Source organism: Nocardia sp. NPDC051463 (assembly GCF_040681975.1).
Taxonomy (GTDB): domain Bacteria; phylum Actinomycetota; class Actinomycetes; order Mycobacteriales; family Mycobacteriaceae; genus Nocardia.
Window position 1 is genome coordinate 1 of record NZ_JBFBAB010000027.1, and the last position, 57671, is coordinate 57671.

The 57671-nt window shown below is 65.8% G+C and carries 47 protein-coding genes; 27 read left to right on the forward strand and 20 right to left on the reverse strand.

The features are described from left to right. Window positions 1-120: 120 nt before the first annotated feature. On the reverse strand, window positions 121-1845 hold the full coding sequence (eccE, locus tag AB0M74_RS27660) for a type VII secretion protein EccE (RefSeq protein WP_366529222.1): 1725 nt from the start codon (window positions 1843-1845) through the stop codon (window positions 121-123). Between the two features lie 138 nt (window positions 1846-1983). Between eccE (AB0M74_RS27660) and eccB (AB0M74_RS27665) the strand changes: the two genes are divergently transcribed. Further along, complete coding sequence (gene eccB, locus AB0M74_RS27665) at window positions 1984-3411, forward strand: type VII secretion protein EccB (RefSeq protein ID WP_366529223.1); 1428 nt, start codon at window positions 1984-1986, stop codon at window positions 3409-3411. Window positions 3412-3653: 242 nt separating this feature from the next. Here the strand turns inward: eccB (AB0M74_RS27665) and eccA are convergent, their stop codons facing one another. Continuing rightward, the gene (eccA, locus tag AB0M74_RS27670; RefSeq protein WP_366529224.1) at window positions 3654-5471 is read right to left on the reverse strand and encodes a type VII secretion AAA-ATPase EccA; all 1818 of its coding nucleotides are present in this window, start codon (window positions 5469-5471) and stop codon (window positions 3654-3656) included. A 120-nt stretch (window positions 5472-5591) separates the two neighbouring features. On the opposite strand from eccA, the gene eccD (AB0M74_RS27675) reads away from it, so the two are divergent. The 3 genes from eccD (AB0M74_RS27675) to eccCa (AB0M74_RS27685) are packed head-to-tail and all read left to right on the forward strand — an operon-like array spanning window position 5592 to window position 12582. After that, window positions 5592-7064 (forward strand): type VII secretion integral membrane protein EccD, encoded by a 1473-nt coding sequence (gene eccD, locus AB0M74_RS27675; protein WP_366529225.1) that lies wholly within the window; start codon window positions 5592-5594, stop codon window positions 7062-7064. Between the two features lie 13 nt (window positions 7065-7077). Further along, on the forward strand, window positions 7078-8481 hold the full coding sequence (mycP, locus tag AB0M74_RS27680; protein ID WP_366529226.1) for a type VII secretion-associated serine protease mycosin: 1404 nt from the start codon (window positions 7078-7080) through the stop codon (window positions 8479-8481). Window positions 8482-8484: 3 nt separating this feature from the next. Next, a complete protein-coding gene (gene eccCa, locus AB0M74_RS27685; protein WP_366529227.1) occupies window positions 8485-12582 on the forward strand; it encodes a type VII secretion protein EccCa in 4098 nt (1365 codons plus the stop codon). A gap of 8 nt (window positions 12583-12590) precedes the next feature. Here eccCa (AB0M74_RS27685) and AB0M74_RS27690 read toward each other — a convergent pair whose 3' ends face one another. Continuing rightward, window positions 12591-13181, reverse strand: coding sequence for a GNAT family N-acetyltransferase (locus AB0M74_RS27690; protein WP_366529228.1), 591 nt, complete (start codon window positions 13179-13181; stop codon window positions 12591-12593). Further along, window positions 13178-13987, reverse strand: coding sequence for a GntR family transcriptional regulator (locus AB0M74_RS27695; protein ID WP_366529229.1), 810 nt, complete (start codon window positions 13985-13987; stop codon window positions 13178-13180). The genes AB0M74_RS27690 and AB0M74_RS27695 overlap by 4 nt, the downstream gene beginning before the upstream one ends. Before the next feature lie 213 nt (window positions 13988-14200). Here AB0M74_RS27695 and AB0M74_RS27700 point away from each other — a divergent pair, with 213 nt between their 5' ends. After that, window positions 14201-14662, forward strand: coding sequence for a DUF4254 domain-containing protein (locus AB0M74_RS27700; RefSeq protein WP_366529230.1), 462 nt, complete (start codon window positions 14201-14203; stop codon window positions 14660-14662). A 51-nt stretch (window positions 14663-14713) separates the two neighbouring features. Here the strand turns inward: AB0M74_RS27700 and AB0M74_RS27705 are convergent, their stop codons facing one another. Beyond that, window positions 14714-15097 (reverse strand): hypothetical protein, encoded by a 384-nt coding sequence (locus AB0M74_RS27705; protein WP_366529231.1) that lies wholly within the window; start codon window positions 15095-15097, stop codon window positions 14714-14716. A 17-nt stretch (window positions 15098-15114) separates the two neighbouring features. Then, a complete protein-coding gene (locus AB0M74_RS27710; RefSeq protein ID WP_366529232.1) occupies window positions 15115-15582 on the reverse strand; it encodes a VOC family protein in 468 nt (155 codons plus the stop codon). A gap of 100 nt (window positions 15583-15682) precedes the next feature. Here AB0M74_RS27710 and AB0M74_RS27715 point away from each other — a divergent pair, with 100 nt between their 5' ends. Beyond that, window positions 15683-16678, forward strand: coding sequence for a helix-turn-helix domain-containing protein (locus AB0M74_RS27715; RefSeq protein WP_366529233.1), 996 nt, complete (start codon window positions 15683-15685; stop codon window positions 16676-16678). Between the two features lie 4 nt (window positions 16679-16682). Here the strand turns inward: AB0M74_RS27715 and AB0M74_RS27720 are convergent, their stop codons facing one another. Further along, complete coding sequence (locus tag AB0M74_RS27720) at window positions 16683-20060, reverse strand: AAA family ATPase (protein ID WP_366529234.1); 3378 nt, start codon at window positions 20058-20060, stop codon at window positions 16683-16685. Between the two features lie 347 nt (window positions 20061-20407). Between AB0M74_RS27720 and infA the strand changes: the two genes are divergently transcribed. From infA to truA, 8 genes are all read left to right on the forward strand, one after another. After that, window positions 20408-20629 carry a translation initiation factor IF-1 gene (gene infA / locus AB0M74_RS27725; protein ID WP_003418601.1) on the forward strand — a complete coding sequence of 74 codons (222 nt, stop codon included), beginning with the start codon at window positions 20408-20410 and terminating at the stop codon, window positions 20627-20629. A gap of 131 nt (window positions 20630-20760) precedes the next feature. Beyond that, window positions 20761-20874: a 50S ribosomal protein L36 gene (gene rpmJ / locus AB0M74_RS27730; RefSeq protein ID WP_011207363.1), complete on the forward strand. Its 114-nt coding sequence runs from the start codon at window positions 20761-20763 to the stop codon at window positions 20872-20874. A gap of 244 nt (window positions 20875-21118) precedes the next feature. Beyond that, the gene (rpsM, locus tag AB0M74_RS27735; protein WP_014981767.1) at window positions 21119-21493 is read left to right on the forward strand and encodes a 30S ribosomal protein S13; all 375 of its coding nucleotides are present in this window, start codon (window positions 21119-21121) and stop codon (window positions 21491-21493) included. A gap of 9 nt (window positions 21494-21502) precedes the next feature. Continuing rightward, the gene (rpsK, locus tag AB0M74_RS27740; protein WP_040731638.1) at window positions 21503-21916 is read left to right on the forward strand and encodes a 30S ribosomal protein S11; all 414 of its coding nucleotides are present in this window, start codon (window positions 21503-21505) and stop codon (window positions 21914-21916) included. Window positions 21917-21937: 21 nt separating this feature from the next. After that, on the forward strand, window positions 21938-22543 hold the full coding sequence (rpsD, locus tag AB0M74_RS27745) for a 30S ribosomal protein S4 (RefSeq protein ID WP_328409306.1): 606 nt from the start codon (window positions 21938-21940) through the stop codon (window positions 22541-22543). Between the two features lie 110 nt (window positions 22544-22653). Then, window positions 22654-23712: a DNA-directed RNA polymerase subunit alpha gene (locus AB0M74_RS27750; RefSeq protein ID WP_040686662.1), complete on the forward strand. Its 1059-nt coding sequence runs from the start codon at window positions 22654-22656 to the stop codon at window positions 23710-23712. Window positions 23713-23761: 49 nt separating this feature from the next. Next, the gene (rplQ, locus tag AB0M74_RS27755) at window positions 23762-24283 is read left to right on the forward strand and encodes a 50S ribosomal protein L17 (protein ID WP_366529235.1); all 522 of its coding nucleotides are present in this window, start codon (window positions 23762-23764) and stop codon (window positions 24281-24283) included. A gap of 175 nt (window positions 24284-24458) precedes the next feature. Beyond that, window positions 24459-25277 (forward strand): tRNA pseudouridine(38-40) synthase TruA, encoded by an 819-nt coding sequence (gene truA, locus AB0M74_RS27760; protein WP_366529297.1) that lies wholly within the window; start codon window positions 24459-24461, stop codon window positions 25275-25277. A 135-nt stretch (window positions 25278-25412) separates the two neighbouring features. Here truA and AB0M74_RS27765 read toward each other — a convergent pair whose 3' ends face one another. Continuing rightward, the gene (locus AB0M74_RS27765) at window positions 25413-25859 is read right to left on the reverse strand and encodes an Hsp20/alpha crystallin family protein (RefSeq protein ID WP_366529236.1); all 447 of its coding nucleotides are present in this window, start codon (window positions 25857-25859) and stop codon (window positions 25413-25415) included. Window positions 25860-26018: 159 nt separating this feature from the next. Here AB0M74_RS27765 and AB0M74_RS27770 point away from each other — a divergent pair, with 159 nt between their 5' ends. From AB0M74_RS27770 to AB0M74_RS27790, 5 genes are all read left to right on the forward strand, one after another. Further along, window positions 26019-26852, forward strand: coding sequence for an LLM class F420-dependent oxidoreductase (locus AB0M74_RS27770; RefSeq protein WP_366529237.1), 834 nt, complete (start codon window positions 26019-26021; stop codon window positions 26850-26852). 283 nt (window positions 26853-27135) lie between these two features. Continuing rightward, entirely contained in the window at window positions 27136-28542 is a 1407-nt protein-coding gene (locus AB0M74_RS27775; protein WP_366529238.1) for an MFS transporter, read from the forward strand. Window positions 28543-28604: 62 nt separating this feature from the next. Beyond that, complete coding sequence (locus tag AB0M74_RS27780; protein ID WP_366529298.1) at window positions 28605-29264, forward strand: response regulator transcription factor; 660 nt, start codon at window positions 28605-28607, stop codon at window positions 29262-29264. 19 nt (window positions 29265-29283) lie between these two features. After that, a complete protein-coding gene (locus AB0M74_RS27785) occupies window positions 29284-30813 on the forward strand; it encodes a HAMP domain-containing sensor histidine kinase (protein WP_366529239.1) in 1530 nt (509 codons plus the stop codon). Continuing rightward, window positions 30813-31721, forward strand: a complete 909-nt coding sequence (locus AB0M74_RS27790) for a TAXI family TRAP transporter solute-binding subunit (RefSeq protein ID WP_366529299.1) — start codon at window positions 30813-30815, stop codon at window positions 31719-31721. Before AB0M74_RS27785 ends, AB0M74_RS27790 begins: the two co-directional genes overlap by 1 nt. Window positions 31722-32047: 326 nt before the next feature. On the opposite strand, the gene AB0M74_RS27795 is transcribed toward AB0M74_RS27790, so the two are convergent. Beyond that, a complete protein-coding gene (locus AB0M74_RS27795) occupies window positions 32048-32944 on the reverse strand; it encodes a LysR family transcriptional regulator (protein ID WP_366529240.1) in 897 nt (298 codons plus the stop codon). A 123-nt stretch (window positions 32945-33067) separates the two neighbouring features. Here AB0M74_RS27795 and AB0M74_RS27800 point away from each other — a divergent pair, with 123 nt between their 5' ends. Both AB0M74_RS27800 and AB0M74_RS27805 read left to right on the forward strand, forming a co-directional pair. Beyond that, window positions 33068-33901, forward strand: coding sequence for an NmrA family transcriptional regulator (locus AB0M74_RS27800; RefSeq protein WP_366529241.1), 834 nt, complete (start codon window positions 33068-33070; stop codon window positions 33899-33901). A 28-nt stretch (window positions 33902-33929) separates the two neighbouring features. Then, window positions 33930-34490 carry an anthrone oxygenase family protein gene (locus tag AB0M74_RS27805; RefSeq protein WP_366529242.1) on the forward strand — a complete coding sequence of 187 codons (561 nt, stop codon included), beginning with the start codon at window positions 33930-33932 and terminating at the stop codon, window positions 34488-34490. A 7-nt stretch (window positions 34491-34497) separates the two neighbouring features. Here the strand turns inward: AB0M74_RS27805 and AB0M74_RS27810 are convergent, their stop codons facing one another. After that, entirely contained in the window at window positions 34498-34842 is a 345-nt protein-coding gene (locus AB0M74_RS27810) for a metal-sensitive transcriptional regulator (RefSeq protein WP_366529243.1), read from the reverse strand. 229 nt (window positions 34843-35071) lie between these two features. On the opposite strand from AB0M74_RS27810, the gene AB0M74_RS27815 reads away from it, so the two are divergent. Both AB0M74_RS27815 and AB0M74_RS27820 read left to right on the forward strand, forming a co-directional pair. Beyond that, window positions 35072-35881: an S-methyl-5'-thioadenosine phosphorylase gene (locus AB0M74_RS27815; protein ID WP_366529244.1), complete on the forward strand. Its 810-nt coding sequence runs from the start codon at window positions 35072-35074 to the stop codon at window positions 35879-35881. Window positions 35882-36390: 509 nt separating this feature from the next. Beyond that, window positions 36391-36951 (forward strand): NAD(P)H-dependent oxidoreductase, encoded by a 561-nt coding sequence (locus AB0M74_RS27820; protein WP_366529245.1) that lies wholly within the window; start codon window positions 36391-36393, stop codon window positions 36949-36951. A 275-nt stretch (window positions 36952-37226) separates the two neighbouring features. On the opposite strand, the gene eccE (AB0M74_RS27825) is transcribed toward AB0M74_RS27820, so the two are convergent. Continuing rightward, window positions 37227-38876, reverse strand: coding sequence for a type VII secretion protein EccE (gene eccE / locus AB0M74_RS27825; RefSeq protein WP_366529246.1), 1650 nt, complete (start codon window positions 38874-38876; stop codon window positions 37227-37229). A 112-nt stretch (window positions 38877-38988) separates the two neighbouring features. Here eccE (AB0M74_RS27825) and eccB (AB0M74_RS27830) point away from each other — a divergent pair, with 112 nt between their 5' ends. Next, the gene (gene eccB / locus AB0M74_RS27830) at window positions 38989-40473 is read left to right on the forward strand and encodes a type VII secretion protein EccB (RefSeq protein WP_366529247.1); all 1485 of its coding nucleotides are present in this window, start codon (window positions 38989-38991) and stop codon (window positions 40471-40473) included. A gap of 216 nt (window positions 40474-40689) precedes the next feature. Beyond that, window positions 40690-40932, forward strand: a complete 243-nt coding sequence (locus tag AB0M74_RS27835) for a hypothetical protein (protein ID WP_366529248.1) — start codon at window positions 40690-40692, stop codon at window positions 40930-40932. A 145-nt stretch (window positions 40933-41077) separates the two neighbouring features. Here the strand turns inward: AB0M74_RS27835 and mycP (AB0M74_RS27840) are convergent, their stop codons facing one another. Together mycP (AB0M74_RS27840) and eccD (AB0M74_RS27845) are read right to left on the reverse strand one after the other, a co-directional pair. Beyond that, on the reverse strand, window positions 41078-42271 hold the full coding sequence (mycP, locus tag AB0M74_RS27840; RefSeq protein WP_366529249.1) for a type VII secretion-associated serine protease mycosin: 1194 nt from the start codon (window positions 42269-42271) through the stop codon (window positions 41078-41080). Window positions 42272-42486: 215 nt separating this feature from the next. Beyond that, entirely contained in the window at window positions 42487-43953 is a 1467-nt protein-coding gene (gene eccD / locus AB0M74_RS27845) for a type VII secretion integral membrane protein EccD (protein ID WP_366529250.1), read from the reverse strand. A 172-nt stretch (window positions 43954-44125) separates the two neighbouring features. Here eccD (AB0M74_RS27845) and eccCa (AB0M74_RS27850) point away from each other — a divergent pair, with 172 nt between their 5' ends. Both eccCa (AB0M74_RS27850) and AB0M74_RS27855 read left to right on the forward strand, forming a co-directional pair. Further along, complete coding sequence (gene eccCa, locus AB0M74_RS27850; RefSeq protein WP_366529251.1) at window positions 44126-48166, forward strand: type VII secretion protein EccCa; 4041 nt, start codon at window positions 44126-44128, stop codon at window positions 48164-48166. Further along, window positions 48166-49623: a type VII secretion-associated protein gene (locus AB0M74_RS27855; protein WP_366529252.1), complete on the forward strand. Its 1458-nt coding sequence runs from the start codon at window positions 48166-48168 to the stop codon at window positions 49621-49623. Before eccCa (AB0M74_RS27850) ends, AB0M74_RS27855 begins: the two co-directional genes overlap by 1 nt. 109 nt (window positions 49624-49732) lie before the next feature. Here AB0M74_RS27855 and AB0M74_RS27860 read toward each other — a convergent pair whose 3' ends face one another. The 7 genes from AB0M74_RS27860 to AB0M74_RS27890 all read right to left on the reverse strand — a co-directional run bounded on the left by AB0M74_RS27860 (window position 49733) and on the right by AB0M74_RS27890 (window position 57566). After that, entirely contained in the window at window positions 49733-50032 is a 300-nt protein-coding gene (locus AB0M74_RS27860) for a WXG100 family type VII secretion target (RefSeq protein ID WP_328409353.1), read from the reverse strand. 30 nt (window positions 50033-50062) lie between these two features. After that, entirely contained in the window at window positions 50063-50398 is a 336-nt protein-coding gene (locus AB0M74_RS27865) for a WXG100 family type VII secretion target (protein ID WP_328409355.1), read from the reverse strand. A gap of 411 nt (window positions 50399-50809) precedes the next feature. Further along, window positions 50810-52387, reverse strand: a complete 1578-nt coding sequence (locus AB0M74_RS27870) for a serine/threonine-protein kinase (protein WP_366529253.1) — start codon at window positions 52385-52387, stop codon at window positions 50810-50812. A gap of 147 nt (window positions 52388-52534) precedes the next feature. Then, window positions 52535-53758, reverse strand: a complete 1224-nt coding sequence (locus AB0M74_RS27875) for a hypothetical protein (RefSeq protein ID WP_366529254.1) — start codon at window positions 53756-53758, stop codon at window positions 52535-52537. 32 nt (window positions 53759-53790) lie between these two features. Next, entirely contained in the window at window positions 53791-54987 is a 1197-nt protein-coding gene (locus AB0M74_RS27880) for a hypothetical protein (RefSeq protein WP_366529255.1), read from the reverse strand. Window positions 54988-54994: 7 nt separating this feature from the next. Next, on the reverse strand, window positions 54995-56200 hold the full coding sequence (locus AB0M74_RS27885; protein ID WP_366529256.1) for a hypothetical protein: 1206 nt from the start codon (window positions 56198-56200) through the stop codon (window positions 54995-54997). 163 nt (window positions 56201-56363) lie between these two features. Beyond that, window positions 56364-57566: a hypothetical protein gene (locus AB0M74_RS27890; protein ID WP_366529257.1), complete on the reverse strand. Its 1203-nt coding sequence runs from the start codon at window positions 57564-57566 to the stop codon at window positions 56364-56366. Window positions 57567-57671: the final 105 nt, after the last annotated feature.

The window sequence follows — 57671 nt, forward strand, 5'->3', positions numbered from 1 at the left end:
CAAAACGCTCGACTGGGATACCCCAGCCGAGCGCCTGCGTGATCTACTCACCGCCTAACACCAGGCAGTGTTGCGACGACCCCTTGAAACCGCCTTCGCGTGCACGGGCCGTTTCGGCTGTCAATACGACAACGCCATCGGCGCGTCGAGGTAACTCATCTCCGCCGGGGTAGCGACCATGTGGACCGAGGTCGTTTCCGTCGCCGTGCGTACGGTGACGAGGTTCGCTGTGTCGGGATCCTCGGTGAGCGTGATGTCGCCGACGAAACTGTCGATGCTCTGGCTCGCGTTCGGACGCAACAGGATAACGGTCGCATCGGAGTGGTGCGTGGATGGCGCGATGCCGTCGTAGACGACCACGGTCGCGGATCGATGCGAGCTCGCTTGCTGTGACCCGGCCGACCAGGAGGCCAGCGACAGTGCCTGTGGTGCGTCGACTCTGGTCACCATGGAACGCCACGCTTCATGGCGATTGGTGTGCACCACGACGGTGGCACCCAGCGCGATCGCTCGCAAGATCACCTGCTTGGCGATCAGGAGCGCACCGACGATCTCCACCCGGCGGATGTACTGGCCGACCAGCGGAAGGGCAACGCCCTGCCCGGAGAAGTCGGCGCCGATCACCTGCCCGCAGCCGGTGATCGGGGTGAACAGATCGGCCAGCGAATCCGGGGTACCCAGGTAGCTCTCGATCGGCAGATCGGGCCCCTGGGTGCTGATCGGCAGATGATCCAGCAGGGCGCGGCGGTGTTTGCCGGTCAGGGCGACCAGGCCGGGGACCGACATCTTGGGGGCGTGGTCGCGGGCGTCGAAGCGTACGGTCGCCGACACCGAGAGCGTCGCCGGTCCGTGCGCCGAGTGGTGGGTGGGCGTGCCGGCGGCGCGGCGCAGACGCAGGGTGACCGTCGTCGCCAAGCTCGGGGTAGCCCACACTTCCGCGAGACCGCGCGGGCCGAGGGCCTCCGGGGCCATACGGTAAGTGGCGGAGTGGATTCCGTTGTGCTCGACGCTGTGTGATGTCTCGTTGAGTTGCGTGAGGTCGGCATTGCGGGTGAGCTGGTGTACGGCGGCGGTGATCTCGGCGGCCGACAGCACCGACACGGTCAGATCACGGGCGGCGAGGCGGTTGGCGACGCGCCGGGTGGCGACGATCGCGGAGCGCAGCGTTCCGGTCGAGCCGCCGCCGCGCCGGTTTATCGCGGGCGCGTTGGACAGCGGGTCGAACCGCAGCACCACCCAGGCTGTGCGGTGCGCGACCGCGGGCAGCGGCCCGAGGATCTGCTCGTACAGCCGGGCCACCTGGCCCGCGTCCGAGGTCCGCGAGCCGGTGCTGATCACGTCGATCGAGGCGAGGTCGATGTCGAATTGGTTCAGGCAGCGGGCGACTTCGGGCAGCGGAACCATGTCGCCGGTGTTCAGACCGCTCGGACTGAGCAATGTCACGTTCTGTGGCTGTGCGTCGATGCGCAGCATGGTGATCAACCGGGCACCGTCCCACCGCATGCCGTAGCTGCCGCCGTCGGGCACCGGCACATCGAACGGAGCATTGTGCGCCCCGGCCGCCCGGTGGCGGAACCCGTGCCAGCGGAAAGCGAATTCGTCGGCGAGGAAAGCCGCGAGGCAGGTGCCGCGGAAGCGGACGAGCCCGATCAGCGCGACGAGCACACCGCCGGCCGCCGCGGCATACGACGGTGCCCCACCGGCGACCGCTACCAGCGCGATTGCGACTGCGAGCAAGAGCACGGGAACCACAAGGCGCAGCGGGAGCACCCGGAACAACCAGTACTGCGGTGAGCTCAGCGGTGGGGCGGCAGGCTGCGCCGCCGGATCGGCTGTTGTTGCCATAGGCTCATCATGGACTGAACTTCCCTAGCTTCGCTACTGTGGTCACGCGAGCTGGTCACGCTCCTCGGAAATCGTGAGGCGTGCGCCGACACCACTTCGCCCTACTGCGTCCCGTTCGGAGGAATCGTGCCGGCCCAGTTGACAACACGTGCCCAGGTCAACGGGTATCGGTTTCTGCTGCGTCGGTACGAGCACGCGCTGGTGCGCCGGGACATCCGCATGCTGCACGATCCGATGCGGTCGCAGTCGCGGTCGTTGCTCGTCGGTGCGGTACTCGGCGTCCTGGTTGTCGCGGGCGCGGCGATTATGTCCTTTCTGAAGCCGCAGGGCGCGATCGGTGACTCGAAGATCGTGATGGCCCAGGAAAGCGGCGCACTGTTCGCGGTTGTCGACAACACCCTGTATCCCGTGCTGAACCTGGCCTCGGCCCGACTGGTCACGCAGAGCAACGAGGTGCCGACCTCGGTGAAGGAGTCCAAGCTCGGCAATATGCCGCGCGGCCCCCTGGTCGGCATCCCCGGCGCCCCGGCCGCACTGCCCGGCTCGTCGGCGGGTGACCGGTCGACCTGGACGTTGTGTGACACCGTGCCGTTGTCGTCCGCGGGTAGTGCCACCGGGTCGTCCGGGGCGAAGTCGACGGTGATCGCGGGCGAGCTCGACACCGACGCGGAAGCCGCTGCCAGGCCGTTGGATTCGTCGCAGGCATTGTTGGTGATCCGTGAGCGGAAAACCTTCCTGCTGTTCGACGGTAAGCGCGCGGAGGTCGACACGGCGGATGCGGTGGTGGCCAGGTCGCTCGCACTGCGCGATTATCAGCCGCGGCCGATCAGCGCCGGTCTGTTGAACTCCACCACCCAGGTTCCCGCGTTGACGCCGCCACAGATCGACCGGATCGGTGAGCCGGGCCCCGGTCGGTTGTCCGGTGTTCCGGTCGGTGGTGTGATCCGGGTGCGCGGGGTGGACTCCGAAGAGCTGTTCGTGGTGCTGGCCGAGGGTGTGCAGCGGGTGTCACCGTTCGCCGCCCTGGTGATCCGCAACGCGAATTCGCAAGGCATGAGTGAGATCACCACGGTGCCGCCGGACCGGCTGAGCGGCATCCCGGTGCTCACGACCCTCGCAGTCGATCACTTCCCGAAGGAAACACCGAAGATCATGACCGCCGAGCAGGCGCCGGTCGGATGTGTCTCCTGGGCCGAGGACACCGGGCGGCCGACGCCGACCGTGACGGTGCTCGCTGGACGTGAACTGCCACTGGCGAAGCCGTCCGTCCCGGTCGAGCTCGCCTCCGCGGACGGTGTCGGCGACCGCATCGACGCCGCCTACATCCCGCCGAGCACCGGCGAATTCGTCCAGGTAACAGCGATCGACCCGGAGAGCGCGCGGCGCGGCACCCTGTTCTACGTGGGCGACAACGGTGTTCGCTACGGCATACCCGACACTGATACCGCAACGATCCTCGGACTGGAACAGAAACCACGCCTGGCCCCCTGGCCGATCGTCGGCCAACTGGTCCCCGGGCCAACCCTTTCCGCCAAAGAAGCTTTGGTCAGCCACGACACGCTGTAGGACACCCGCACCGTTTCGTGAACCATCGGGTGATAGCGGCTCTGTGACGGCGCGGTCTGCTTCGCCGTCCGCAGTGTCTCGAACGCGTTCGCTCGGTCGTTGTTCAGTCAGGACACGCGTCCGAGGATGATGTAGCGATGCCCGGGCCGTCCCCGCGGTATTCCATGCGCGATGACGGGCCACTCGCCCGGTGGATCACCTCGGCGCCGTCGTCACCGGGGCCTCAGCAACGCCGGTCGTGCCTAGTGCAGGGTTGATAAGACGTTCGAGAGCGCATTGCGCATGTCGTCCGCCTCGATGCGCATGAGTACCGCTTCATCGATGTTGGTCAGGTCCAGGTTCTCATCGCTGGCAAGCCGGAACTCGCGTTCCTCCTCGGCCGACTCGATCAGGTTGCGGATGAAGCGCCCGTTGCCCGCCATGTCGACGCCGCGACGCGGCTGGCCGTTCTGGTCGGTGCTCTCCTGGTCATACAGCTTTGTGCAGGCTTGGACGAGCAGCGCCAGCGCATCCTCGGTCAGATCCGAATCACGTTTGCGCGCAATGAATTGTCCGATCTCGCCGAGTTCCACCGGGGTGTAGGAATCGAACTTCACCCGCTTGGCGAACCGGGAGGCGAGACCGTCGTTGGAAGCGAGCAGCCGATCGATCTCGCCGTCGTATCCGGCGATGATGACCACCAGGCGGTCGCGGTCGTCCTCCATCCTGGCCAGGAGGGTATCGACCGCCTCGCGACCGAATGCGTCGCCGCCCTGTAGGCCCGCCTGAATCAGTGTGTAGGCCTCGTCGATGAACAGCACACCGTCCATGGCGCTGTCGATCAGCTTGGACGTCTTGATCGCGGTACTGCCCAGATGCTGACCGACGAAGTCCGCGCGCTTGGCCTCGACCAGCGCGTCGGTCTTCAAAAGGCCGAGCCCGCAATAGATCTTGGCGACCACCCGGGCGACGGTCGTTTTGCCGGTGCCGGGCGGGCCGGTGAAGGCCAGGTGCTGACCGCGCGGCACGCTGGCCATCCCCTTCTCGGCGCGGATCTTCGCCAGCTGTGCGGTGGCCTGCAGCTTGGCCACCTGGGTCTTGACTGCGGCCAGCCCGATCTGCGCATCGAGTTCCGCCCGCGCGGACGCGAGGATCAGCTTGGCTTTGTCGTCGCGTTCCTCGCGGCCCATCTGCTCGGCCGAGGGGGCCGACGTCGGATCCCAGCGGTTGGTGCGTGCGTCGATCTGCTGCTGGGTGGTGATCGTGATGCGGTACTTGCGGTCCCGCATGGCACTCGCGTTGGCCTCGAAATCCGGTGCTTCCGAGTACACCTTCTCGAAAAGGGCCTGTGCCTCGGCTTCGTGGCCCGTCTCGCGCAGGCACAGTCCGCGGCAGAACCGAGCGGTGACAGCGGCGGCGGGGATCGGACCCTGCTCCGCCCGCTCCATACGGCGGATCGCCTCGCCGAACAGTCCCAGCTGCGCGCACGCAGTGCCGACCATGACGTGCGCGGCCGCGGCCATATACGGGTCTTCCCACTCCGCGGAGCCGGCCAGCACCGTCATCACATCGGACCAGCGCTGGGTCTGATAGTGCAGGGACGCGCGAACGTACGCGCAGATGCGGTCGTCCACCTCGCGATCGGGCTGCGACAGCTGGGATTTGCGATGATCGGCGAGTTCGTCGAGCACCCGCTCGGCCTCGTCGTAGTCACCGTCGGTGATCAGCGCCGATGCCTGGGCCAGCCTGATCTCGGTGAAGCTCGCCAGCGGATAGTCGATGTACTGACCGATCACGAAGCGACCCGCCAGCTCGCGGGGGCGCAGACCGAGGCGACGCTGCTCCCGGAACAGTGCCGTCGAGCTCGTCTTGTACAGGTTGAACAGCACTTCGCGGGTGACCTCACCCGCGGCGGCCCGGCCGAGCCAGGCGTCGCACATGTCGGGGTCCCATTCGGTGGCCCGAGTGAACGCCAACTTGGCGTATTCGAGGTCGCGGGCAGATTCCTGCCCATCGATGGAGAGGCCCAATGACAAGACGCCGGCGTCGAAGGCGCGTTGTGCTTGGCGGTTGCCAGTCATGCGGGTAAGCCCCCAAAGCATACGGTGTTTGCGAGATCTCGCTCAGCATACCGGCTGGCGCGGGTATAGATTGAGTGCGTTACCAAGCTCGACCGTGTGAACTAGGGAGCCAGCAAACTCGTGAGCGAGTCTTCGACCAGTGGCATGGGGACCGCTGATCCGGAACTGTGTCGAGTGTCGATACTCGGAGGCAACACTCAGTTGGATCTGGGGTTGCCCGCCACAATTCCGATCGCCGCCTTCATCACCGACGTGGTCGGTCTGATCGAGTCTCGCACGCCGGATCTCACCGAACACGAAGATGGCGCGCCGCTGCGCACCGAGCATTGGACGCTGGCCAGGGTCGGTCGCGACCCGATCCCACCGAACCAAACCTTGACCGACGCCGAGGTTTTCGACGGTGAACTGCTTGTTCTGCGTTCGGTGACGGCGAAGGAATCGCCTGCCCTGTTCGACGATGTCATCGACGCGGTATCCCGGCTGACCGCCGAGTCGTTTCGTAGCTGGTCACCGGCTTCGGCGCGCTGGATGGGCCTGGTCACCGCGCTCGGCGGGGTAGTCGCGGCGATCGTGCTGCTGGCGGTGGCGAAACACGACGGCGCCGGCGGCTACCTCGGCTTTCTCGCGCTCGGTACCGGTATCGCCGCTGTCGCCGCGGCCGTGATCGCGACCCGGAAGTATGTTGCCCTGCTGACCGCGATGATGTTGTCGCTGTTCGCGACGCTGCTGTGTTCCGCGGCCGCGGCATTGTTCGTGCCGGGCGACCTCGGCAGCCCACACCTACTGTTCGCCTGCGCCACAGCCCTTGTCGTCTCGGTGGTCGTCTACAGCGTCACCGGCGTCGGCGCCATGATGTGCGCCGCGGTGATCACCGTCGTGCTGTTCGGCGGGTTCGCCGCACTGGTCCGCATGGTGTGGGATGTCAGCACACCGAAAATCGCCGCCGGTGCGCTGGTCGCGGCACTGATCATCATCACAATGGCGCCACGGATCACGGTCGCCGCGGCGCGATTGCCGGTGCCGCCGGTACCTACCGCCGGTGGTGCGATCGACCCGGCCGATCACGAGCCGAGGCCGACGATCGAGGACATCGGTGCCATCGGGGCGACCGCGCTGCCCTCGGCGGTGGGCCTGGAGTTGCGGGCGAGTGCCGCCAACCACTACCAATCCGGTCTGCTGCTCGGAAGTACGATCGCTGCGGTGGCCGGGGCGGTATTCGCGGCCGATCAGCTGGGTGCCGGGCGCTGGCAAGGTATTGCGCTCGCGGTGGTCGTCGGGCTGATCCTGTGCCTGCGCGGGCGGTCGTTCGCGGACCTGGTCCAGGCGAGCACGCTCATCGGTGGCGGTGCCACCACATTGATCGCGGTACTGATCACGGTCGGGCTCGGACAACCGTCGTACGTGGTGTCGATCGCCGGGATACTGCTCGCGGTCTCGGCGGCGATGGTCGGCTTCGGTGTGATCGCGCCGCATACCGAGGTCACGCCGGTGGTCCGCAGGATGGGGGAGATCACCGAGTACCTGCTGATCGTCACCGTCATCCCACTGGTGTTGTGGATCATGGATCTCTACTCGGCCGCTCGAAACCTGTGATCGAGGCGCGTCCATGAGCATTCCGCTAAGGCTGGCCGGGGTGGTGCTTGTGCTCGGTCTCGGCACGATCGGACTACCAGCCCCAGCCTTCGCCATCGGACCGCCGAGCATCGACGACGGTGCCCTCGGCGCGGCCATAGCGGCCAGCAGAGGCGGCGCACCCGACGCGACCGAACAGCGGTCGGTCTGTGCCGAGCCGAGGCTCGGTGGCGCACCCCCGCAGGATCCGCCACTGTCGCAACGGCTTCTCGACCTGCCCTCGGCCTGGCAGTTCAGCCGCGGCGGTGGACAGAAGGTCGCGGTGATCGACACCGGCGTGAACCCGCACCCACGACTACCCGCACTGCAGCCGGGCGGCGACTTCGTGTCGAGTTCGGACGGCACTTCCGACTGCGACGGTCACGGCACCTTGGTCGCCGGTCTGATTGCCGCACGGCCGAGCGCCGAGGACGGATTCGCCGGGATCGCGCCGGACGCGGAGATCCTCGCCATTCGGCAGCTGAGCCTGGCCTTCGAGGCGAAAGACCGGGGCCGCAGTGACGAACCGGGCAAGATAGCCTCCGCCGGATACGGCAACGTGCAGACACTGGCCGCGGCCATCGTGCGCGCGGTCGATCTCGGCTCGACCGTCATCAACGTTTCCGAAGTCGCCTGTGGGCCCGCTGGATCCGGGACCGCGGACGCGTCGCTCGGCGCCGCGGTGAAATACGCCTACGAACGGAACGTCGTCGTGGTCACGGCCGCCGGCAACATCCAGCAGAGTGGCGCATGTGGCGCCCAGAACGATGGTGCGGGGTGGAGTGCGGTACGGACGGTGGTGAGCCCGGCCTGGTTCACTCCCTATGTCCTGTCGGTGGCTTCGGTGGAGCCTGACGGGAAGGCGTCGGATTTCTCCATCCATGGCCCGTGGGTCAGCGTCGCCGCGCCGGGCCGCGGCATCGTGTCGCTCGACAGTAAGCCGGGGTCGGCCGGTGTGGTCGACTCCGTGCAGACCAGCGAGGGTGTCGGATCCATCGACGGGACAAGCTTTTCCAGCGCCTATGTATCCGGGCTCGCCGCCCTGGTGCGGGCCAGGTTTCCGGAGCTATCGGCCCAGCAGGTGATGGATAGGATCACCCGTACGGCGATGCAACCGGGCACCGGACGAGACGATCGGATCGGTGCCGGGCTGATCGACCCGCTCGCCGCGCTCACCGCACAACTGCCCGCACAGCCTATCGGGGTCGGAGCCGATGTGGCGCGGCCGCTGCCGGCAGCGGCGCCACCGCCGTATGTCGATCCCATGCCACGCAGGGTCGCGACCATCGGGACACTTGTCCTGCTCGCCCTGCTCGCCATCGGATACGCGTTGTCCATTCCGTTCCGTAAACAGCGCAGTGGCGTCGATCCGGCGGCAGAAACCCGAGAAGGACTGTAGGACATGGCTACCGAAGGATTTGTGCGTCGACCGCGAATCGCGCCGCCGCGGGCGCCGGGAGGTGAAGTGGCGCTGTCCGCGCCGCCGGAGATTCCCCGGCCGGTGCCGGCCGGGCTGTTGATGAAGCTGATGCCGCTGGTGATGGTCGTCGCCGTCGTCGGCATGATCGCGATGATGGTCATGATGGGCCGAAACCTCTTGGCCAATCCGTTCATGATGATGTTTCCGATGATGATGCTCATGTCGATGGTCGGCATGCTGGCGGGTTTCCGGGGCGGCGGCGGTACCAAGAAGGCCGCCGAACTCAACGAGGAGCGCAAGGACTACTTCCGCTACCTCGACCAGGTGCGCAGGGACGTGCGCAAGACCGGCCGGTCCCAGCTGGAAGCGTTGGTCTGGAGCCACCCCGAGCCCGCGGATCTGCAATCGATCGTCGGAAGCCGGCGGATGTGGGAACGTCGGCCGAACGACCCGGATTTCGGGCACGTGCGCGTCGGGGTCGGTAGCCATCGGCTCGCGACCAAGCTGGCCCGACCCGAGACCGGCCCGCTGGAAGACCTGGAGCCGGTCTCGACAGTCGCGCTGCGCCGGTTCGTGCGCACCCACTCGGTGGTGCACAACCTGCCTACCGCGATCTCGTTGCGTGCGTTCCCCGCCATCAATATCGAAGGCAATTCCGCCGAGGCCAGGATGCTGGTCCGATCGATGCTGATGGAGTTCGCCACCTCGCACGGGCCCGACCACACCGCGGTGGCCATCATTTGCGCTGATCCCGACGGCGAGGCATGGGCATGGGCGAAATGGCTCCCGCACCTGCAGCATCCGGTCGACCGGGACGGGCTCGGCTCCCGGCGCATGATGTACCAGTCGCTGGCAGAACTCGAAACCGCCATGTCCGCCGAACTGCTCGAACGCGGCCGCTTCATGCGCAACGCCCAGCCGACGGCGGGGCGGATCCACCTGATGGTCATCATCGACGACGGGTTCGTCAGCGGCACCGAACGTATCGTCAGCGACGCGGGCCTCGACTCGGTCACTGTCCTGGATCTCTCCGCACCGCAAACCGGACTCGCGGTCCGCCGCGGGCTGCAACTGGTCGTCCGTGACGGAATGGTCGCGGCGAAATCGGCCGCGGGCACCGAGAAGTTCGCCACCTCGGACACGGCCACCGTAGCGGAGGCGGCCGCCCTGGCCAGGGATCTCGCCCGCTACCGGGTTGCGACAGCAGCGCAGATCGTCAGCCTCGGCGACGAAACCCGAGCGGTCGCGGGTCTGATGTCGTTGTTGAAGGTTCCCGATGCCGCGCAGATCAATCCGGCGGTGGTGTGGCGTCCGCGCAGTGACCGCGAGCGCCTACGCGTGCCGATCGGCGTCACTCCGGACGGTACCCCGGTCGAACTCGATATCAAGGAGTCCGCGGAGAACGGCATGGGACCGCACGGCTTGTGCATCGGCGCAACCGGTTCCGGCAAGTCGGAGTTCCTGCGGACACTGGTGCTGTCGCTGGTGACCTCGCATTCACCGGACCTGTTGAATTTGGTGCTCGTCGACTTCAAGGGCGGCGCGACCTTCCTCGGCCTCGACTCGCTGCCGCACGTCGCCGCGGTCATCACCAACCTCGAGGAAGAGCTCTCGATGGTCGACCGGATGCAGGACGCGCTATCCGGCGAGATGAACCGCCGTCAGGAACTGCTGCGCTCAGCAGGAAATTTCGCCAACGTCACCGAATACGAGAAGGCGCGTGCCGCGGGCGCACAACTCGACCCGCTGCCCGCATTGTTCGTCGTGGTCGACGAGTTCTCCGAACTTCTTTCCCAGAAACCGGATTTCGCCGACCTTTTCGTGATGATCGGCCGACTCGGCCGCTCGTTGCGTGTGCACTTGCTGCTCGCCTCACAGCGTCTCGAGGAGAACAAACTGCGCGGGCTGGACAGCCATCTGTCCTATCGCATTGGTTTGCGTACCTTCTCGGCCAACGAGTCGCGCGCGGTGCTCGGCATCACCGATGCCTACCACCTGCCGAGCGTGCCCGGCTCCGCCTACCTCAAGAGCGACGCCGACGACCCGCTGCGTTTCACCGCGGCTTATGTGTCGGGACCGTATGTTTCGCCGCGCGGGAGCCAGCAGGTCGGCGGGCGTTCGATCGGTGGACAGATGCCGCTGGTCTTCACCGCGGGGGAGGTCGAGGCACCCGAGCTGCCGCGCGGCAAGGCGGCCGACCGGCCGCGCGGACTTCCCGAACTGCCGCCCGCGCCCGGCTCGCTGGAATTGCCGCCCCCGCCCGGCGCCGTCGATCCGGCCGCCGAGCCGGACACGACCCAATGGCCGAACGAAGGCGTGCCCGCGTCGCTGCTGCAGGTGGTTGTCGCACGGTTGAATGGGCACGGACGACCCGCGCACGAAGTATGGCTGCCGCCGCTGGACGAATCGCCGTCGGTGGATATGTTGCTGCCCGATCCGGACTGGAAGTCCCCGATGAATCGGCACGGTCAGCTGTGGATGCCGATCGGCGTCATCGACAAGCCCTACGAACAGCGTCGCGACGTGCTGATGATCGATCTGTCCGGCGGACAAGGCAATCTAGCCGTGGTCGGCGGCCCGCAGTCCGGCAAATCGACCACCCTGCGGACAGTCATCATGGCGGCCGCGGCCACGCACACACCCGAACAGATCCAGTTCTACTGCCTGGACTTCGGCGGCGGCACCCTGGCCGGTCTCGCCGATGTGCCGCATGTCGGTTCGGTGGCCGGTCGCTTGGAGGTCGATCGTGTCCGCCGCACGATCGCCGAGATGAACACGTTGCTGCGTCAGCGCGAGGAACGCTTCCGTGAGCTCGGTATCGAGTCGATAGCCGAATTCCGCAGGCGTAAGGCGAGACTCAGCCAACTGCCGGAAGCCGAACGTGCCGCCGATCCACTCTCGGAAGACCACTTCGGTGATGTGTTCCTCGTGGTGGACGGGTGGCCGACCATCCGCGCCGAGTTCGACGCACTCGAACAGGCTTTCAATTCGCTGGCCGCTCAGGGGCTGTCCTACGGCATCCACCTCATGCTCTCGGCCAGCCGCTGGGCCGAAATTCGGCCTGCCATCAAGGATCTCATCGGTACCAGACTGGAGTTGCGTCTCGGTGATCCGTCCGATTCCGAGATGGATCGCCGCGCGGCTGTGCTCGTCCCGGTGGGTCGTCCTGGTCGTGGGTTGACACCCGACCGCCTGCATATGCTCGTCGCGCTACCTCGGCTGGATTCCGACTCCGATGCGCAAACGCTGTCCGATGGTGTGGGGGAAGCCAAGCGGCAACTCAACGAGCTCTATGGCAACAGGCGTGCGCCGGAGGTGCGCATGCTTCCGCTGGAGATTCCACGCGAACGAGTGCTCGACAGTGCCCGACGCTACGGCATCGAACTCGGGCCGACGCGTGTCGCGATCGGGGTCGGCGAATCCGAATTGCAGCCGCTCGTCCTGAATTTCGGCGCCCAGCCGCACTTCATGGCGTTCGCCGACATCGAGTGCGGCAAGACGACACTGTTGCGCAACATTGTCATGGGTCTGGTCGAGAATTCGAACGCCGACCAAGCACGAGTCATCCTCATCGACTACCGGCGCACCATGCTCGGGGTCATCGAGGGCGACCAGTTGGCCGGGTACTCGACCTCGTCGCAAACATCGATCGGCATGATCAGGGAGGTCGCGGGCTACCTGGCGAAACGGATTCCCGGCTCGGATATCACCCCGCAGCAGTTGCGCGAGCGCAGCTGGTGGAGTGGGCCGGAAATCTACATCGTCGTCGACGATTACGACATGGTCGCCACGGGCGAGAATCCGTTGGAGCCGCTGCTGGAATTCCTGCCGCAGGCCCGCGACATCGGGATGCATCTGATCGTGGCTCGGCGCTCCGGCGGCGCTTCCCGGGCAATGTACGACAAGGTGCTCGGCCGGATGAAGGACCTGTCGGTGGACGCGCTGCTCATGAGCGCGCCGAAGGACGAGGGCAGGTTCCTCGGTGATATTCGTTCGGCGAAGCTGCCCGCCGGCCGAGGGACACTCGTTTCCCGCGGTGAGCCCGAGATGGTTCAGGTGGCCTACTTGCCGCCGGTGTAGCGAGTTGTTCAGCCTTGACCGAACGCCGCGACGCTCCGATGCTCGATAGTCGGGACGGCACCGGCGCAGAGCGGATCCCAACTATCGGCCCGCCGTTCGAAGAGTGCGCGGGAAGGGCCGGTGGCGATCGGGCCCGCGATGCGGGCCAGGTGGAAGCCTGCTCGGCGGTAGTAGTCGTGCAGGTCGTCGTTGGTGGTCCAGGCGTCCAGCCGGACCCAGGTGCGCTGTTGGCGGCGGGCGAGCATGCCCGCATGGGCTAGTAGTCGGTCACCGACGCGCTGGCCGGCGAAGCGCAGGTCGACGATCATGAAGTGGACGACCACCGCATCGGCTAGTTCCCACGGCGACCACAGTCCGTTGTCGGCGTGGTGGTTGACGGTGATCGTCCCCGCCGGTTCACCCGCGACCTCGGCGATCCAGGTTTCCCCTGCTTCCAGGGCCCGGCCGACCGCCCTGGCGAAGATCTCGATGGGCAGCCCACGGCCCGCCACCGTCCATTGGTCGGAGCCGCGCGCGGTGAGCCATGACGTGCGCTGGACCCGCAGACGGCAGATCATGCCGAGATCGCCGAAGGTCGCCTGGCGAATCACGGTAGTCATGGCAACGAAATGCCTGGCCTGTACGCGGTGCCGAGCGCGCGCCGGATGACCGCGGTGCCCTCGTCGTCGCCGAGCTCGTAGGCGAGCCGGTTGCGCGTGGCGATAGACCGGTGCCGGGTGGCCCTGGTGACCCGCTCGTGGTTGGCGCCGATCCGTAGGTGATCGAGCAGAATGGTCCCGGTCGCGACACCGAGGACGATGGCCTCCTCGGCGCTGGCGGGCCTGGCGGCCAGGGTGTCCCGGTGCGCGGTCTCGGCGTGGCCGCGATCGGCCAGCCGCCTGGTCGTGCCCTCGGGGATATCGTGCGGTGAGTCGATGCCGGTGTTCTCGGCGAGATCCCTCGGGTAGAAGCTGACTTCCCATGACCACGGTTCGTTGTCGAGGTACTGAACGACCGTTCGGGCCAGCACCCACGAGTCCTGCGGCACGCCGAGCCACAGGGCGACCTGCGGACTGGCCGGTTCCATCCTGGCGCTGAACTCCTTGGCGGGTTCGCGACGCGCCGCCCGCGCGATCTCCTCGAAGATATCGTGTGCCGACTGTGGGCGATTCGGCCGGATGTGGTCGGTGACAACCGATTCCAGCACTTCCTGGCTTCGTACGATCGTCCCACGGGAAGTAGCTGTATAGACCAGATTTTCGGCGACGAGCACCTGAATAGCGTTGCGGGCAGTCGTTATCGAGACTTCCATCTGATCGGCCAGCTCGGCATGACTGGGCAGTCGATCGCCCGGACGCCACTTGCCTGCGCGGATCTCCTCGCGGAGGAGGTCTGCGATCCGGCGATACGTCGGACCGTCCGCCATCTTGCTCCTCGGTCAGTCGTGCAGGTAACGAAGTGTACTCTTCGTGACTCCCTACGGCCCGGTAACGCTTGACAGGTGCCTTCAGAGGTTTATTGTAATGAACGTCCTGATCCGGTGTTGTGCGGCGACGAACGGCGAGGCAACGTGGCAGGTTCGGAGATTTCGACAATCGTTATGGCTCTCCCCGACACACCGCGGTGTGTCGACTCGGCAGTGCAGTCACTAACCCTCGGGCTACTGCCCACCTCTGATCTACTTGTTCGGGCGTGTCGCGGGCACCGCGTGGTTGGCGGCCCGCTGCTCTGGTTCGCCCGTGATCTCGCGGTGCTCCACGAGCGCCGGCTGGTCGGCCGTGGCGGCTCGGTGCCGACCGACCCTGCTACTGTGCTCGAAATCGACAGGCGCAGAACTGAATTGGTCATGGCTATCGATGACTGGGTGGCGCGTGGCGTCCCGCAGCATCGGCTCGGCGCCACGCTGCACACCGAGACTGTCGGCGCGGTTATCGACCGCCTCGCCGAGTCCTCGGTGCGGGCGCACCACGCGCTGATGACGCTGGACGCGCACAACGAACGGTTGCACTGCGCCTGGCACCATCTCGCGGAACTCGCCGACGCCTATGACGATCTGGTTCGCGATATCCAGGCGGGTCGCAGGCGCTTGCCGGAGTGGTGACCAGCCCGGCGTCTCGATCACCAAGTGCCAGTGGCGCATTGGGCGTCGTTGTCATGTCGACCACAGTGTCGCGCATGGCAGCGGGGGCATGTCGGGATGCACGTTTCGGTCGATGACGACTTCGAGGTCGGTGCGGGTTCGGTCCAGTATGGTCGCGAACTCTTCCGCAGCCGCACAGTCACATTGGAAGTCCAGGGGTGCCTCGAGATGTGGGAACGACACCCGCAGATGGCGGCGCCGTGCGTCGAGCACCAACCGTCCCGTGCGGACCAGGTAGTGCAACGCCGCTCGGCGTTGCGCACACGGTGATCCCATCCAGTGTGCGTGGGTCTGCATGATCCGATGCGCGCTCGCCGGTGTCAGGTGCTCGGGCGCGCTGTCGCAGCGCCCGAGCCTGATCGGCCATGCTTCGAGTTGTTCCGGCAGTACTGACATGATGCGAAACCGGTCAGTTACGACGGCACTGAGATCGATGGTGTCTCGCTGCTTTCCAGTGGTGCGGTGAGTTCGAGATGAATGCCGTCCGGGTCGCTGAACGACAGGATCGCGATGCCGAACGCGTCGAGCGCGGTGACTTCGCCGTGTTCGATCCCGGCCGCGTCCAGCCGGGCAGCGGTGTCGGCCAGCTCGTCCACCGATGACACCGCGAAGCTGAGGTGATCGAGCCCGACCCGCTCGGAGTCGAACCGGTCGGTGGTCGCCGCCACGGGGCGCAGGCCGAACAGCATCCCGTTGGTCTGGAAAACGACCCCGCCGTAGAGCTGGGCCGGATCGGCGCGCACCTGCGGATCATCCGGGCTGCCCGGCGACTGCGCGGCGATCTCGAAACCGAGTACATCCTGGTAGAAGGCGCGGGAACGCGCCAGATTCGTCACCGTCAGCCGCACATGGTGGATGCCGGTGGTTGCGATTGTCGTCATGAAAACTCCGCCGTGAGATGCCCGGAATACGACTGCCGGTGGTCGGCGTCGTCAGGAACACTAGGGCGCGCATCACAAATATTCGAGTGTCGGAAACGACATGTTCAGTACTGTAGACGACATGGATGTCGCGGTATTCGTGGTCGATGGGGTGGCCGATTTCGGATTCGCCGCCCTGCTGGAAACGTTCAACACCGCGAACGCGCTGCGCGGCGAATGCGATAGCTCCATCGACCCCTGGAATATGCAGGCCGTGTCACTGGGCGAGAGCGTCCGATCGGGCAACGGCTATCTCGTGCCGACCATGCCGCTGGGCGAACTGCCCGGCGAATTCGGTCTGATGATCGTTCCCGCGGTGTCCGTTCGGGATCCCGAAACCCTGATCGGGATGGTCTCCTCGGTACCCAATCTGCCTGTACTGGACTTGATTACGCGAGCACGCGGTGCAGGTGTCCACCTGGCCGCGGCCTGCACCGGCACTTTTTTCCTGGCCGAGGCGGGTGTGCTGGATGGTGCGCAAGCGACGACGAGCTGGTGGCTCGGCCCGGCCTTTCGCCGTAGGTATCCGAGAATCGTTCTCGACGAGAGCCGGATCCTGTGCCGGGGCGATCAGGTCACCACGGCGGGCACGGCGTTGTCCCATCTGGATCTGGCCTTGTCCCTGATCTCGGCGAAGAGTCCGGCACTGGCCGAACTGGTGGCCAAATACCTGGCATTCGGCGACCGACATACGCAGGCCCACTTCGCGGTACCCGAAGTGATCGCCCGGGGCGATTCGTTGGTCGCGGCTTTCGAACGTTGGGTCCGTGACCATCTCGCCGAGCAGTTCCTGATTTCCAGTGCGGCACAGGAACTAGGCGTCACCGAACGCAGCCTCCAACGCGCAACCCACGCCGAACTCGGGATATCCCCCAGGGATTTCGTCAACGAGATACGGCTGGAACGTGCCACGCACCTGCTGCGAACCACCCCGCTGACCATCGATTCGGTGGCTGCCAAGGTCGGATATCTCAACGCCGGAACCCTGCGCAGCCTCTTCCGTCGCCGCCGCGGCAGGAGCATTGCCGATATCCGAGCCTCCCGGCTGTCCTGGTGAACGATCAGTTCCGGTAGCGGTGGTGATCCACGCTGAATTCGTCGGCGACCGTCGCGGCGAGTTCGACATACGCGCGCTTGGTGGTCTTGTGCAGGCGATGCAGGTCGATCTCGGCGCCTTCCGACAGATGCTCGTCGAAGGGGATGACGTGCACGGCGCGACAGCGCGACAGGAAGTATTCGCGCAGCTGCTGGATGCCGACATTCGGTGACCCCTCGCGCGGCAGATTGATCACCACCACCGCATTGCGAACCAGGTGATCGTGGCCGTGTAGCGACAACCAATCGAGCGTTGCCGCCGCGCTGCGCGCTCCGTCGATCGCGGCAGAGGAGATCAGCACCAGGGAATGCGCCAGATCGAGCACCCCACCCATGGCCGAGTGCATGAGCCCGGTACCGCAGTCGGTGAGGATAATGTTGTAGAAGCGCTGCAGGATTCGGGCGACAGCACGGTACTCGTCGTCGCTGAACGCCTCGGAGGCCGCCGGATCCCGTTCGCTGGCAAGAACTTCCAGTCGACTCGTGCCCTGCGAGGTATGCCTGCGCACATCCGAGTACCGTTGGATCGCCGAATCGAGCAATAGATCACGCACCGTCGACCGCGTCTGCAGCGGCACCCGCTGCGAGAGGGTGCCGAAGTCCGGGTTGGCGTCCACCGCGATCACCCGGTCGCCACGGATGGACGAGAAAATCGACCCGAGACCCATGGTCGTGGTGGTCTTTCCGACGCCGCCCTTCAACGACAGCACCGCGATCCGGTAGTCACCGCGCACCGGCTGCCTGATTCGTGCGACCAATTCCTGTAGCCGGATCTCCTCCGCGGACATCCCCGGATTGATCGCACCGCCGGACACATGGTGCACGGCCTTGCGCCAGCCGCTACCCGGCGTTTTCTTGGCGCGCCGCAACGGGACGTCGTCGAGCGACGGCTGCGGGATGTGCTGGTGGTGCGGACCCGGTTGCTGCTGCGCAGGCGCTGCAGGATGCGGACCGGCCTGCGGCTGTCCCCACCCCGAGGCATCCGACCCCGTCCCCGTCGGAGGCTGCTGCCCGTGCCCCGCTGCGCGCTGCCACTGCTCACTGCCCGCTGGCGGCGGCTGGTTGCCGCCTGGTGCGTGCGACCGTCCGAATCCTGCCGGGTCGCCGATGTGTGACTGCCGTTGCGCTGCAGGCTGTCCCGGGCCGACTGGATTGCTCCACTGGCTGCCCGACGTCTGGCTGTCTGGTGCTTGCGGTCCCGTAGGCGGTTGTCCGAATCCTGCCGGGTCGCCGACCTGTGCGGGTGCTCCGGTGGGTGGTCGTCCGAACCCCGCCGGGTCGCCGACCGGCGGTCCAGCGGTTGGCTGCGTGAATCCTGTTGGGGCGCTGCCTGGTACGTGCGGACCGGCGGGTGACTGCGCGAATCCCGACGGTGTGTCCGTGGGTGCTTGTGGCGTCGGCCCGCCGCCACTCGGGTGGTACTGAACAGGGTGATCTTGTTCCGGTGCGGGCGGCCCGGTCGGTGACTGCCCGAATCCTGTTGGGCCCCACCGGCCGCCGCCGGGTGTCTGTGGCATCGGCTGATCGCGGGCCGGGGTGTGCGGTCCCGCCGGTGGCTGTCCGAATCCGGCTGGGTTCTGCCACTGGGTGTTACCGGGTGCGTGCGGGGTCGGCTGACTGCCGCCCGTGGGATGCGGAGCAGGGCGAATCTGTTCCGGTGCGGGCGGCCCTGCCGGTGACTGTCCGAATCCTGTTGGACCCCACTGGCTTCCGCTCGATGTCTGTGGACTCGCTGGGGGGTGCTGCCCGTATCCGGTCGGGTTCTGCCATGGCTCGCCGGTCGGTGCCTGTGCCGGCATCGCAGGTTGGGCGTATCCGGTGGGAGCCTGTGGACCCGATGGCGGTTGCGCGAACGCCGCCGGGTTCTGCCACGGCTCGCTTCGTCCTTGCGGCATCGGTCGGTCGGAGGTTGCTTGCTGACCGGGCATCGAGGTCTGTGCCTGGTCGTTGGGCTCGGCAGCCGCCTCGTCGGCATCGATCTCCGATGCGAGTCGGTGGCGGCCCCGTGCCGGGGACTCGGGTACGGCAGGCCGTGCGGTCGACGGCTCGAAAGCGTTGGGGCTCTGGTCGAGTGTCGAGATGGCGCCGTGCGGTTCCGGCCACTGGCCCGCCGCCATGGGCGCGGCACCGGTAGCGGCAGTGGGTATTTCGTGGTCCATCGACACGTGCGTGTCGAATTCGCCAGGGGGCGGTGGAAGTTCGGGGCGATGCGGCACCGGCGCGGACTGCTCGGCAACCCGCTGAGCGCCATCGGCGCGTTCGCCGCTCAGCCACGGTGGCGGACCGTCCGTGCTGGGGGGGACCGCCGACTGCGGCTGATCGGGCCGCGAGAGGTCCGATGCGCCGAGTTCACCGTGGTGCGCCCGCTGTTGCGTTGCGGCAGGAGCTGATCGATAGGCGGCGTCCGCGGGATCGGCGTTCGGTGCTTCGGGCTCGAAGCCGGGGCCGCCGTCCGCGGGCGCGGCGGTCGATTCGGGTCCGTGCTCCAGGGGAGCCGTTGGGCCTGCGAGGTTGCGTGGACCGATGGTCGGGGCATCCGGATCCATCCGGCTGTGATCGGAATCGGGTCCGGCGAGCCACGGCGGCGGCCCATCGGGTTCCGGCGTCGTCGGCGTGGCATGGAGTTCGGCCGACGGTGTCGAAAGATCGGTCGGCGCGACGGGTTGCTCGCCGGCGGTCGGCCGCGGCTGCGACAACGCTTGTGCCGCAGCTGGATCTGGTCTCGGCGCAGATGTCGGCGAATCGGGGTGCTGCTGGTAGCGCACCGTGGATTCGGTCGAAGCGAGTGGCTCCGGGGGCGCGTCGACCGGCCGTGCACCGAGCGGCTGGAAGCCCTCCGACGGCCTGCTCGGGTTGCGCGTCGGCAGCGGCGCCGACTGCCACGAGTTGTCCGGACTCGCTGGCGGCTGGCCCGGCGCCTGCTGGCGCTGCTGCGGCGGCCGGGACTCGTTCTGTTGGTGCGGATCTGGTTGCGATCGCGGTGTGTGCTGCGGTTGCGGACCGCGCTGGAACTCGGGCTCGCGTTGCTCTTCGGGCCCGCGCTGGAACTCGGGTCCACGCGACGGTTCGGGTGGGCCGGGGTGCGGCAGCTGATCCTGCTGCTGTTCGCCGTGCTCGTCCTTGTCCCTACGCCAGCCCTTGCGCCGCTTGTCTCTGCGTGTCGGATTGGGGTCCGGGCGATCACCCTCGGGGGAGCGAGACTTGAAACGGCCGCGCCGGGGCGCTTCGTCGATGAGTTCTTGGTGTGGCAGGTTCTGTACGGGTGCTTCGTAGCCGACCTGTGTGACTTCGCTCTCGGATAGCCACGGTGGCAGCATGGGGAGGCCGTCGTTGTTACGGCTCACAGCGCCGCCTCGCCAGCGCTCGCCTGCGCTGTGCCCGGGGGCGCTGTGCCCATGGTTCGCTCGCTACGCTCGCTCACCACATCCCCCTTGGTTCTGCTGGACCGATTCCTGGACAGCGGCCAGTTTACGCGAAGATCACTTGTCGCCGATCCACCGGGACTTCTCCCGCTCGGGGGGGTTCTCGGGGAGCCATTTTTGCCGGATCTGGTACCGCCCGGTAAGCTGGACCGGCGGTGCACCTATGCGCCGACTGTTTGCATGCGACCGTCCTGTTCGTCGGCGGGTCCATGCAAGCAGACATGAACCATTCAAACCAGGTTTGAGCGTAAACCAGGATCGCGGAGGACATGGCGAAGAAAGACGGGGCCATCGAGGTCGAGGGTCGAGTTGTCGAGCCGCTGCCCAATGCGATGTTCCGGATCGAGCTCGAGAACGGTCACAAGGTTCTCGCGCACATCAGCGGGAAGATGCGGCAGCACTACATTCGTATCCTCCCCGAGGACCGTGTGGTCGTCGAGCTTTCACCCTACGACCTGTCGCGCGGCCGCATCGTTTACCGCTACAAGTGATCGCGCCCGCTCCCGTCGGGGTGCAGCGCGAACACATGAGCCGCAAGGCTCACCCACAGAGACTTCCCCAGCCGTCGGCTGGGGAAAAACTGTGTTCACACCCGTGTGAACCATAAGAAGATTGGACGGACGTGAAGGTTCAGCCGAGCGTCAAGAAGATCTGCGAGAAGTGCAAGGTGATCCGCCGTCACGGGCGGGTCATGGTGATCTGCGACAACCTGCGCCACAAGCAGCGCCAGGGCTGATCCGGCTCTTCGTAGTCGATCACCAGCCGGGCACCGATCACTGATCGGCTTGGCCACACAAAAGAAGAACTCCCAGCTCCAGCCGCACACTGCGGAATTTCGGGTAGCGATGGTTTCGACGAACTGTCGAGGATCTCAATGCCTGAAGGTGTGCGTGCCAACCCCCGGTTCGGAGGCCGGGGCCCCACCAAGACGAGGGGACGGACAGGGAGCAGACCTCCGCAACAGTTAAGGAACCTGCCACATGGCACGTCTCATGGGCGTTGATCTCCCGCGCGAAAAGCGCATGGAGATCGCGCTGACTTACATCTACGGCATCGGCCGTACCCGCTCCAAGGAGATCCTCGCGGCGACCGGCGTCAGCCCGGACCTGCGCAGCAAGGACCTCAGCGACGATCAGGTCACGCAGCTGCGTGACTACATCGAGAGCTCGCCCGAGCTCAAGGTCGAAGGTGACCTGCGCCGCGAGGTGCAGGCCGACATCCGTCGCAAGATCGAGATCGGCTGCTACCAGGGTCTGCGCCACCGTCGTGGTCTGCCCGTGCGTGGCCAGCGCACCAAGACCAACGCTCGTACCCGCAAGGGCCCGAAGCGCACCGTCGCCGGCAAGAAGAAGTAGGGATAACCGATGCCTCCGAAGTCACGGGCCTCCGGCCCGAAGAAGACCCAGAAGTCGCGTCGCCGGGAAAAGAAGAACGTCCCGCACGGCCACGCACACATCAAGAGCACGTTCAACAACACCATCGTGTCGATCACCGATCCGGCAGGCAACGTCATTTCCTGGGCGTCGTCGGGCCATGTCGGCTTCAAGGGCTCGCGCAAGTCGACCCCGTTCGCCGCGCAGCTCGCCGCCGAGAACGCTGCCCGCAAGGCGCAGGAGAACGGTGTCAAGAAGGTCGATGTCTTCGTGAAGGGCCCGGGTTCGGGTCGCGAGACCGCGATCCGTTCGCTGCAGGCCGCAGGCCTCGAGGTCGGCACGATTTCCGATGTCACCCCGCAGCCGCACAACGGCTGCCGTCCGCCCAAGCGGCGTCGCGTCTAGCGGGAAAGGATTAGATAACAAATGGCTCGTTATACAGGCCCCATCACCCGCAAGTCGCGTCGTCTGCGTGTCGACCTCGTCGGAGGCGACCAGGCGTTCGAGCGTCGCCCCTACCCGCCCGGCCAACACGGCCGCGCGCGGATCAAGGAGAGCGAGTACCTGCTCCAGCTGCAGGAGAAGCAGAAGGCTCGCTTCGCCTACGGCGTCATGGAGAAGCAGTTCAGCCGGTACTACAAGGAGGCCAACCGCCTCAAGGGCAAGACCGGTGACAACCTGCTGCGTCTGCTCGAGTGCCGACTGGACAACGTGGTGTACCGCGCGGGTCTCGCGCGTACCCGTCGTCAGGCTCGCCAGCTGGTCAGCCACGGCCACTTCACGGTCAACAACAAGAGCGTGAACGTGCCCAGCTTCCAGGTGACCCAGTACGACATCATCGATGTCAAGGAGAAGTCGCTCGGCACGCTGCCGTTCCAGGTTGCTCGCGAGACCGTCGGTGACCGTCCGGTTCCCGGCTGGCTGCAGGTGATCCCGGGCCGTCTGCGCATCCTGGTTCACCAGGTGCCCGAGCGCGCTCAGATCGATGTGCCGCTGCAGGAACAGCTGATCGTCGAGTACTACTCGAAGTAAACAGCTTCAACGCTGCTGGTGTGTGGTCGCGAGCGACCGCTCGCGACCACACACAACCCCCATAACGTGGGCGTCAAATAGTGGGCGCCCGTACAGGAGGATGATTCCTAATGCTGATTTCACAGCGTCCGACGCTGACCGAAGAGGTCGTCGCCGAGAACCGCTCGAAGTTCACCATCGAACCGCTCGAGCCGGGCTTCGGTTACACCCTCGGCAACTCGCTGCGGCGTACCCTGCTGTCCTCGATCCCGGGGGCCGCGGTCACGAGCATCCGCATCGACGGCGTCCTGCACGAGTTCACCACGGTTCCCGGTGTGAAGGAAGATGTCACCGACATCATCCTGAACCTCAAGGGCCTGGTCGTGTCCTCGGAAGAGGACGAGCCGGTCACGATGTACGTGCGTAAGCAGGGCCCGGGCACCGTCACCGCCGGTGACATCGTCCCGCCCGCCGGTGTTGTCGTGCACAACCCGGACATGCACATCGCCACCCTGAACGACAAGGGCAAGCTGGAGATCGAGCTCGTTGTCGAGCGCGGTCGCGGTTACGTCCCTGCCGTGCAGAACAAGGCGTCCGGCGCGGAAATCGGCCGGATCCCGGTGGATTCGATCTACTCGCCGGTGCTCAAGGTGACCTACAAGGTCGAGGCCACCCGTGTCGAGCAGCGCACCGACTTCGACCGTCTGATCCTGGACGTGGAGACCAAGAACTCCATCACCGCACGGGATGCGCTCGCTTCGGCGGGCAAGACACTGGTCGAGCTCTTCGGCCTGGCCCGTGAGCTGAACGTCGAGGCCGAAGGCATCGAGATCGGCCCGTCGCCGGCCGAGGCGGATCACATCGCTTCGTTCGGTCTGCCGATCGAGGACCTGGACCTCACGGTCCGGTCCTACAACTGCCTCAAGCGCGAGGGTGTGCACACCGTGGGCGAGCTCGTTGCCCGCACCGAGTCGGACCTGCTGGACATCCGCAACTTCGGCCAGAAGTCCATCGACGAGGTCAAGGTCAAGCTGCACGCGCTCGGCCTCTCGCTCAAGGACAGCCCGGCGTCGTTCGATCCTTCGTCCGTGGTGGGTTACGACGCGAGCACTGGAACGTGGAGCGACAGCGGCACGTTCAGTGACACCGATGGCGGCGAGCAGGACTACGCCGAGACCGAACAGCTCTAGGCCGCTGGGGTAGGCACCCCGGCCAGGCCTTACTCAAGGAGAACACACAATGCCCAAGCCCAAGAAGGGTGCTCGCTTCGGCGGGTCGGCGTCGCACCAGAAGGCGATCTTCGCCAATCTGGCGACGGCGCTCTTCGAGCACGGTCGTATTTCGACCACCGAGGCCAAGGCCAAGGCGCTGCGCCCCTACGCCGAAAAGCTTGTCACCAAGGCGAAGGCCGGCACTCTTGCCGACCGTCGCGAGGTGCTCAAGGTGATCCGCAACAAGGACGTCGTGCACGAGCTCTTCGCCACGATCGGCCCGTCGTTCGAGGGTCGCGAGGGTGGTTACACCCGTATCACCAAGACGCTGCCCCGCAAGGGTGACAACGCGCCGATGGCGATCATCGAGCTGGTTCGCGAGAAGACCGTGACCAACGAGGCCGACCGCGCTCGCCGTGTTGCCGCGTCCAAGGCCGAGGCACCGGTCGCCGAGGTTGTCGAGGAGACCGCCGACGAGGCTGTCGCCGAGACCGCTGAGGCCGAGGCCCCGGCTGCCGACGAGGCCGCTGAGGACAAGAAGGACGCCTGACCTCGCGTCGGAGTTCTCGAACGAGCCCGCCACCCGTTTCCGGGTCGGCGGGCTCGTTCGCGTTGACCAGGAGAGCGTTGTGACTGTGGAGGATTCGGTGGGTTCGACCGCGGCGTCCGATTCGGTTGAGTCGGTGCGGGATTCGCTGTCTGTGGCGGGCGCGCAGACCGAAACGATTCGCGTCCGGCTCGATATCGGTTACGACGGTACCGATTTCACCGGCTGGGCGCGTCAGCCCGGGCTGCGCACGGTGCAGGGCGTGCTGGAGGAATCGCTGAGCAAGGTATTCCGCGAGTCGGTGCAGTTGACCGTCGCAGGCCGCACCGACGCGGGTGTGCACGCCGAAGGGCAGGTCGCGCATTTCGATACGACCGCCGAATTCGATGGCGCGAAGCTGGTGCATCGGATGGCGCGGTTTCTGCCGAAAGACGTGCGTATCAAGGCTGCTCGCGTCGCACCGCCCGAATTCGATGCCCGCTTTTCCGCGATCCGTCGGCACTACGCCTATCGACTGACCACCGCGCCCTACGGCGCCGAACCGCTGCAGGCGCGCAGCGTGGTCGCCTGCCGGTCCGATGTCGATGTCGACGCCATGCGCGAAGCTTCGCGAAAGCTACTCGGACTGCACAACTTTGCCGCGTTCTGCCGCCGACGTGATGGTGCGACCACGGTGCGCGAACTCCAGCGCTACGACTGGGAACGCGACGGTGACGCATTGACCGCCTATGTCAGCGCCGATGCCTTCTGCTGGTCGATGGTCCGCAGCTTGGTCGGCGCTGCGCTCGCTGTCGGGGAGGGGCGACGTACACCCGATTGGGTTGCTGCGCTGCTGAAGGAAACCGAGCGCTCGAGCTCGGTCACGGTGGCCCCCGCGCACGGTTTGAGCCTGATCGCCGTCGACTATCCCGCCGATGCCGACCTCGCCGCTCGCAATGCCGAGACGCGCGAAATGCGGTCGGTACCGATGCCGGACGAGGGTTGCTGCGGAGACTGATCGGACCCGGTCGCGGCGGGCAGCCGCCGCCTGATCGCACCACAGATCCGGTGGCGTGCGGGCGCTGCCGCTCGAGTCGCGAAAAGGGTACTCCCGCACCGCGACTCGCCACACGGAGCGGGAGCGGGAAACGGGTCAGCTCGACGAACCCGCTTCGATGGTCTTCGGCTGCGACGACGAGCCGGAGATCTCGATGCGGCGTGGCTTGGCCTTCTCGGCAATCGGGATTGTCACCGACAGCACGCCGTTGTTGTAGGTCGCGCTGATCTTGTCGGCATCCACGTTGTCGCCGAGTGAGAGCTGGCGCATGAATGAGCCCGCGAAGCGCTCGGAGGCAATCCACTGGACGCCTTCGTCGCTCGGTGTGCTGCGTTGCGCGCGCAACGTGAGTGTGCCGTTGTCGACGCTGACGTCGACCGAACCGGGGTCGACTCCGGGCAGGTCGGCGTTCAGCACGTAATGGTCGCCTGCCCTGAACAGATCCATCGGCATGAATCGCGGAGCGCGGGTGGTACCAGCGGATTCGCCCAGCAATTGGCGGGCGACGGTATCGATGTCATGAAACGGATCGAACCTCAGCACAGCAATCACCTCCATCCCCGTCGGTGACACTCACCACGGCGGTGAGCGCCGGAAGCTGTGCACCGACAAATTTAGCACTCTCCATGGGTGAGTGCCAGATCTGCCTTTCGGATCTCGGCGGGTGGAATAGGCGCCACCTCATGGCCGTTCGCTTCAGATATGGCTATCGAGCAGCTCGGACGGTTCGGCGTATGGCGCGACTACACGGGGTTCGACCCCGAGCAAGCGCGGGAGTTGGAGGAGCTGGGTTACGGCACCCTGTGGCTGGGGGCCTCGCCGCCCGCCGAGTTGTCCGAGGTGGAGACGCTGCTGGACGCGACCGAGTCGATCACCGTGGCCACCAGCATCGTCAACATCTGGTCCGCGCCCGCGAAGCAGGTGGCGGAGTCGTTTCACCGGATCGAGGCGCGTTTTCCCGGTCGTTTCCTGCTCGGCCTCGGCGCCGGCCATCCGGAACACGCAGGCAACTACCGCAAGCCCTACGACGCGCTCGTCGACTACCTCGACGAGCTGGACGAGGCCGGAGTGCCGAAACAGCGGCGCGCCTTGGCCGCGCTCGGCCCCCGGGTGCTGAAGCTGGCGGCGGATCGCACCGCGGGCGCGCTGCCCTACCTGGTCACCCCCGCACACACCGCGAGGGCTCGGCAGGTGCTCGGTGCGGACGCGGTGTTGGCGACCGAGCACAAGGTCGTGCTGGACACCGATCCGGTGCGGGCGCGCGCGACGGCTCGTCCGCGTGTCGAGTTCTATCTGGATCTCCAGAACTATGTCGCGAATCTGCGTCGCCTCGGATTCGCCGACGAGGACCTCACCCGGCCGGGCAGTGACCGGCTCCACGACGCGCTGGTCGCCCATGGCACCACCGATTCGATTGCCGATCAGCTGGCCGCGCATCTGCGCGCGGGCGCCGATCACGTTGTGGTGCAGGTGCTCGACGAGGACCCTCAGCAGACACTGCGTGCGCTGGCGCCAAAGCTTGCCGCGCTGTCCTGAGGCGTGCCGCTGGGCATCTGACGCAAATCCGTCGAAGTGCGCGGCGCCGAGGCCGAACAGTTCGGTGCCTGCGTGATCCAGCCGCACCGCCGCGGATGTGGCCGCGCCGGGCGGCGACCGCGGCGGTGCCGTTGCTCCCGCGGTAGTCCGCGACCAGGAGATTTCGCCGAGTCGATCGTCCTAAGGGACTGTAAGAAACCCACCAGGACCATTCCCCGGCGACTGTGACAGCAGACACACTCGATCTCACCTGACGCGCTGATGCGTCGATGAAGGAGATCTTGTGACCAAGACACAGCCCGTGAGCGAGCGCCGGGTGATTGCGAACGTGCTTCGCGGATCTGTCGGCAATCTCGTCGAGTGGTACGACTGGTATGTCTACGCGGCTTTCAGTGTGTACTTCGCGAAAACATTCTTCCCCGCTGATGATCCGGCGGCACGGCTGTTGTCGACCGCCGCGGTGTTCGCGGTCGGCTTCCTGATGCGTCCGATCGGCGGCTGGCTGCTCGGCCGCTACGCCGACCGGTTCGGCCGCCGCTCGGCGCTGACCCTGTCGGTCAGCGTGATGGCGTCGGGCTCGTTGCTGATCGCGCTGACCCCCGGGTATCAGACGATCGGACTCGCCGCCCCGATCATCCTGCTGCTGGCCCGGCTGCTACAAGGGTTGTCGGTCGGCGGTGAATACGCCACCAGCGCAACGTATTTGTCGGAGGTGGCTTCTGCGGGCAAGCGTGGGTTCTACTCGAGCTTTCAGTACGTCACCCTGGTCGCGGGCCAGTTGGTCGCGCTGGGTGTGCAGATCGTCCTGCAGCAGTTCCTCGACAACGCCCAGATGGATAACTGGGGCTGGCGGATTCCGTTCGTCATCGGCGCGGCGAGTGCGCTGGTGGTGATGTGGCTGCGGCGCAGCATGGACGAGTCCGAGCAGTTCGAGGCCGTCATCGCGGCCGAGCGGATCGACACGGCAGCCGCGAGCGGCAAGCCCGCGCCGCCGCGTGGCTCGCTGCGGATGCTGCTGCAGTATCCCCGGGAGTGCCTGCTGGTGATGGGCCTGACCCTAGGCGGCACCGTGGCGTTCTACACCTACACCACCTACATGCAGAAGTTCATGATCTATACCTCCGGCATCTCCAAGCCGACGGTGGCGTGGATCAACTTCGTCGCGCTGCTGGCGTTCGTGGTGTTGCAGCCGTTGTCCGGTGCGCTGTCGGACCGGATCGGCAGGCGCAAGCTGCTGATGTTCTTCGGTGTCGCAGGAACCCTGTTGACCGTGCCGATCATGACTGTGCTCGCCCATACGAAGAACCCGATCGGCGCGTGGGCGCTGATGATGGTTGCGCTGGTCATCATCACCGGCTACACCTCGATCAACGCGATCGTGAAGGCCGAGCTTTTCCCGACCAAGATCCGCGCGCTCGGCGTCGGCCTGCCATACGCGCTGACGGTCGCCATCTTCGGCGGCACCGCGGAGATGATCGCGGTCGCACTGAAGAAGGCGGGCCACGAGTCGCTGTTCTTCTGGTACGTCGCGGGCTGCATCGGAATCTCGCTGGTCACGTACTACTTCATGCGGGAAACGTCGACGGAGTCGACCATCGACGCCGAGGCATCGGCGTCGGCCGCCGCGTCCGCGCCGGATACAGAACGGAAGCCGGATAAAGAACGGAAGCTCGCGCCCGCACGCCCCTGACGGCTGTGGTCAACGAGGTTGTGCGCGCACCCGCCGATCGTCGCCTGTGGGAGGATCGGCGCGTGCGGCTTGCTGTGGTCGAAGACGACGACGGTGTTGGCGACGCCCTGGTAGAGGCGCTCAACGCCCGCGGCTACCGCGCCGAACGCCTGCGAAGGGGCGTGGATCTGCTGATCGCGCATCGCGGCTACGACGCGGTGATCCTCGATCTCGGCCTGCCCGACGCCGACGGGCTGCAGGTACTGCGGCAGCTGCGTGAGGTGAGCTCGGTACCGGTGCTGATCCTGACCGCCCGCAGCGACGAACGCTCCATCGTGCGCGGGCTGCGCGGCGGCGCCGACGACTACCTGGTGAAGCCACCGCGGATCGCCGAGTTGATGGCTCGGCTGGAGACGGTCATGCGGCGCGCGGCGGTGGCGGCGGAGCCGATGCGCGTGGAGGTGGTCACGGGGGATGTGCGGGTGGATCTCGTTGCCAGGGTGGTCGAGGTCGGTGGGGCGCCGCTCGCGTTGACGCAGAAGGAGTTCGAGTTGGTGGAGGTGCTCGTCGAGCGGCCGGGCGCCGCGGTGAGCCGCCAGCAACTGATGGACCGCATCTGGGGTGACGCGTTCGTCGCGGTGTCGCGGTCGCTGGACGTGCACATGACCGCACTGCGCGCGAAGCTGGCCAGGCCCGGTCTGATCACCACCATCCGCGGCTACGGCTATCGGTGGGGACAATGAGCCGGGGAGTGGAGCCGGGATGCGTCGACGGCTACTGATCGCGTTGACGGTGTTCGCGGCGCTCGCGGTGCTCGCGTTCGCGGTGCCGCTGTCGCTGACCTTCGCCACCAGCCGGACCCAGGAGCTGGTACTCGGCCGTTCCGGTGACGCCGATCGTTTCGCCACCCTGGCTGATGCCGCGGCCGCGGACGGGGATGTCCGTGCGCTGGCCGAGGAGGTCGGCCGCTACCACGAGCTCTACGGCGAGCCTGTGCTCGTGGTAGACGCGCGCGGCGCGCCGACGGTCAATGCGGCCGTGGATATCGATGATTCCGCCATCGTCGCCGCGGTGGCCGCCGCGCGCCGAAATCAGCGACCGCAGCCGATCAACCGGCTGATGCCGTGGGGCGCGCCGACCATGCTGGTCGCTCGACCGGTCGGGACCGGCGTGCAGGTCAATGGTGCCGTAGTGATCGAGGCGTCCACTGCGCGGGCGCGCGCCGATATCGCGAAGGCATGGGCGGTGATCGCGGCGGGAGCCGTTGTCGCCATGGTGGTATTCACGCTGCTGGCACTGACCCTGAGCCGCTGGGTGCTGCGACCGCTGGCCGCGTTATCGCACGCGGTCGCGGACCTGACCGCGTCACTGCCGAAACCGCGCACCGAAGTAGTCGCACCCTCCATCGCCCGCCGCCACGGCGGGCCGCCCGAAATGCGGGCCGTCGCGGAATCGTTCGACGCCATGGCGCTTGCCGTCGCCGACTCGGCGGACGCCCAACGTCAGCTCGTCGCCGACACCGCCCACGCCATGCGTAACCCGCTGGCGGCTTTGACGATTCGTCTCGATTCGCTGGAGCCCGCCATCCCGGAAGGTGCGACGGCAACCTTCCACCGCGCGAGTGCCGAGGTCGAACGCCTGACCGCGCTACTCGACGGCCTACTCAGCCTGGCGGTAGCCGAGACCCCCGCCGCCTTCGAAGCTGCGCACACCGCCGGTAGCGCTGAAAACCATTGCGACGCAGTGCAAGTAGTCGCCGATCGGATCGATGCGTGGCACTCCGCTTTCGAGAGTGCGGGCATGCACCTGGGTGCGTGGGGCGAGCCGGTGGTCGGAGGCGATGTCGTCAGCCGTCTACCGGTCGCCGCCACTCACGCGACCAGCGACTCGCGGGTCGCTGAATACGATGCTTCGAGCGACTGGCAGGTCGATCGACATGGCGCGGACGTTGCGGTTCCCGCGGACGTCCTCGCGCAGATACTCGATGTGCCCCTGAGCAATTCGTGCCGCTACGCGGGCTCCGGCGCACACACCGCGATTGTCGTCGCCACCGAGCCCGGTTGGGTGACGGTGACCGTCCGCGACGACGGCCCCGGAGTAGCCCCTGAGGAGATCGACAGACTCGTCACCCGCTTCTACCGTGGCGTCACCGCACCCGCGGGCGGCTCTGGCCTCGGTCTCCCGATCGCCGCCGCCCTCACCCAGGCCCGCGGCGGCACGTTGACCGTCGAGCCGGTCGACCCGCACGGCCTCGCGATCCGTATCCGTCTACCGAGGGTGGTCGAGCGGTGATGCGGCGTCGGAATTTTTTGGCGCTGGCCATGTTCGGGGCCATTGCGGGGATTTCGGGATGCGGCGCGGACGCGGGTGGTGTCAACGTACGGTTGGCTTCTGGTGAGGCGGGTGGGCTCTACCATGCCTTCGCTCGGCTACTCGCGGCAGTCGCGGAACAGGCGGGTGGGGTAAGGATCGAACCGGTGACAACCTCGGGCTCGCAGGAGAATCTCGCGCGCCTTGCTGCGGGCGAGGTGGATGCGGCACTGACGCTGTCGGATTCGGTGGGGGAGCGCGATCGGGTGCTGGCGCTCGGGCGCGTCTACGAGAACTATCTGCAGCTCGCGGTACGGGCGGACAGTCCCATTCACCGCGTCGCCGACCTGCGCGGCACTCGGGTCAACCTCGGAGCCGCGGGCTCGGGTGCCGCGGTCACCGGCGAGCGGCTGTTGTGGGCCGCGGGCTTGGATCCGGCGGTGGATGTGTCGATCGCGCACCGGCCGTTGCGGGAGGCGGTGGCGGCGTTGGACTCCGAGGAAATCGACGCGCTGCTCTGGGCGGGCGGCGTGCCCACCAGCGCGCTCGAGGTACCGCGGCGGATGCGCCTGGTCGACCTGGGTGAGTTGGCGGTGCCGATGCGAGAGCGGTTCGGCTACCTCTACGACCGCGTCGAGATTCCCGCTGATGCCTATCCCGGTGGCCTCGCGGTGCACACGGTGGGCGTCGCGAATCTGCTGCTCGCCGCGCCGTCGCTGCCGGACGAGGCCGCGGCGGCGATCGTCGACCTGCTGGTTTCCTCCGCCGACGCGCTGGTCCCGGCCGAGGCCGCGGGCACCCAATTCCTGGATGCCCGCTCACTGATCGGAACGGGTTCGGTACCGCTGCATCCCGGTGCGGCAGCGGTGTATCGGCGCCGACACGGTTGAGAGGGGCTCATTCCGCTGTCCGACTACCTCGACCGGTGATCTGACCGAAGGAGAACCCGAGATCGGAAGAAACGCGTTGGCCACAATCTCGGGCGCGGTCGTGTGAACGAACATCGCGATGATCACATCACCGCCGTGATGACGATGAGTAGAAGCCAACGGCCCCTTTGATTCTCGGCCATGTGCTCGTGCGCTGCCCTCGCAGTCACCCGGTCCTGAAAATGCCTTCGGACGGTAGCAAGGTAGGCGACCACATGCTAGGTGGGAACGCGAGGTTGACCTCTCCCACTGCGGGTTCTGCAGCATCTCGTTGCTCCACAGCGGGATCAGTGCTGACGGTTCTTGCTCGTCTCCACCGCGGCGTCGTTGAACGCTCGAACTCTGGCTGTCTCCCGGGAGCTGCGCCACACGAACCCCCACTCGACAGGCGGGGCGTCGTCGAACGGGAGGTAGGTGACGTCCGGTCGGAGGTAGAAGCGGGTGACCTGGGCTCCAACGATGAATGCGCCCTCGCCCGCGCCGACGAGCGTGAGGATTTCCTGGAAGGTCTGGGCGCGCCTGCCGTGCGCGATCGGCGCGCCACTGGGCGTGTGCGATGGGACCCGGTCCTGCACGACCGAGTCGGGCAGTGTCGTCGGCAGCCGCACCAGGGTAACCTCGGTGAGATCCTCCAGCGAGATCGAGGCGCGCCCGGCCAGCGGATGCCGGGTGGACACCGCGAGCATCCGCGCTTCACTGATCAGGGTTGGGCCGGTGACCAGGTCGGGCTCATCGATCGGACGGCCGATCAGCACCATGTCGAAGGCGTCGTTGCGCCAGCCGTCGAGACCGTCGTTGACCTGTACCTCTCGGATATTCACCTCGCTGCCGGGGTGTGCCGTACGGAAGTGCTTGGTCGTCTCCAGAATCAGCTGACCGGCGGCGGCACCGTTGAATCCGACGTTCAGCACACCGGTGACGCCGCGGCCCTCGGCGGTGGCGCGCTGGATGGCCCGCTGAATCCGCTGGTGCCCCGGGAGCAGATCCTCGCGCAGTAGCTGCCCGATGGGGGTGAGGGTCACGCGGCGGCTGGTGCGTTCGAAAAGCGGTGCGCCGATTCGGCGTTCGAGGCTTTGGATGATCTGGGTGATCCGGCTCGGCGACACCCGGAGCCGTTCGGCCGCTCTGCCGAAATGCAGCTCGTCCGCCAGCGTCAGGAACGCCTCGATCTCATGCCGCTCCATGGCCCTCCAGTCGATCGTTGAGTGGGCCTAAACGGTTGTTGCATAACGCGTTGTTGTTCCCAGGAACACCCTTCTTAATCCTTGAAAAGGTAGTTGTCCACGTGAAGTGAGGAACACCGATCCATGAGTAGAACCTCCGAATACATCCTTGTGCTCGGCGGCACAGGCAAGACCGGCAGCCGGATCGTCGAGCGGCTACGAGCCATCGGGGCTCCGGTGCGCGTCGGCTCTCGCTCCGTCGACCCGCCGTTCGATTGGGACAACCCGGCGAGCTGGGCGCCTGCGCTGCTGGATGTGCGCGCGGTGTATGTCTCCTTCCAGCCGGATCTCGCGGTGCCGGGTGCCCCGGAGGCGGTGCGTGCCTTCGGCGAGATGGCCGCGACCGCGGGCGTGCGGCGGCTGGTGCTGCTGTCGGGGCGCGGTGAGGAGGAGGCGCAGGCCGCGGAGCAGGCGCTGGCCGAGGCGGGGCTGGACCTGACGGTGATCCGGTCCAGCTTCTTCGCCCAGAACTTCAGTGAGGGCGAGTTTCTTGCCCCGCTGCGGGCCGGACAGCTGGTGCTGCCGGTCGGGGCGGTCCCGGAGCCGTTCATCGATATCGATGACATCGCCGATCTCGCGGTGGCCGCGCTGACTGAGGAAGGACATGCCGGCCAGATATATGAGGTGACCGGACCACGCATGCTCACCTTCGCCGAGGCGGTCGCCGAAATCGCCGCGGCCACCGGGCGTTCGATCGAGTACGTCCAGGTGTCGCCGGCGGAGTATGCGGCCGCATTGGCCGAGGCTCAGGTGCCCGATTACCTGATCGAGTTCCTCGGCTATCTGTTCACCACGGTTCTGGATGGCCGCAACGCCTATCTCGGCGACGGTGTGCAGCGCGGTCTCGGCCGTCCGCCGCGGGATTTCGCCGAGTACGTGAAAGCAGCGGCGGCCGACGGTGTCTGGGATGCCGAATGAGGGCCGCGTGCGGGAGCGGAGTCGCGCCATGAAGGCGTTGCGATCGAGCACGCTGGTTCTTGCGGCAGTGACGGCCGGACTGATGGCCGGGTTGTTCGCCGCGTTCGCCTATTCGGTGATGCCCGGCCTGAAACGCAGCGGCGATGCCGCATTCGTCGAGGTCATGCAGAACATCAATGTGGCCATAGTGAATCCGCTGTTCATGACCATGTTCATGGGTGGGCTGGTGGCCGGACTCGCCGCGGTGGTGGCGAATTGGCGCTCCGGCGACCCGGCGGTGCGGTACTGGGCGATCGCCGGATTCGTCTGCTATCTGGTGATGTTCCTGATCACCAGTGGCGCGAACGTGCCCTTGAACGACAAGCTCGCCGCGGCGGGTGATCCGGCGACGATCGCGGATCCGGCCGCCGTGCGCGCCGAGTTCGAAGGGCCGTGGGTGGCGTGGAACATCGCGCGTGCGGTCGTCAATGTCGGTGCACTGACGTGTTTCGCGTTGGCGCTGTTGCGATCGGGTAGGCAGGCCGACGTCGAGGTGATCGCAGATCCGCGTGCCGCGAAGCTGTCACCGGCACGACCGATGTCGCGATAGCGGACCCTCAGGACCGGACCAGGCGGGCGATGGCGTCGGTGGCCTCTTTGATCTTGGCGTCGGCTTCGGGGCCACCGGCGACCGCCGCATCGACAACACAGTGGCTGATGTGGTCTTCGAGCAGGCCCATGGCGACCGCCTGCAACGCCTTGGTCATCGCGGAGACCTGGGTAAGGATGTCGATGCAGTACTTTTCCTCCTCGACCATGCGCTGTAGTCCACGGGCCTGCCCCTCGATCCGGCGCAGTCGCTTGAGGTAGTCGTCCTTGGCCGTGATGTAGCCGTGGCTGGAGTGATCGTGGGCGGCGTGGTCCTGCGTGGCCGCGGTGTCGTGCGACGGGGTGGGTGTCACCGGCTGTCTCCTCGCTGCCTGCCGGATCTCTCCGGCCTGATCGGATTAATACCCCCCTAGGGTACAACGGATTGGGCGACTTGTCAGGTCGGCGCCCGGTCGATCGCCCGGGAGGCCGTCGCTGCGAGAGCCGGTACGGTGCCGACGTCATGACCGGGCTCGGGGCGTCCGAGGTGCGGACGGGGACCCTTCGGGGCGGCACGTGGAGCCGGGCGGGACAATCATGTGCATGAGTTCGCATGCCCGGCCCGCGATCGCCGTCATCGGCGGTAGTGGCTTCTATGATTTCTTCGACAACGAGGCGACCGCCGTCGAGGTCGACACCCCCTACGGCAAGCCGAGTGCGCCGATCGCGATCGGCGAAGTGGAGGGTCGTCCGGTGGCGTTCCTGCCGCGGCACGGCAAGCAGCACGAGTACGCCCCGCACACACTGCCGTACCAGGCCAATATGTGGGCGCTGCGCTCGCTCGGGGTGCGTCGGATCTTCGCCCCGTGTGCGGTCGGTAGCCTGCGCGCGGACTGGGGGCCCGGTACCGTCGCGGTACCCGATCAGCTGGTGGACCGCACGTCGGGGCGGCCGCAGACCTACTTCGACGGCGGCGGTGTGCACGTTTCCTTCGCCGATCCTTACTGCGAAGAATTGCGTTCCGCCGCAACGAAATCCGCGACCGATGAGCTGCCGATGAAGTCGTCGGGCACCATGGTCGTCGTGCAGGGTCCCCGGTTCTCCACCAGGGCCGAGAGTCGCTGGTTCGCCGCCCAGGGCTGGGAACTGGTGAATATGACCGGCCATCCCGAGGCGGTCCTCGCTCGCGAATTGGAAATGTGCTACGCCGCAGTCGCTTTGGTGACCGACCTGGATGCGGGCGTCGAGGAGGGCGACGGTGTGCATGCCACCGACGTCTTCGCCGAGTTCAAGAAAAACCTCGGTCCGTTCAAGGAGCTGATCCGCCGCTCGGTGTCGGCCGTTCCGCACACCGACACCTGCGCGAAGTGCAGTGTGCACGGGGGTGTGACGCTGCCGTTCGAGCTGCCCTGAGTCATCGATCGAAAGGTTGTCGATCGAGGGGCGTTCGCCTTCGAGTGGAGTGGGTCGGCCGTGTGGGCCGACTCAGCCGAGTGGTCCGGCCGCCCGGAGTGGTCCGGTCGATCAACGCGACCGCGGAGGCAGCCACGTGGGTGCGGGCCTCGGTAGCTGCCCACTACTCCTTCAAGAAATACGACGGGAGGTTCAGTGGGCTCACTGGGTGCCGTCTCGCCGAAGTTCAGAATCACAAACGGCGGCATCGAGATGCCGCCAGGAAATCCTGCGTCAGACCGCAGAATCTGGAGCGCCACGTTATCCCGCGTGGGACGAGTCGATCCACCACTACATAGACAGCGTGTCGGTGGTCCCCGGCACCGCAGACGGCCTACCTCGACTTCCGTGCGAGCAGCTCTACCTCGGACCAGAAGCTCGGTGGGGGCCCATGGCTGCGGGACACGTCGGGTAGCGCTCACGCTGGTGTGCCGCTCGTCGCTGTCATGTTGCGGCGATAGGCTCACGCTGTGGACAACCCGTTGCGGCTCGAAGTGATCGTGGCCAGTGTGCGGCCGGAGCGTTTCGCCCCGGTCGTCGCCGACTGGTTCCTGCGGACGGTGCGGGTGAATCCCGAATTCGACACGGGCGTTATCGATCTCATCGACACTCCGCTGCCGGTCGATCTCATCGACACTCCGACGGCCGAGGCATACCGTGCCAGGCTGGCCGCGGCCGACGCTTTCGTGGCGATCACTTCCGAGTACAACCACGGCTATCCGGCCTCGCTGAAAACCGCCTTCGACACGGCGAAACGGGAATGGCGGGCCAAACCGATCGGCTTTGTCGCCTACGGTGGCCTTTCCGGCGGTCTACGCGCCGTCGAACAGCTGCGTCAGGTAGTCGCCGAAATTCACATGGTCTCCATCCGTGAAACGGTCAGCTTCCACCAGGCGAAGAAGCGGTTCGACGCAGCTGGGGAGACCCACGACGGCGCCGCCATCGACGCCGCCGACCGTATGATTCGCCAACTGGCCTGGTGGGCCCGAACATTGCGCGCTGCCCGCACCACCGATCCCTACCCGGGATAACCGCACCACCGATCCGCGCCATCCAGATAGGTTGCTGTGCTGTTGGGTCCGGATCGCCCGCCGAGCGCAGTCGAAACGCGGCACGACACGCCGCCCGGCGTCACCATATGACTGCGCTCGACGGATCTCGATTAACTCAGAAGCTATGTGGGCGCGGCAGTGGCCGCAGTAGTTGGTCGTCCGGCGACAGCAGGCCCGCATCGGGCCGGGCGAAGCGAGGTAGGTCGCGCCTCAACACCTGTAATACAGAACGAACGTCGCGTGCCTACGCGGACTCATCCCGCGCTACCCGCCATTGCCCGGCGGCCGCGCGGATGGCCGATATAGGTGGCCTCGCGGGGGATGGAGACCAGGGTGAGGTCGACCTGCGCGGTGCCGGTCCGCAGGATGACGTGATTGCCGATGGCCCCGGGCTGGTGGATCGAGAGGTCGGGACGGGTGGCGGGCCAGCCCATCGGATCGCCGGTGACGTAGATCGTGGTAACACCGGCATGCGGCGCGGGTGCGAGCACCCCGTCGACCACGGTGGCCGTGAAACCCGCGTCGGACTGGTGTGTTTCGACCGCGAGGGTGAGTCGCTCGGGGTTCGCGATGGTGTTCACCAGGTTCTCCCACGCGTGCGCCCGGTCGGTGCGCACCAGAATGCGCTCGCCGACCGCGAGTGCGCGGAACACCAACTGCTGCGCCAGATATAGCTCGCCCGCGACATACACGGTGGAGATACCGGTGCCGACGATTCGCACCGCGACACCCTGACCCTCGTCGTCCGAGCCGATCAGCTGACCGCAGCCCGACGACGGCAGGTGCAGCGCGCCGATCACATCGATCGGGTACTCGGCCACCGGCACGGTGTCGTCCAGAGCCGGGATGGCCAGCGGGAGATGGGCGAGCAGTCCGTCGCGGTGGCGGCCGTTCATCGAGATGAGGCCCTTGAGTTCGGTCCGCTCCGGCAGCTCCCGTGCGGTCAGCCGCCAGGCCGCGCCGATGCTCACCGACTCGGCCGAACTACCGGGACGCAGCCGCACCGCGACCGTGGTGCCGCGCGAGGGCGCCACCCACAGCTGGGCGAGCAGATCGGAGCCGAGCCGCTTCGGGTCGACCGCGCTGCCGATGTTGACGTTGTTGCCGATCTCCGCGTAGCGCCAGCGGTGGGTCAGCGTGCGCGGGTCGTAACCGGCGGTGATCTGCAGGACCGCCTTGCGGATTTCCGGCGCGGTGAGGATGCGGGCACCGCAGTCGGCGTCTTCGAGTGCGCGCATAATGCGTTGTGTCGCAATGGTTACCGCACGCGAGGCGCCCTCGCTGCCGCCGCCGCGGCGGGCCGCGGCCTCCGGGCAGGCGATCGCGTCGAAGCTGATGGCGAGCCACACCGTGCGATGCGCGGTGGCAGGCAACGGCCCGAGCAGCGATTCGTAGATCTTGCCCGCCGGTGTGCCGGAGCGGCTGCGGTGTCCGTGGCTGATGATGTCGATACCGCTGAGCAGAATGTCGTGCTGGTTGAGGCATTTGGCGAGCTCGGGCAGTGGCAGCAGGTGCGAGGCGTGCACCGTCGTGCGGGCGATCCGGGTCAGCCCACCCTTGGGGGCGAGCACCTCGACAACCGTGACAACACGTGTTCCGTCCCAGTACAGCCCGAGCGAACGACCGTCGGTACCACGGAAATCGACGGTGTCGCCGATCTCGTAGTCACTGCGCGTGGCATAGCGCCACCAGGTGCTGATCCAGTCCAGCAGGGTCCGTTTGGCAACGGGGATGAGCGGTAGCAGAGCGGCGACAACGGCCGCGGCGAGAGCAGGCAGCGCCGCAAGTCCGACGAGCAGTGCGAGCAGTCCGGCTACGAGTCCGATCACTTGTGCAACAAGCAGATTCTGCAGCGAGATGCGCCCTAGGAGCGGGCGTGGTCCCGCGCCGGCAGATTCGGCCATCGTCGTCCCCCAAGTACCCGATATCGGCCGTTTCCTACCGGCCGAGCTGAACAAGAGTCCTCGGGAACTGTACTGTGTTCCGCGAACGTGAGCACTGTTCGGGGGAGGAAACATGCCTTCAAAACCCACTACTCGCTGGCAGGTCAGTGGCTATCGCTTCCTGGTCCGGCGGATGGAGCATGCGCTGGTCCGCAGGGACGTGCGGATGCTGCACGATCCGATGCGCTCGCAGTCGCGTGCCTATGCGGCCGGGCTGGTGCTGGCCGTCGTTGTGTTGGCAGGCTGCGGTGTGCTCGCGCTGCTGCGCCCACAGGACAAGATCGGCACCAACAAGATCCTGATCGGCAAGGAATCCGGTGGCGTCTATGTCGTCATCGATGACGTAGTGCATCCCGCGCTGAACCTCGCTTCGGCTCGGCTGGCGGCGGGGGAGCCGGCCAAGCCCGCGGTTGTGAAGGACTCCGAACTCGGTAAGAAGCCGCGCGGTCAGCTGATCGGCATTCCCGGTGCGCCCGCCTCGCTGCGATTCGAGAAGGACGGCAAAGGCCGCGCCTGGACCGTCTGCGATCAGCTGAAGAACGACGGCAGCAAGGACCTCACCACCTCGGTGCTCGCCGGTGACCCCGAGCTCGGCGAAAAGGCTTCGGTCATGGGCAGGGACAAGGCCCTGCTGGTGCAGGGCAAGGACTCGGCGTATCTGGTGTACGAAAACCGACGCGCCCGAGTCGACATGACCGACCGCGCTGTCACCGACGCGCTGAACATCACCGGCATGGCTCCACGCCCGATCGGCGTAGGCCTGCTCAACACGATTCCCGAAGTGTTGCCGATCATTCCGCCCAAGATCGACGACCCGGGCGCGGCGGTGAACTACGCGGTCGCCAACCATCGGGTCGGTGATGTAGTGGAGGTACCCACCGAGCCCGGTATCTACCACGTGGTCCTGCCGGACGGGTTGCAGCAGATTTCTCCCTTGACCGCCAAGATCATCCGCAACCGCTACCGGTCCGCGGCGACTACCACCACGATCGATCAGATCGACAAGACCAATGCGAACGTCTCGCACGCTTTGCGCGTGGAGCTCTATCCACACACAGCGCCGACCATCATCCAAGCCAGGGACCAGCCGGTCGGCTGCCTGTCCTGGAAACCGATTGCCGCGGCTGCTGACAACAAGGACGGCAACCGTGCCGAGCTTTCGGTGATCACCGGTGTGGCCCTGCCGATTCCGGAGAAGGCCAAACTGGTGCCGCTCGCGCAGGCGGACGGTTCCGGGGTCAATGCCGACTCGGTGTACATCAAGCCAGGCACCGGCGCGTTCATCCAGAGCACCGGCATCGAAATCGATAGCCGCCGCAAGGACAGCCAGTTCTATATCGCCGACACCGGAGTCCGCTACGGCATCAAGAACGCCGACGCCGCCAAGGCGCTCGGGATGGATACCGAGGCGGGCGTGAAGCCCGAACCCGCGCCATGGCCGATTGTCGGCCTGCTCGCCTCCGGCCCCAGCCTCGGCAGGGAAGAGGCGATGGTCGCGCACGACGGCATCGCTGCGGACCCGTCGCCAGCGAAACAGCCTGTCGCATCTATTAAGTGAGCCGCGGTCCGGCGACCGATCGAAAATGTTGGGGTTTCCACGGAACCGATCTTGATTGCCCTACGTCAGAGATAGTGATGAGCTGATTTCTGGAGTGGAGAGTGCGTGTCGATGGGTTCGACAGTGAATTCCACCGCAGCGCAAGGATCTTTACAGCCGGAAACAACTCGTCTGGTGAGCGGTATTCGCAGCTCAGGATCAGAAGAGGGAGTGGCAATGATCAAGATCTATCGAGTGATCGCGTCGTTCGCGGCCGTGGCAACGCTCGGCGTGGGAGCGGCCGGAATCGTTGGCGCCGGTGCGGCATACGCGCATAACGGCACTATCACCGGTCACGAGAAGTACGATTCTATGGCGGAATGCTACAGCGATCTCGACGCCCATCAGGAACACAAATATTGGGGTTGTTCACCGATGTCGGACGGTCGGGCGGAGCTGACGCCAAAAACTTCCTACTGAGTCGAGCCGATAGGGCTCACCCGAGCGGAATTGCGGCTATTGCTCGGTTCGCTGATCAGAAACCCACGTGAGGGTCTCGGCACAATGTGTGTGCTGGGACCCTCACGTGCATTCATTCTCCGCAGCCGCTTGCTGCGGCAGGTTGTCACATGTCGTTAGAGCTGAGTCCGAATCTACGTCGAATCGGGAACGACGCAAGGAAGCCGAGGATCAGTGTCCCGCCGATAACGCCGGTACCGATCAGCGCGACGTTGCGGGCGCCGTGATCCGGGGCCGGAATGGTCGGCGGCAACGGGAGTTGTTTGCTCTTACCCGTGCTCGGCCGCTTGGGCGGCAGCGTCGCGTCGCTCACCTGGTCGGTCAGCGCTGCTATCGGATCGACCGCGCCGTAGCCGATGTAGGGGTTCCATCCCTCGGCGGGGGAGTGCGCGGTGGCCTGGATGCGCTTGATGACCTCCAGCGCACTCAGTTCGGGGAACCGGGCTCGGACAAGCGCGACAACGCCGGACACCAACGGAGTTGCGAAGCTGGTGCCACTGATCGGCCTCTGCTCACCCTGTTGATTCGCCGCGCTGACCGCGGTGCCGTCACTGCGCGGATTGAGGGAGACCATATTCTCGCCGGGCGCGGCCACGCTCAGCCAGGGGCCGGGCACGGTGAACTTGGATGGTGCGCCGTTCGAGTCGATCGACCCGACGGCGAGCACATAGTCGTCCCAGCGGGCTGGGCTGACATTCATTTTGACCTTGCTCCACGGGTCGGCCGTCGGGTCGAGCGGGTCGATCACCGGATTGTCGGTCTGGCAATTGTCGTTGTTGCCTGCGGCGACCACGACGACGGCGTTCTTCTCTATCGTGGCGTAGCGAAGGGCGGCGCCTACTTTGCCGTCTGCCGCAGGGTTTTCGGATCCGCACCAAACCTCGGAAATATTGATCACCGTGGCGCCGCGGTCAGCGGCTCGCACGATCGCCGAAGCCATGGTGCCCAGGTCCCCGTAGCCCTTGGGGAAATCGTCGGGATTGCGTTGCTTCGCAAGGCCGTCCCTCTGATATTTCGTGCTGGTCTGGCGAATGGTCATGATCCGCGCTTCCGGTGCAACACCGGCGAACCCCTGCCCATCGACTTCGGACGCGGCTATCAGGCCGGCGACGAAGGTGCCGTGCCCATCGCAGTCCTCAGTGCCGTCACCTGTATTCGCAACGAAGTCACCTGCCGCGTCCAGCCCTGGCAATCGAGGATGACGGGCCACACCCGTGTCGATCACCGCGATCAACTGGCCCTCGCCACGGGAGAACTGCCATGCGCGATTAAGGTCGAGCGATCGCTGAGCGGTGGGCATCGTCGGTCCTTCGCCGCCAGAACCGGTGTCCGCGCAGTTGGAGTTGGGTGGTCGCTCGGTCTTCTCGGGTGGTACGGCGGGATCGCCTGCGGGCTGCAACGCCGGGTTCACTGCGGGCGGGCGGTCGGCGTGTGCCACACCGTGACCCGCACCGAGGCCGAATGACGCACTCAGACAGAGCGTTACGGCAACGACCGCGACGCGCAATGGCGCCCTCACAGCCCGCGAACGAGCGAGTAGAGCGAGGCCACCCAGAACACCAGCGGCAGTACGGCGGCGACGAATGCGTACTCGAGCAGTTCGACACCGCGCCGCATCGGCGGCGTCGCCGACTGATTCGGGATGATGATGCCGAGAATCATCGCGGCGATCAGAATGACCATCGCTACGCCGAAGATCACCAACGGCTGCTCCATACCGATGCTCGCGCCGACAAGCATGATCAGCACGATGGCCGCGCCGCCCGCGATCAGCACCACGGCCTGTTCGGCGCCCGCGTAGGTGCGGCTGCGGAACATCAGCACGATCGCGCAGACCAGTGCGAGCGCGATGCCCTGCCAGTAGGGACTTTCGGCGTCGGGGTCGGTGGCCGCCAGCGAACCCGCGACGGTGATGAGCGTGGTCGCCGCGACGAGTCCGCCGAGGTACATGCGGGCCCGTTCCGACTTGACCCGCAGTGCGTCCATGGTCGGCAGGGCGCGGTGGTCGTCCGGGTCGGCTTCGGTCGGGTCGATCGGCGTGCCGGGCGAAGGCACCGGTGGTAGCGGGAGTTTGGCGAGCAGCATCGAAACCCGGGGCGCCAGTGAGAGCCCGCCGAGTCCGAGGGCGGCGGCGACCGCGCCGATGGCGGGTACCGACTGCTCGGTGAGCAGGCCGACCATCGCGGCCGGAACCGCGTACACCGCAAGCGTGCTCGCGCCGATGAACAGTGCCAGCCCGACACCGGTGACGCGCCACGCGAGGATCGCGGTGGCGCCGAGCAGGACCGAGCCGAGCAGGATGTGTGCCCAGTTGTAATCGTCGGGCACCAGTAGCATGCCCGCGCTGAACGCGGCGGGCAGCGCGCAACCACCGAGCACGAGCGCGGTGCCGGTGTCGCCGTACATGCGGCTGAGCACCATGCCCGAGACGACGAGCAGGATGGCGACCGCCAGCGCGATCGACCCGCTCACATAGCCGGGTAGCGCGTCTTTGGACAGCAGCAGACCGAGACAGCCGACGATCATGGTGACCGCGGCGATGAGGGAGCCGGTGAGGCGCGCGACCTTCGGAGTCCAGCTGCGGTAGTGGTCGGTGTCCGCGATCGCGACGTTGTACATGATGTCGTCGAACAGCGGCGTCGGCGCTGTGTGCGAAGCACTTTCGAGCATCAGCAGCTCGCCGTCGCGGACACCGTGTTCGCCGAGGCTCAGCGAGTTGGAGAACGGGGGATGGCCGATCCGGGCGAGCACCCACTCGGCGGGCTCGAAGCGCTCGCCCTCGTTGTCGAAATCGTTGGTGCGGCTGTGTTGGGCGACCATGTCGACGACGCTCGGAATCACCAGGGCGACAGGCACGTCGACCGGGATCGCCATATCCACTTGAGTGTGTTTGGCCAGAATCGTCACCCGAGCCAGATCCGGTGCACGGACGATTCCGCGCGAGGACTCTTCGTCGATGTGGTCAAGGCGCGCGTGCGTCAAGCTTCCCCCAACTCGTCTTCTACCTCGTGTTTCCGCAATCGGCATACCCAAGGGCCGAGCTTGCGAACCCACGGTTCGGGCAGCAGAATGCTGGTCGAACTGTACGACATGTCAGCTGCCGGCTCTACACTGAGGCCGAAGTACAGCTGCGTTAAGGGGGATTTCTCGTCCGATGAGTACCGTCCGGTTCCAGCGCCGTGCGCGACGAGAGATGCCGCGTTCTCCCGGTGGTGAAGTCACCCTGCAGCCGCCGCCCGAGATTCCCCGGGTGACGCCGGGCAGTTTGCTCAGCAAGCTGATGCCGGTCGTGATGGTCGTCGGCATGGTCGGGATGATGGCTCTGATGTTCACCCAGGGCGGTGGCATCGCATCGAACCCGATGACGATGATGTTCCCGATGATGATGGTCTTCTCCATGGTCGGCATGTTCGCCGGTCAGGGCGGTGGCAAGGGGCAGAAGGCCGCCGAAGCGAACGAAGACCGCAAAGACTATCTGCGCTATCTCGATCAGGTGCGCAAGGACGTCGACGACACCGCAAGGCAGCAGCGCGCTTCCGTCGAATGGAGCCACCCGGAGCCCGGCCTGATCTGGATGCTCGCAGGTACCAGCCGGATGTGGGAGCGGCGAGCGGGGGACAAGGACTTCTGCCACGCCCGCATCGGTATCGGTGGTCAGCGCCTCGCCACTCGCCTGGTCGCGCCGGAGACCGGCCCGGTCGAAGAGCTCGAGCCGATCGCCGCGGTGTCGCTGCGCCGTTTCGTGCGCGCCCACTCGACGGTCCCCGACCTGCCGACCGCGATCGCGGTGAAGGGCTTCGCGACCATCGCCCTGGACGGCGATCGGGTCGAGGCCAGGGAAATGACTCGCGCAATGTTGTTGCAGCTGTGCATGTTCCAGGCGCCCGATCAGGTGCTCGTCGCCGTGGTCTGCGGCCCGGATACCGCACGTGAGTGGGAGTGGACCAAATGGTTGCCACACACCCAGCACCCCGACGCGCAGGACGGCATCGGCACCCAGCGCATGTTCTACGGCTCGATCCGCGAGGCGATGGCGGGCCTGCATCCGTTGCTGGCCAACCGTGTTCGGTACTCCCGCAATCAGCCTGCCAACATCAACCTGGTGCACATCGTCATCGTGGTCGACGGTGGTCTGCTCGAGGCCGAGGACGATCAGCTGCGTGAATCCGGCTACGAGGGCGTCACACTCATCGACCTGTGTGGGTACGCACCGCGTTTGGCGGTGTCGCGCGGCATCAAGATGGTCGTGGAGAACGGCGAGTGTGTCGGTCGCGGCGCCACCGGCAACCAGGAACGTTTCGCGCTGATCGACCGGATCTCCCCGCAGCAGGCCCAGCAGGTGGCACGCAGGCTCGCGCCGTATCGTGCGGCGACCCAGCGCAGCAGCGATGTCGAGGTCGACGACTCCGAGGTGATCTCGTCGTGGTCGCAGCTGATGAGCCTCGGCGATATCGGCACCTTCAATCCTGAACACGCCTGGCGGCCACGCTACGGTCGCGAGCGGTTGCGGGTGGCGTTCGGTGTCGGCGCGGACGGTCTTCCGGTCGAGCTCGATATCAAGGAAGCCGCGGAGAGCGGTATGGGCCCGCACGGATTGTGCATCGGCGCAACCGGTTCCGGTAAGTCGGAGTTCCTGCGCACCCTGGTGCTCAGCCTGCTCGCCACCCATTCGCCGGACCAATTGAACCTGGTGCTCGTCGACTTCAAGGGGGGCGCGACCTTCCTCGGCCTCGACGGTGTTCCCCATGTCGCGGCGGTCATCACCAACCTCGAAGACGAGGCCGATCTCGTCGACCGTATGAAGGACGCGCTGGCGGGCGAGATGAACCGCCGCCAGGAAGTGCTGCGCCAGGCGGGCAACTTCGCCAACGTCTCCGAGTACGAGAAGGCCCGTGCCGCGGGCGCGGATCTCGATCCACTGCCCGCGCTGTTCGTCGTACTCGACGAGTTCTCCGAATTGCTTACCCAGCACCCGGATTTCGCCGAGCTGTTCGTGATGATCGGCCGCCTCGGCCGCTCGCTGCACGTGCACCTGCTGCTGGCCTCGCAGCGCCTCGAAGAAGGCAAGCTGAAGGGCCTCGAAAGCCACCTGTCCTATCGGATCGGTCTGAAGACCTTCTCCGCCAACGAATCTCGCCAGGTGCTCGGTGTCCCCGATGCCTACAACCTGCCGGGCGTTCCCGGTGGCGGCTATCTGAAGTCCGACTCGGGCGAAATCCAGCGGTTCCAGGCCTCCTATGTTTCCGGCCCGTATGTCGGCGGCGGTTCGCAGCGCGAGGTCACCAGTGCGGGGATCGCGGGTGGTGAGATCGATGTGAAGGCGCGCCCGTTCGCCGCCACGCACGTCGACTTCCGGTCTGCCGACCGGATTCCGTTGCAGGCCACACCCGCCAACGAGCCGGAGCAGCATTCCGAAGACGGCGAACAGATCTCCAATGTGAACATGCTGGTCTCGCGTATCCGCGGCCACGGCCGTCCGGCACACGAGATCTGGCTGCCGCCGTTGGACGAGGCGCCCACCCTCGATCAGCTCATTCCGCGCTCCATCCTCACCGGCGAGTACTCGGCTGTCGCGACGTTGCGAGCCCCGATGGGCATCGTCGACCGGCCCTACGATCAGCGCCGCGATCCGCTGGTCGTCGATCTGTCGGGTTCGCGAGGCAACGTCGCGGTGGTCGGTGGTCCGCAGTCCGGCAAGTCGACGGCGCTGCGCACCATGATCATGGCGCTTTCGCTGACCCACACCGCCGAGCAGGTGCAGTTCTACTGCCTCGACTTCGGTGGCGGCACACTCGCCAGCCTGCAGGGGTTGCCGCATGTCGGTTCGGTGGCAAGCCGATTGGACGATGACAAGGTCCGGCGCACCGTCGCGGAGATGAACACCATCGTCCGGTCCCGTGAGGCGCGCTTCCGTCAGCTCGGTATCGAGTCCATGACCGAATTCCGCCGTCTGCGGTCCATGGACCCCTCCAGCAGCCCGGCCGCTGCGGGCGCACACGAGGATCCCTTCGGGGACGTCTTCCTGGTGATCGACGGTTTCGGCTCGATCCGCCAGGACTTCGATCCACTGGAACAACCGATCATGAACCTTGCGGTGCAGGGTCTTTCGTACGGTGTGCACGTCGTCATCGCGCTGGCACGGTGGGCCGAGGCACGCCCGGCGCTCAAGGACCAGATCGGCACCAGAATCGAGCTGCGCCTGGGTGACCCGATGGACTCCGACCTCGGCCGCAAGTTCGCCGCTCTGGTCCCGCAGGGGCGACCCGGTCGCGGTATGACACCCGAATGCCTGCACATGCTGACCGGTCTGCCCCGCATCGACGGCAGCGCCGACCCCACCAATCTCGGTGCGGCGGTTGGCGAGGCAGTCGCGACGATCGCCCGCCTCACGCCGGGCAGGCACGCGCCCGCGGCCCGCATGCTGCCGGAGATGTTGCCACGCGAACAGCTGCTGCAGCTGGCGGGCAACTGGCCGTCGCAGGTCGACCCGGAACGCAAGAACATGCGTATTCCCCTTGGTATCAACGAATCCGAGCTCGCGCCGGTCTACATCGACTTCAACGAGAGCCCGCACTTCATCGTCATCGGTGACACCGAATCCGGTAAGACGACGTTGTTGCGTTCGATCATCGAGGGCATCGCCGCGTCGAACACTCCGAATCAGGCGCGCTTCATCCTGGGCGACTACCGGCGCACCATGCTCGGTTTGGTGCCCGACGGGTACCTCGCGGGTTACGGATCGACCGGACCACAATTCACCCAGAACATGTCCGATCTCGCCGCCTATGTCGCCCAGCGGACGCCGGGGCAGGACGTCACGGCGCAGCAGCTGCGCGATCGCTCGTGGTGGAGCGGACCGGAGTTGTTCGTCATCATCGACGATTACGACCTGGTCGCCACCTCCATGGGCAACCCGGTGTCGGTGTTGGTCGAGCACTTGCCGCACGCGCGCGACCTCGGCTTCCACCTGATCATCGCCCGCCGCTCCGGCGGCGCGAGCCGTGCGATGTACGAGGCCACGCTGGCCAGGATGAAGGACCTCGGCTCGGCGGGCCTGATCATGAGCTGCAACAAGGACGAAGGCGTGCTGATGGGCACCACGCGTCCCGGCCTCAAACCGCCGGGCCGCGGCACCTACGTCACGCGCAACACCGAGGATCTGATTCAGCTGGCGTGGATGCCGGCGGCGGAGTGATGTCCGTCGTCGACCTGGTGGTCACCGACACGCGCATCTGGGCGTGCGGTCCGGCCACCCATTGGGATGTGCCGCCGTCGGTTGTGCTCGGCAGCAACGGGGATCTGGTCGTCGGTGAGCCGTTGACGCCGCCGACCCAGGTCAGCTCCGCCGTCCAGTTCGTCGCGGGGGAGCGGATCGCACTGCTGCCACGGGTGCCCGCTGTCGCCGAGGCGATGACGGCGATCCTCGGCACTGTGCTGCAGAACCTCGGCGTCGCTACCCCCTGTGGCCGGGTCACCGTCGCGTGTCCGACGGAGTGGGGCGCGCGTCGGCGAGCGGTTCTCGAGGCCGCGCTACGCCGCTTCGCCAACGATGTCGTGTTCGAGGACCTAGCCGTTCGTGCGGTGGATGCCGATGAGGGCGCCGACCGCAGTAGCCGCACGGTGGTGCTGGAGTTCGGCCCGCTCTCGACCACCGCGAGCACCGTCGTGCGCAGCCATCTGGGCACGCATGTCGAATCATGCGAGCACGAACCGAATCTCGCGCTCGCCGACCTCGGCCTCGACCCGCGCGCTGCCGACGATCTCGCCGCGCTCGTCGGCAGGCTGCTCGCCGGCCGCCCTGCCGATGTCGTTCAGGTGGTGGGTGTTTCGGATGCGGCGAAACTCGAGGTGATCCGCTCGGTGGTTCCGCCGATCGCCGGACCGGCCGTCGAGCTGCGGCCGATCGCGGGCGCCGACCTGGTGCGCGGGCCACGGCCGGACCCCGACTATCGGACCGAGGCTGTCGCGGCGCTGCCGACCGGCGAGTGGATGCAGCCGCTTCGACAGCGTGCGGCCGCCGTCCAGGGTCCCGATCGTCGCCGCACCGGATACCTGGTCGCCGCCGTCGCCGGTGTTCTGGTTGTCGCCGCGGCGGCGGTGGGAGCGGTGGTCGTCCTCGGCGGTTCGCAGGGCACTCCCGCGGTGTCTGCGGGACCTCCGGCGTCGGTCCACGCGACCGCGCAAGCGACGGCCACAGGCAAGCCCGCGCCACCGCCAGGAGGTGCACCAGCATCGGAAACCATTGGGCGCGTTCGTTTTCAGATACCGAGCGGCTGGCGTCTCGCGCAGGCTCCGGACCCGAGCAGACCGCGCGTCGACCTCGTGCCGGAGGACGGCACCCGGATGCGGATCACCATGATCCAAACACCGGTCGCCGCGGGGATCGGTTATGAACAGGTGGCCAGGAGCCTCGAGGCGCAGATGCGGCAGAAGCCCAATGGTGCGCCGACCGACCTGAAGCATGACCAGGTGTTCGGTGGAAAGTCGGGCCTCGCCTATACCGAAAGGCCCGGTGACGGTTCCACGGTGCGTTGGCATGTGCTGGTCGAGTACGGGCTGCAGGTCAGCACCGGATGTCAGTTCCTCGGCGAGTGGGAGTCGATCGCGCCGGCCTGCGAACAGTTCGCGACCTCCGTGCAGGTGACTCCGTAAAATATTGTGCCCGTGGAGAAATCAATCCATCGGACACCGACATCGGAGGAAAAAATTCGTGCCCCCGGCAGAATCTGCCGGGGGCACGAATGGTCTGAGTCCTCCAGTGTCAGAAGAGGTTCGCCAGGGCGCTGTCCGTGCTCTGCAGCTCGGAGTTGCCCTTGCTGACCAGCTGACCGGCACCGACCAGCGTCGCATTCAGCTGCTCGACATTCTGGTTCCAGGTGGTCTGCATCTGGCCGAATGCATCGTTCGCTGCACCCTTCCAGTTCTGCGTGATAAATTCCTCGATCTTCTTGTGGAAGGAGGTCAGTTCGTCTCGAATGCCCTCGGCGCGCTTGATGATCTGCTGCGCTCCATCGGCCACTCCGTCGAAATTGGCGGAGATATTCTGCGAGCTACCGGCCATTCTTCAGGCTCCTTTGTTGCGAGTTTCGAATTAGACGGCGGGAAGGTCGAGGCTGGATACCTGAGCCTGAACCTGCCGGGAGAAGTCGGTGTCCTGATCTTCGAACGACGAGCCGGCCTTGATGAGCTTTTCCGAGGTCTCCATCAGCTTGTCATTGAGCTTGTCGGCCTGGAAGTAGTAGCGCTCCATGAACGCGTTGAACGCGTCGCGCGCCTGGCCCTTCCAGTTGGCGCCGTTGGTGACGTTGTCCTCGTCGGTCTTCAGCTGCCGGATGGCGAGCATCAGATTGTTGTGCTGCTCCTGAAACTCCTTCGCCTTCTGCGCGATCAACTCGGGACTAGCATCGAGATGCCCTGCTTCCGCCATTGCGGCTCCTCCTCTTTCTTCTCATGATCAACGTTGCAGGTGCCAGCTGACCTGTTCATAGTGTTTGGACGTGTGCACTGCTCGATCGGTTCCATCGAATTCGAAAAATCTGTTGGCCGTCATCGAGTTTCATCGCCCTGCGCGTTGTCGACTGGCTGCACCATGGCCAGAGTGCCCTGGATGAGATCCCCCCGGACGTTCTCGACCGCGGTGCCGTCGCATCGGTCGCTGCCAGCGCTCGGCTCCCCTCCTTCCCCCTGTGCTCGCTACCACCTGAAACTGGCGAGTGGGCTGGCTGGGCATCACCCTACCGAATGGCGTGCTGGAGCGCTAGCGACAACGACGGCGCGGTTGAGCGGCCGACGGTGCTTCGGCTGGGACTTATCAAGGATCGTCCTGCGTTGCGCAGGTTTACTTCACGACCTTCGCGATCGTGGGGACCATCTTGTCGATGAGGGCGTTCTGGGACTGATCGGTCCAGACTTGAAACGCCTGCACGGTCGATGGATCGTCCACTACCACGATCTTGGCTGTACTCTGCAGGATGGAGTTCGGCAGACCGCGCAGACCGCCGTTCTTCGCTTCGCTGTCTGACCTCAAGACGATGACGACCTCGGAATCAATGTCGATCGAATAGCTACTGACCGACAGCGCTCGCGGTGACTTCTCGTCGCCGACCGCCTTGTATTTGGGGCTGTACTGGAAGCCGATGTTCTGCAGGAATTTGGCTTGCTGGCTGGGGTTGAGCGCCGCCGAGAGCGTGGCGTTGCCGAAACTGAAGGCGGTCACCGTTTTTCCCCCGAATTGCGGATTGGCACTGCGGACCATAGCCAACTGGTCGCCACCCGCGCCGGACTCCGACGCGCGGCTGGTGAAGAAGAAAGTGCCCGCCGCGACGGCGGCGACGACGACGGCCAGGATCGCGGGCACCAGAAATCGGCGGGCCGGCGATGGCTTGTGGCTGTTTCGCGCCGTCGCGACAAGTCGTTGGTCGGTATCTTCCCGTTGCTGCGATACGTATCCGGCAACAGGCACGCGCGGATCGGTGGTAGGTCCGGTGAGGAGAATGCGGGGATCGGTGACGGGTGCGATGTGCGGCATTCGCGTGTCGGTCGAGTAGCCGGCCTCGGGTGCTCGGAACTGGTTGCCGTACAGGGCTGCCTCGGCCGCCTGAGTGAATTCCCGGCAGGTGGCGTAGCGGTGCGCCGGGTCCTTGGCCATCACCTTCTCGATCACACCGTCGAGCGCGGCGGGCAGGCCGGGGCGAACCGAACTCAATTTCGGTGGCGGCTCGTGCAAGTGCCCCATCATGACCACCGCGGGCATGGTCGACGGGTAAGGGTTCTGACCGGTCAGCAGCTTGAAGAAGGAGCAGCCGAGGCTGTAGATATCGGCGCGGTGGTTCAGGCTGGTCCCGACCAATTGCTCAGGCGGCGCGTAGGCGACGGTGGCCATGAAATTGCCTGTTGCCGTCAGGTCTTGGCCGTCATCCGAGGATTTCGCGACACCGAAGTCGGTCAGCAGGATCCGCTCGTCGTCGCCTTCCTCCGCGGCGGAGAGCAAGAAATTGGCCGGCTTCACATCGCGATGCAGCAGTCCGCGTCGGTGGGCGTAGTCGAGTCCCTTGCCCACCTCGGACACGATCCGCAGGGCACGTTGCGGGGTCATGACCGCCGGCCCCTTCTTCGCCTCCTCCGAGGCGTCGGTGCCCTCGACATACTGCATGGCGATCCACAGCTGACCGTCCTCTTCGCCACGGTTGTACACCGCAACGATATTCGGATGGTCGAGTCCCGCGGCCAGATTCGCCTCGCGCTCGAACCTGGCGCGGAATTCACCATCGGTGGACAGGTCGGCGCTGAGCACCTTCAAAGCGTCACGGCGGGGCAGGATCGGGTTCTGTGCCAGGTACACGGTGCCCATTCCCCCCGCGCCCAGGACCTGAAGCACCCGGTAGCCGCCAACGATTGCGCCGGGCCGCAACGCCATTCGGTCCTCCCTCAACGATGTCGAAAGCTCGAACATGCCGAGCCTCCCGGAGGAATCTAGCAAGTCACCGCCGGGTATTCGACTTGCATCCGGGTGCGGACGAGCCTGGTGCGACCAGGTACAAGCCCCTGCCGCTTGCGATCGTCCTCAGCTACTCGTGATCAGGGCATACTGCGCGGAGATCTTTTGATGGAGGTCCTGCAACTGTTTGCCGAAGGCCTGCACGAGGTACCGGTCGACATGAAAGCTGCAGATATTCATGACCACGGTCTGCGTCTCACCGGATTTGGCCGTCTCGGCATAGCATTCGACCTGCTGTGCGAGCGCGGAAGGGGAATCGACCATCTTTTGATTCGGCTCCAGGGTGGTGGAGGGCTGCCACTCCTTCCAGAGTGTCTGTGCACCCTTGTCGGATCGGCTTCGAAACACCACGGCGTCGCCGAACGCGACGAGGTCGACTTCGCCCTGTTCCAATGCCGACAGTGACGACGGCCGGGCCCGCAACAGCGACAATGTGCCGCGGCCGGTATAGACGCCGTCCGGTTCGGTGCGCAATGGCGATTCAGGATTGCTCGGCAGGGTGCGCCCGAGCAGACCCTGTGGATCGAGGGCGACATGTTTCAGCTCGTCGGCGGGTGTCGGCTGGAACCGGTCGATCAGTGGAATCTGCACGTCGAGCATCCGCTCGACCTGGTTCGTCAGGGCAGGGAGGTCCGGCGCGGCGGTGTCGTCGACGACCTTGACGAAGATGACGTACCGATCATGCACGGTCCACGAGCCGATCGAGGAGATGTCCGGCCGCCAATGTGCCGTCGTGTTCGGATGTTTGGTGATCGGAACCGGCTGGTTGTCGCGGTTGTAGGTGAAGTCGTCGTGTTCGAGGGCCGGCCCGACTGCCGATGCGGTCTTCGCGTCCGGGAACATCAGCACCGCGACATTCAGGGTGCGGCGCTCGGCCGCGGGTTCGCCTCCGGTCTGCCAGGCATTGACCCAGCCGGCCACCAAATCCTTCGCGACATCATCGAAGGTGTCGTTGATGACGAGGTTGCCCAGAGTTTTTCGGTTGAGTACGACGTGCGGACGGATCAGCCACGCGTCCTCGACATAGGACGGATCGGCTTCGAAGGGCAGGGCGACATAGTCGGACAACCGCTGTGCTTCGCGGGCACGCGCCTGCCGGTCGCTTCTGGCGTTACCGATCTCGTGTGGCTTCGTCTGGTAGTTGCCGACATCGAGCTTCGATACGTCGGACGGTACTCGCGTGGGCATTCCGGTCACCGCCGAGCCACAGGCGCCGAGACCGATCGTCAGTGCCGCGGCGGTGAGTAGGATTCCGACGGCTCGAACCGGCGTCGATCCAACGGCGAGCATCACGCCCTTCCCTTCGTTCGCGTAGTTCTCATCTAGTGTCCGTAGGCAAGTAACTTGTACTGCGCCGCAGTCCGCTGATAGAGCTGCTGCACGCTGCTGGTCTGCACCCGCGCGGCGTATCGGTCATATCCGAAGTAGCACACCGGCGAATAGCGGTCCTTGCTCGTTTTGGAATCCTTGGTGTCGAAACACTTCACGCCGGGCATATGTGGTGGACTATCGATTGCCTTATAGCCCTTGGCTTCCTGATCGATAAAAGCGGCGATCAAGCGCTCCGGGCTTTTGGTATCCCGGGTTCGATAGAGCTGGCCGCCGGAAAACGCGACCAGATCGACGCCCGCGTCGTCGAAGGCGGCCTTGGTGAGAGTGGGGTAATGATCGGTATGTAGTGCTGCCTGCCTGGGCAGCGCCATCGACAGATCGCCGCGGTCGGTGGGCTTCCCTTGGTCGTCCAGCGGCAGGGTGCGGCTGAGCAGGCCGTCGACGTCGAGTGGTAGCGATCGGAGTTGATCGACAGGGGTGGGTGTATAGCCCTTCAATCCTTCGATCAGCTTAGTGAAGGTTTGTTGCGTCAGATCGACGAGCCGTGCCGTGTCCACAGGTTCGCTGACCGGATCGTCGACGTGAACGAGCAGGAGCATGGGACCATCTACCAATTGCGAATCGAGATATCGACTTTTCGGATTCCATTTCGCGCGGGCGTCGGGCCGTTCCGGAATTTTGATGGACTCACCGGGGGAAGACTCTTGCTGACGGTCCGCGATTCGTGCGGCGGCCGCCTGGGCTAGAGCGCTATTTTCGAATCGCAATGTGTACAGATCTAATCCGGTACCGAGGCCGACTTGTTCGCGACGCTGGCCACGCGAGTACCAGCCGGCGATGAAACCGGGGGTGAGGTCATTGAAGTCTCTGGTGTTGAGTGACGGCAGTGCCGTCGGATCGCCGGGAGTAATCCGCCGGTCCCAATATATGCTTGTTTTGAAGGCGAACTTTCCGTCTACGTCCGCTGGGAGGGGGGTTGCGTTACCGATTCGGATGGCTTCCTGGCGTGCTCCCGATGTCTCCGTTCGGCTCGCTTCGATATCTCGCGGAACCGTCGCGTAGTTGCCGGAATCCAGCGCGGCCGCGTCGATGGCGCGAGTGGCTGGCTCAGTGTCACCGTCACCGCAGCCTGCGGATATGCCGATCGCAGCGGTCAGGATGACGCACCAGATATGTCGAGATCGCATCCCGTCCTCACTCGCTCTTTGCCAGAATTGCGTACTGGGCGGCGGCTCGCTGGTACAGCGCCGGATCCGACCGCGCAGAGTAGGGCGCTTTCGATATCACGACGGCCACGTACCGTCCATAGACCACCGCACACAGATCGTCGTAGGACCGGGATGGGTCGGAGGAGTCGAGCTTCAAACATCTGACATCGGGTAGCCCTGGCGGCGGGGCCAACTCCTCATCATTCTTTCCAGCCTTGACCAGCACGTTCTGCAAGTGGAACGCGGCAGCGAGATCGCGTGTCCGATAGATGACCCCGGCGCGCCGTCCGACCAGATCGACTCCGCTTTCCTCGAATGCTTTCCCGATTTCGACAGGGTTGCGCTCGAAATGAAGCTGTCCGGATGGTTCGTACGGACCGAAGTCGTGATCGAAAATGAACGGATCGCTGTAATCCTTCGCTTTGGGCAGCGCTCGACGCATGATGCTGTCCGGATCGGTGGGGAGATCCAGCACATCATCCAGCGGGGTGGGTTGTTGCTGATCCAGACGGGCGAGCTGTTGGTCGATCGTCTTCCCGATAACGCTCGAAAGGGAACGTTGATTCGGTTCCGGGACCGCGGCATTGGCCAGAATGACATATGGGCCGTGTGACACGAACGAGATGGCGGTTATATCGTCTGCTGATGATGCCCTGGCATCGGGGCGGTTCTCGATCGGAATCGGGTGACGTCCGGGATCGGCGTTGGTGATCTGATCGAACTCTTGGGTTGCTTTTCGGCCGGCAGCTTCGGTGGGGAACCGTAGGACGGAAATGATCAACTTTTTCCGATGCCGGAGGTCGCCGTTGATTCGCGAAACATATGCGCCGGCAATCAGGTTGTTGTCGACAGCAGCAGGCCGATACTGCTGTGGAAATGTATCCGACGTGACCATCTGTTCGCCATCGAAGAACAGCTCTACATCGGTGAGGACCGTGATGTCACTGTCGATATCGGACGGATGCACCAGGTAGTTGAGCATCCGACGCGCCTCCACGAGGCGCAATTCGCCCGGAGTGCTGATCTCCGCGTCGTATCCGGTGGGTTCGGGGGAGTACGCCCCTACCTTCAAGGATGGAAGATCCACCGGCGTCAATCCCGGTCCGGCGCTTCCCGAGACGCTGGTCGAGCAACCAGCACTCGCCACAGCTGCCACGATGACCAGCGCCGCCAGCCCGCCTCTGTACTTCATACTTCCCCCGTCCCGGCAGGTCCTTCGCCATCGTCCGTTCGTCCGTCCGGGACGACGGCCGGCGTCACACCCACCCCTCGTTCGGTAGTTCTCGCGGGATATTACTTCACTCGCGCATACCGCACCGAGATCAGTTTTCCAGCGGAAGCTCCGTTCGCTGGTATCAGAGACTGTTGGCGAGCAGGGCGTATTGCGCCGCGACCTTCTGTCGGACGTCAGGCTCTTTGTCGCTGGTCACCACGCCGACGTACTGCTTGTACGCCACATAGCACCGGTATTTGTATTCGCGATCCGGATCGCCTTTGCTGTTGAGCTTCAGGCACTTTGCGCCGGGGACGTCGTTGGGTGCGCCGATCGGGTCGAACTGGCTGCCCGCGCTGCTGATGAGTCCGGTGATGAGTTTCTCGGCGGCGGCGGAATCGCGCACCCGCGTCACAGAACTGGCATCGACGACGGCGACACGGTCGACACCGGTCTCCTCCACCAGGCGTTTGCGGACGCCTTCGTCTTCGGAGGAGCTGATCATGAAATTCGCTCCGTAGATGGCGAAACCGGCGCTGTCGGGGGTATGACTCTTGCGGTCGGCGACCGCGACCCTGGCGAGCAGGCCGTCGGGGTCGACCTTCAAGGTGCTGAGCTTGTTCTGCGGGGTGGCCTGGAATTTGTCCAGCGCGGAGGTCTGGGCGGCGAGGGTCTTTTCGACCCAGCTCAGCAGGTCGGGGCCGTCGGCCTTCGGACGTTGGACGAAAAGTGAGATGACGAATTCCTTGTAGGCCATGAAGGTGCCGATGCTGGGAACGCCAGGGCGCCAATGGTTATAGGAGTCGGGGAATTTCGTCGACTGGAGCTTGCGGTTGTCGGGGGAGACCGCGAGATCGGTGTCCTCCAGCTCCCTGGCGGCGAGCTTCGCGGCGGCCTCGTCGGGGAAACGGAGCACGACGTTGGTGACGGCGGTGGCCTCCGGCGCCGGCCGCTTCTGGCCGGGTGGATCCGGCCGGTCCGCGCCGATGGCCGCATAGCCGACGACCATCTTGCGGTTTTCCAGGATCGGCTTGGACACATTGGCCAGGAAGTCGATGGCATCCTCGGCGGTGGCGATCAACGTGCTGCCACGGCCGTAGTTGAGCGCCGGGTCGACCCGAACGGTCGGGACGACGACTTCCGACATCCGCATGCCCTCGAGCAGCGCCCCGTTGCTGCCCGCGTCTTGTGGGTACTTGTGGCGGTCGACCTGGTAGGCGCCGACCTCCAGCTTGCGGACGTCCAGTTCCCCGGCGGTCGGCGTGCCCGGCACGCTGCATCCGGTCACGACACCCGCCAGCCCGATGCAGGCCGCGGCAAGCGCAATGCGCGAAATCCGAACCATGACAGGCCCCTCATTCCTCCCGTTGTACATGTGAAGTTACCGGAGTCATACGCAGAAGGTTCAATAGATCGTGTCGCTCGTATTGCCATATTCTGGTGTCGTGAC

Bases quoted from the DNA above. Each gene is read 5' to 3' on its own strand.
- eccE (WP_366529222.1), bottom strand. From the start codon at position 1,845: ATGGCAACAACAGCCGATCCGGCGGCGCAGCCTGCCGCCCCACCGCTG.
- eccA (WP_366529224.1), bottom strand. From the start codon at position 5,471: ATGACTGGCAACCGCCAAGCACAACGCGCCTTCGACGCCGGCGTCTTG.
- mycP (WP_366529226.1), top strand. From the start codon at position 7,078: ATGAGCATTCCGCTAAGGCTGGCCGGGGTGGTGCTTGTGCTCGGTCTC.
- eccCa (WP_366529227.1), top strand. From the start codon at position 8,485: ATGGCTACCGAAGGATTTGTGCGTCGACCGCGAATCGCGCCGCCGCGG.
- AB0M74_RS27690 (WP_366529228.1), bottom strand. From the start codon at position 13,181: ATGACTACCGTGATTCGCCAGGCGACCTTCGGCGATCTCGGCATGATC.
- AB0M74_RS27695 (WP_366529229.1), bottom strand. From the start codon at position 13,987: ATGGCGGACGGTCCGACGTATCGCCGGATCGCAGACCTCCTCCGCGAG.
- AB0M74_RS27705 (WP_366529231.1), bottom strand. From the start codon at position 15,097: ATGTCAGTACTGCCGGAACAACTCGAAGCATGGCCGATCAGGCTCGGG.
- AB0M74_RS27710 (WP_366529232.1), bottom strand. From the start codon at position 15,582: ATGACGACAATCGCAACCACCGGCATCCACCATGTGCGGCTGACGGTG.
- AB0M74_RS27715 (WP_366529233.1), top strand. From the start codon at position 15,683: ATGTTCAGTACTGTAGACGACATGGATGTCGCGGTATTCGTGGTCGAT.
- infA (WP_003418601.1), top strand. From the start codon at position 20,408: ATGGCGAAGAAAGACGGGGCCATCGAGGTCGAGGGTCGAGTTGTCGAG.
- rpsM (WP_014981767.1), top strand. From the start codon at position 21,119: ATGGCACGTCTCATGGGCGTTGATCTCCCGCGCGAAAAGCGCATGGAG.
- rpsK (WP_040731638.1), top strand. From the start codon at position 21,503: ATGCCTCCGAAGTCACGGGCCTCCGGCCCGAAGAAGACCCAGAAGTCG.
- rpsD (WP_328409306.1), top strand. From the start codon at position 21,938: ATGGCTCGTTATACAGGCCCCATCACCCGCAAGTCGCGTCGTCTGCGT.
- AB0M74_RS27750 (WP_040686662.1), top strand. From the start codon at position 22,654: ATGCTGATTTCACAGCGTCCGACGCTGACCGAAGAGGTCGTCGCCGAG.
- rplQ (WP_366529235.1), top strand. From the start codon at position 23,762: ATGCCCAAGCCCAAGAAGGGTGCTCGCTTCGGCGGGTCGGCGTCGCAC.
- AB0M74_RS27770 (WP_366529237.1), top strand. From the start codon at position 26,019: ATGGCTATCGAGCAGCTCGGACGGTTCGGCGTATGGCGCGACTACACG.
- AB0M74_RS27785 (WP_366529239.1), top strand. From the start codon at position 29,284: ATGCGTCGACGGCTACTGATCGCGTTGACGGTGTTCGCGGCGCTCGCG.
- AB0M74_RS27790 (WP_366529299.1), top strand. From the start codon at position 30,813: ATGCGGCGTCGGAATTTTTTGGCGCTGGCCATGTTCGGGGCCATTGCG.
- AB0M74_RS27795 (WP_366529240.1), bottom strand. From the start codon at position 32,944: ATGGAGCGGCATGAGATCGAGGCGTTCCTGACGCTGGCGGACGAGCTG.
- AB0M74_RS27800 (WP_366529241.1), top strand. From the start codon at position 33,068: ATGAGTAGAACCTCCGAATACATCCTTGTGCTCGGCGGCACAGGCAAG.
- AB0M74_RS27805 (WP_366529242.1), top strand. From the start codon at position 33,930: ATGAAGGCGTTGCGATCGAGCACGCTGGTTCTTGCGGCAGTGACGGCC.
- AB0M74_RS27815 (WP_366529244.1), top strand. From the start codon at position 35,072: ATGAGTTCGCATGCCCGGCCCGCGATCGCCGTCATCGGCGGTAGTGGC.
- eccE (WP_366529246.1), bottom strand. From the start codon at position 38,876: ATGGCCGAATCTGCCGGCGCGGGACCACGCCCGCTCCTAGGGCGCATC.
- eccB (WP_366529247.1), top strand. From the start codon at position 38,989: ATGCCTTCAAAACCCACTACTCGCTGGCAGGTCAGTGGCTATCGCTTC.
- AB0M74_RS27835 (WP_366529248.1), top strand. From the start codon at position 40,690: ATGATCAAGATCTATCGAGTGATCGCGTCGTTCGCGGCCGTGGCAACG.
- mycP (WP_366529249.1), bottom strand. From the start codon at position 42,271: ATGCCCACCGCTCAGCGATCGCTCGACCTTAATCGCGCATGGCAGTTC.
- eccCa (WP_366529251.1), top strand. From the start codon at position 44,126: ATGAGTACCGTCCGGTTCCAGCGCCGTGCGCGACGAGAGATGCCGCGT.
- AB0M74_RS27855 (WP_366529252.1), top strand. From the start codon at position 48,166: ATGTCCGTCGTCGACCTGGTGGTCACCGACACGCGCATCTGGGCGTGC.
- AB0M74_RS27860 (WP_328409353.1), bottom strand. From the start codon at position 50,032: ATGGCCGGTAGCTCGCAGAATATCTCCGCCAATTTCGACGGAGTGGCC.
- AB0M74_RS27865 (WP_328409355.1), bottom strand. From the start codon at position 50,398: ATGGCGGAAGCAGGGCATCTCGATGCTAGTCCCGAGTTGATCGCGCAG.
- AB0M74_RS27870 (WP_366529253.1), bottom strand. From the start codon at position 52,387: ATGGCGTTGCGGCCCGGCGCAATCGTTGGCGGCTACCGGGTGCTTCAG.
- AB0M74_RS27875 (WP_366529254.1), bottom strand. From the start codon at position 53,758: ATGCTCGCCGTTGGATCGACGCCGGTTCGAGCCGTCGGAATCCTACTC.
- AB0M74_RS27880 (WP_366529255.1), bottom strand. From the start codon at position 54,987: ATGCGATCTCGACATATCTGGTGCGTCATCCTGACCGCTGCGATCGGC.
- AB0M74_RS27885 (WP_366529256.1), bottom strand. From the start codon at position 56,200: ATGAAGTACAGAGGCGGGCTGGCGGCGCTGGTCATCGTGGCAGCTGTG.
- AB0M74_RS27890 (WP_366529257.1), bottom strand. From the start codon at position 57,566: ATGGTTCGGATTTCGCGCATTGCGCTTGCCGCGGCCTGCATCGGGCTG.